This is a genomic window from Bifidobacterium bohemicum DSM 22767, from assembly GCF_000741525.1.
Taxonomy (GTDB): Bacteria; Actinomycetota; Actinomycetes; order Actinomycetales; family Bifidobacteriaceae; genus Bifidobacterium; species Bifidobacterium bohemicum.
In genome coordinates, this window is the sequence record NZ_JGYP01000005.1 from 230,560 (window position 1) to 274,172 (window position 43,613).

The window sequence follows — 43,613 nt, forward strand, 5'->3', positions numbered from 1 at the left end:
TTGTACTCATTGATGATCGTGTTCTTCTGCTTCTTCTACACAGCTATCACGTTCGATCCCGATGAGACGGCGGACAACATGAAGCAATACGGCGGTTTCATTCCGGGCATCCGCGCCGGCAATTCCACCAGCCATTATTTGAGCTATGTCATGAACCGTTTGAACACGGTGGGCGCGGTGTATCTGTTGCTGGTGGCCCTGATTCCAACAGTGCTTATCATGGCTCTTAAGCTCAATTCCAAACTGCCATTCGGCGGTACGACCATCCTGATCATCGCGGGTGTCGGCCTTGACACACTACGCCAGGCCAAGGCCCAGACCGAACAGTTCCAATACACCGGCTTCCTTCTTGAAGGCAATGACCATCTGGAAGGTAAAGACATCGATGTGGAACCCAAGTCCAAGATCTCGAGTGATGACGCTCACAGCGACAGTGAGAACGCGACTGAGGTTCAGGATGTCAACGGCAAAACCAAAGTTGCAACCGGTCGGAGCAATGATGACAGCATCTTGTCCGACGCAGGCAAATTGAATGACGCCAGCGATAGTAGCGACGACAGCAGAAAGTAACAAGAGGAAGTAAGGTAAATGCGTATTCTGATTATGGGCCCGCAGGGTGTCGGCAAGGGAACCCAGGCGAAGTTGTTGGCGAAGCACTATGGGATTCCACACATTTCGACCGGAGACATGTTCCGCTACAACATCAGCAACAAGACCCCCTTGGGTGTGGAGGCCGCAAGCTATACCGACAAAGGTGAACTGGTTCCTGACGAGCTGACCAACAAGATCGTCAAGGATCGTCTTGCGATGGACGACGCCAAGGACGGGTGGATTCTTGATGGATACCCGCGCAACGCCTCGCAGGTGGTGGCGCTCGATCGGATGCTGGATGAACTCGACACTCCGCTCGACAAAGTGGTGGCACTCGACGCCGATCGTCAAACCCTGATGAAGCGTATCGCTCGTCGCGCGCAGGAGGAGGGTCGTACGGACGACACCCCTGAGGCGATCGATAAGAGACTGAAGACGTACGACGAGCAGACGGCTCCGTTGCTTGATACGTATAAGAGCCGCGGACAGCTTGTGCTTGTGGACGGACAAGGCGATATCGACGAGATTTCGCGGACCATCATCGGTTTGCTTGGCTGATTGCCGGTCTTGCCCAAGTTGCTCGTGAGTTCCAGATAGTTTTGCGAACTGCGATTGCGGTACGGCATGTGTTGTGTTGAGGTTTCAGCCAACACGCCGTACCGTTTGTTGTATACCCTTGTGGTATATTTATAAGTTGGTGTGTCTTCAGATATACCGAAATGTGATACCTAGAGGAATGGAACGAGGCCAATGGCAAAAGACGGTGTGATTGAAGTCGAAGGGCAGGTGGTGGAAGCGCTGCCCAACGCGATGTTTCGCGTTGAACTGGAGAACAAGCACATCGTGTTGGCCACCATCTCCGGCAAAATGCGCAAGAATTATATTCGCATCCTGCCTCAGGATCGTGTGGCGCTTGAGATGAGCCCCTACGACCTGAACCGCGGTCGTATCACGTACCGCTATAAGTAAAGGTACAAGCAAAGGAAAACCATGAAGGTCAGCCCTAGTGTGAAGAGGATCTGCGAGAATTGCCGTGTGATCCGCCGTCACGGTCGCGTCATGGTGATTTGCTCCAACCCGCGCCACAAGCAGCGCCAAGGCTGAGAGCAGTTACCTGCCGACAACAACAGAAGGTGCCAAGTCACAGCATTAGCTGAACCCCAGGTACGTAGGCCTGGGCCGTGAAAGCGGACGATTTGGTACACACCTACGGAAAATAGAAGGAATCGCAATGGCACGTCTTGCCGGAGTCGACATCCCCAATGAGAAGCGCATCGAGGTCGCCCTCACCTACATTTTTGGTGTCGGTCGTACCCGCGCGAAGGAAACGCTTGCCGCCACCGGAGTCAATCCGGATACGCGCGTCAAGGATCTGAGCGATGAGCAGCTGATTACGCTGCGTGATTATCTCGAGGGTAATTACAAGATTGAGGGTGATTTGCGTCGTGAGATCGACGCAGATATTCGCCGCAAGGTTCAGATCAACTGCTATCAAGGTCGTCGCCACCGCCAGGGTCTCCCTGTTCGTGGTCAGCGCACCAAGACCAACGCTCGCACCCGTAAGGGTCCGAAGCGCACAGTCGCAGGTAAGAAGAAGGCCACGAAGTAATTCGATAGTAGTTCCGCCAGGGCGTTCAAGCCATTATCGCCCGGCGTGACGCACAGTAATTCGTTATCGTATTTTAAGGAGACGAGGATCAATGGCAGCTCCCAAGCAGGCCGCGCGTAAGCCGCGTCGCCGGGATCGCAAGTCGGTGCCGGTCGGGCAAGCGCATATCAAGTCCACATTCAACAATACCATCATTTCCATCACCGATCCCTCGGGCGCCGTAGTCGCTTGGGCTTCGGGTGGCGATGTCGGTTTCAAGGGCTCTCGTAAGTCCACTCCGTACGCTGCAGGCATGGCTGCCGAATCGGCCGCTCGCAAGGCATCGGAGCATGGCGTCAAGAAGGTTGACGTCTTCGTCAAGGGTCCGGGTTCAGGTCGTGAGACCGCAATCCGTTCTCTGCAGTCCGCAGGTCTTGAGGTCGGTTCCATCACTGACGTCACCCCGCAGGCCCATAACGGTGTGCGTCCTCCAAAGCGTCGCCGCGTCTGAAGCACTTCATTCATTCATTTAGTCCAACCCGCTTATGGCCGGCGAGTGCACCACAGGTCAGAAGCTGAAAGGATATCACAGTGCTTATCGCACAGCGTCCGACTCTTACTGAGGAAACCCTCAATCCGCAGCGTTCGCGTTTCGTCATTGAACCTCTTGAGCCAGGTTTCGGATATACGCTCGGCAACTCCCTGCGCCGTACGCTCCTGAGCTCGATTCCGGGAGCTGCTGTCACTTCCGTGCGCATTTCCGGCGCACTGCATGAGTTCACGACCTTGCCGGGTGTCGTGGAGGATGTCACTGAGATCCTCCTGAACATCAAAGGTATCGTTCTGACGAGCGAATACGACGAGCCCGTGGTCATGTATCTGCGCAAGAACGGTAAGGGCGAGGCAACCGCCGGAGACATTACGCCTCCTGCCGGTGTCACCATCGCCAATCCCGATCTGCACATTGCTTCCCTCGCGGAGGATGGAGAACTTGAAATCGAGTTCACCGTCGAGCGTGGCCGTGGCTATGTGCCGGCGCAGATGAACAAGCAGGACAACGACGAAATCGGTCGCATCCCGGTCGACTCCATTTATTCACCCGTGCTCAAGGTGAGTTACAAAGTCGAAGCGACTCGTGTGGAACAGCGCACGGACTTTGACAAACTCATCCTTGATGTTGAGACCAAGCCGGCGATTTCGCCTCGCGATGCCGTCGCGTCGGCTGGTTCGACACTGGTCGAGCTTTTCGGCCTGTGCCGTGAGCTCAACACTCAGGCCGAGGGCGTTGAAGTGGGTCTTCCCCCCGTCGAGGAGGAAGACAACCCGGAGATGTCCGTGCCGATTGAAGAGCTCAACCTTACACAGCGCAGCTATAACTGCCTGCGGCGCGAGGGGATCCACACGGTCGGCGAACTCGTCGCTCATACCGAGCAGGATCTGCTCGACATCCGCAATTTCGGTATGAAGTCAATCGATGAGGTCAAGGAGAAGCTCGAAAGCATGGGTCTTTCCCTTAAAGCCTCGCCGTTGGGCTTCGATACCAATAGTCTAGAAGGTGGCACGTTCTTCTCTCCCGAAGACGAGTAAACGCCAACTTCACATACCAGCCTTAAGGCAACGAGGAATCGTCTCGGATGTTCGGGCGTATGCCCACCTGAGCGATTCCAAGCCTTGGGGCATAAGGAGTAATCAATATGCCTACACCTAAAAAAGGCCCACGTCTGGCTTCGAGCCCAGCACATGAGCGCCTGATGCTTGCGAACATGGCGACCAGCCTGTTCGAGAACGGTCGTATCGTCACCACTCTGCCGAAGGCCAAGCGTCTTCGCCCGTTGGCCGAGCGCCTCATCACCTTCGCCAAGAAGGGCGATCTGGCAAGCCGTCGTCGTGTCATGCGCGTCATTCGCAACAAGTCCGTCGTGCACAAGCTGTTCACCGAAATCGCCGAGCAGATGCAGCAGCGTGAGGGTGGTTACACCCGTATCATCAAGATTGCCCCGTCCAAGGGCAACAACGCGCCGCGCGCCATCATCGAGCTCGTCACCGAGCCGGTCAGTGCCAAGCAGTCCGTGGTCAAGGAAGCGCAGACCGCCGCTGATGTCGCCGCCGACAAGGCCGAAGTGAAGAAGACCGAGGCCAAGGAAGCGGAAGTGGCTGCGGACGTGGCCGCCGACGAAGCCCAGGTCGAGGAAGCGAAGGCCAAGGACAACAGGGGCAAGGATGAAGTCGCCGCTGATGTTGCCGCAGACGAGGCTGAAGTCAAGGAGACCGAGGCAAAGGAAGCCACGGCTGAGGCCAAGGAAGCTCAAGTCGACCAGGATGTGGCCGACGATGAGGTTCAGGTCGAGAAGGCTGAGTGATTTTTCCCTCATATTAGGGATTTTCGCTCTTCGGTAAGTCGATGAAGAGGGTCAGGATTTCAAGTCCTGGCCCTCTTTGCATATTCCTGAAAATCGGCAATCGAATCATGCCGCCCGCTATACTGGACAGCGATGAGACTACGAATCGACTTGGCTTACGATGGCGGCGGCTTTTACGGTTGGGCCCGCCAGCCCGAATTGCGCACGGTGCAGGGGGAGTTGGAGGCTGCACTCCACAAGGTGCTGCGTGTGCCTGACAGCGGCTTGATCGATCAGGGAAGTCGGAATAGCCCAGATGATAATCAGATAACCAGTGATGCGTCGGCTTTCGGTGATGGTCAAAGAGACGCAGAAGCTGATGATCGTACCGAGTTATTGAGGGTGACGGTCGCCGGGCGCACCGACACCGGGGTTCATGCCGCCTGTCAGGTCTGCCATCTCGATTTGCGGCAGCAGACGCTCTCGCGTTGCGTGGGTCATATGGATGTGCCGCCGACCAAGGCATTGCTGCGGCGCCTGCGCCATGCGCTGCCGAACGACATCGCGGTGCATGCGGTGTCCGTCGCCCCGTCCGGTTTCGATGCTCGTTTTTCGGCTCTGGAACGTACCTACGTCTATCGAATCTCGGACGACTGCTCTTCCGTGGATCCGAGATTACGTGGATTCGTGCTGGCTCTTGACGATACACTCGACATCGAGTCCATGAATGAGGCCGCTGCCATGACGGTGGGCCTGCACGACTTCGGTTCGTTCTCGACGCCGAACCCCGGAGGCACCACCATCCGTGAGGTCAAACGTGCCGTGTGGCGGCGGGTGCCTGAACGTTGCATGTTCGATGATGGCTCGGAGCTCTATCGTGTGCCTTCGTTGGATTCCGGGCTCCTCACGTTTACCATTGTGGCCGATGCTTTCGCCCATAACATGGTCCGTTCGTTGGTCAACGCCTGCGTGCAGGTCGGGCGCGGCAGGAAATCCCTCGACTGGTTCGCCGATAAGATGGCAAATCCCGTGCGTGAAGGCTCTACCGGCCCAATCGCCGCCTGTGGACTGACCCTGGAACACGTCGCCTACCCATCAGACGAGGAGCTGGCCTCGCGCGCCGCCTCGATACGGGCTCGCAGAACGCTTCCGTGAAATGCGGGATCGCGTGCTGCATGTTTGGTGTTTGTCGCTCGATTCTTACTTCCAGGGCAGGGGTGCAGGTCGAGACGATGGACAACCGTGTCGCGAGGTCGTTTTGAGATCGGCAAGTGAAAGGCTGACGGTAAGACATCCGGCAGAGCCGGTGCTTTGTGCTGTAACGCAGTAGACCCCTGTTGTCGCCAGCCCCCATTGGTTGTCGTCGGGTCAGCTCTGGGTCGGCCTCGAATAATAAGTCATTTCGTCTTTCGGTACAGCGGTAGAACTGCTCGCTCAACTGCGCCGCCAGGGTATGGCGGAGGATCATGCGCCGCTATGCGCCACGCCCAATTGCGTGCGTCGACCTCAGGGCTTATACTGGAAAAGTTGCGTTTGTCGTAACGTATGGATGAATGTCCGAGCGGTCTAAGGAGCACGCCTCGAAAGCGTGTGAGGAGAAATCCTCCGCGAGTTCGAATCTCGCTTCATCCGCAGGCAGGGTTCCGGGTTTTCGCCCGGAACCCTTTTGTTATGTCGGGATGGCCGGGATTGCTTTGGTTGTTCCATGAGGCGTGGCTCAGGTTGTTTCGCAGTGGTTTCGGAAGGCGGTTACGGTTCCAAAACGGTCCTGTGGAAGGAATCCCGGCGCTGTCGACAAAAACAATCCAGAAAAGTATCTAGGCGGCGCCAATGGGTTGGAGCGCGGAAATCGGTCCCTGTTGGTCCGTCTGCTGGCCGTCGCCTTCCCGATGACCGGGATTGTCGGTGGTTTGAGGGCCAATATGTTTCCACCGATATGCATCAGGGTTTAAGACGGCGTGTGGTTGCATAAAAGGCGAGGGTTTTGACGAGCGACGGGTTTCCTATCCAGTCAGGTTCCTGGATGTGCCAATGTTCCTTCGCTATTCAATGATCCCTCGCAAGTCAAAGATCCGCCACAATTCAATGATGGTCACAGGTTTCGGCAAGGGCTCACTGTTTGAACAGGGCCGCGTCTGTGGCGGGGTAGCCAAGGGTCATGGCGAAGTAGGCGCGGGAGGCGATGAGCGTCGCGAGTTTGACAGTGGCTGTCGGGTCCTCAACGCTCGATTGATTATCGGGCGATGCTGGGTGTGTCGTGGGCGAGCCTGGTGTTGAGGGCTTAGATGATGGAGCGGCCTTCCCGTTCTTGCCAGTGGTGTCGTTCAGTGCTTCAACGTCCGCGCGGGCGCAGATCATCTCGATGACCGCCAGTGTCGGTGCCGTCAACTTGGTGGCCGGATCTTCGATGGCGTAGGGGTGAGCCAGCAGAGCGGAGACGTTGTACACCTTCCGCCGAGGATCGTCCGCACCGGTTCGCCCGTCCCCGCCTGCCAAAGAGATCAGTCTCTCAGCCACGGCCTTGTGGGCGTCGCTCAGAGCGAGTGTGGCATCCGGGTTGTTGCGGGCGGCCAGCACGCCGACCTCGAAGCCGGCACGGTCCTCGGCCAACGCCATTTGGGTCAACGCTTCATCCGGCACGTCGAGTCTGGCGATTTCATTGAGGTTCTCGTGCGCCTCGTTTACGGGTGATGTCGCAAATCCCGATTTCTGCGCCCAAATATCAGAGGTATGCCGCAGTTGAGCGCTTTTCATCACGCCTTCTCCGAAACGGGAAGGGCAGTTCGCGGCTACGTCCAGCCATGTACGAGCGGCGGCTGAACCCGCCAGGTATCGCGCAGCCGTTGGGTTGCCCGGGGCCAAATCTCCGAGGTCAATTTCCAGCCAACGCGAAGCATCCTGACAGGATTCGGCCGACTCGGCGGCGCTTGCCTCAGCTTCACGTATACCCTCGCTTGCGGCAGCGGCCGGCACCGGCGTCAAGCCAGTCACGAACGTGACCGCGAAAATGACGGCGATGGTTCGCCAAATCAACGCTGAGCGTTGCGTGAACAAGGTCGTGCGTGTCTGCATAAACATCTAGACTAATGAATGATTGTGACTTCATAGGGCTATTGGCATACGGTAGATAACTTCATATAGGAGGTCTTGCGACCATGGAACTGGACCTGACAGGTATTCATCAGCTTGCGGCTGAGCAGGGGATTGATTCCCAGACTCTTGATGACGCCCTTTCCGAGGCGTTGCTTCTTGCTTACGGGAAAACACAGCACGCATCCCGGCACGCGCGAGTCGAACTAGACGAGCGCGCCGGGACCTTCACCGTCTGGGCACGCGACGAGAAGCCGGCGGAACCCACTGAGGAGAATCCTCATCCGCGTCCGGAGCTGGGCGAGGAGTACGATGACACGCCGCATGATTTCGGCAGGCTTGCTGCGTCCACTGCGCGTCAGGTGATTCGCCAGCTCTTCCGTGATGCGGAGGACGAACGGGTCCTCGGCGCTTTCGCCGGTCAGAAAGGCAAGCTCATCACGGGTGTGGTGCAGCAGGACGCGAAGGATTCCGACAATGTGCATGTCGCAGTCGGCGACGTGGAGGCCATTCTTCCCAAACGCGAACAGGTGCCCGGCGAAAGGTATCGCCACGGCCAGCGACTGCGTGTTTACGTGGTCACCGTAGGTCGCGGCCTCAAAGGGCCGGAAATCGTCGTGTCGCGTTCACATCCGGAACTCGTGCGCAGGCTGTTCGAACGCGAGGTGCCGGAACTGGTTTCCGGAGCCGTTTCGATTATGGCCGTCGCCCGCGAGGCCGGCGCGCGCACCAAGATCGCGGTGCGGGCCAACGCAGAGGGCGTGAACCCCAAAGGCGCGCTCATCGGACCCGGCGGCGCCCGTGTGCGCGCGGTTATGGAGAATCTCGGACCCGAGAAGATCGACATTGTGGACTGGTCCAAGGATCCGGCCCAGTTCGTCGCTTCGGCGCTTTCGCCGGCCGTGGCTACGGGAGTGACCATCGTCAGCGAGAAGAACAAGACGGCCGTCGCCTTCATCCACGACGATCAGCTTTCGCTCGCCATCGGCAAGGAAGGCCAGAACGCAAGACTAGCGGCAAAGCTCACCGGTTGGAAAATCGGCATCGAATCGGCTGAGGCGCATCAGGCGCAGTTGCAGCAGGCCGCCACTGCCGAAACGCCCGACGCCTGAGAGGGCAATGAATCCAGCCTCACGAGTATATTGGGGCGTGGTAATCCGGGTGTGTCATGATAACAGTGATGCATTACGGGATTGGAGACGAGGTAACACGATCATGGTCGCACGATGAGTCAGTCTAAGCTCGCCGTCAACACACATTGACCGCGCATATACGCGCGGTCATAACAGTAGGAGAAACGTTAGTGGCAAAACAGCGCGTATATGAACTCGCTAAGGAGTTTGGCGTAGACAGCAAGGTAGTCTTGTCCAAGCTCAAAGACATGGGGGAGTTTGTCAAATCTGCCTCCTCTACGGTCGAACCGCCTGTGGTTCGCAAACTTCGTGGGGCTTTCCAGAAGGAAAGCGCAAAGACGGGGGCTTCAGACAAGGCAGCCGGTGGCGAGCAGAAGCGCTCGCGTCCCGCCGCATCGGTCCATCCGGGTCCTTCACCCAAGCCGGGGCAGGCACGGCCGACCGTCACGAATCAGTCAAACCATTCACCAGCGGCTCCGCGTGCTGGTCAGTCGCATCATCAGGGCGGTGTACCCGGTCCGCGCCGTCAGCAAGCGCAAGCCCATGGTTCTACGTCTGCGCGAGATGGGGCGAAACCTGGTGCCCACAACACGCCCCGTCCCCATAATCCGGCTGCACACACCCAGCATGCCGACGCTACGGGGAGTGCGCACCGTCAGCATCCGACCCCCGGCCCTCGTCCGGGCAACAATCCGTTCAGTCGCAAACAGGGCATGCACGTGCCAGTTCCCAGCGACATTCCTCGTCCGCACCCCGTCGCACGCCCATCGGTAGGAGGCAAAGGCGGCGGTCGTAACGGTGGAGGCCCCCGTTCAGGGTTCCGTGGCGGCCGTGGTGGCCAGGGAGGCAATCAGGGTGCTCCTCGTATGGGTCAGTGGGGTCACAGCAACGCAGGCCAGGGTGGCGGAGGTTCCCGCGGGGGCAGTCGTTTCGGTGCTAACGCCGGCGGTCCCTCCGCAGGTGGTTTCCAAAATGCAGGACGTGGTCCGGCTCGCGGCGGCGGGCGGGGCCGTGGTGGTGCCGCAGGTGCGTTCGGCCGTCAGGGAGGCAAGTCCTCGAAGGCCCGCAAGAACAGGCTTGCGAAACGTCGTGATTTCGAGGAGATCAAAGCTCCTACCATCGGCGGCGTACGCATCCCCACCGGCAACGGTGCGGTCATCAAACTGCGTCAGGGTGCGACTTTGGCCGACCTTGCCGAGAAGATCAACGTCAATCAGGCGGCGTTGGTCACGGTCATGTTCCATCTCGGCGAGATGGTCACCGCCACACAGTCGCTCGACGATGCCACGTTCCAGATTCTTGGCGATGAGATAGGCTGGACCATCAAGGTCGTGTCCGCCGAGGAGGAGGACAAGGAACTGTTGCAGCAGTTCGATATCGACCTTGAGCAGGAGGAGTTGCAGGATGATGAGGACCTGAAGCCCCGTCCTCCGGTGGTCACGGTCATGGGCCATGTCGATCATGGCAAGACCCGACTGCTCGACACCATCCGCAAGACCCACGTGGTCGAGCGCGAGGCCGGCGGCATCACGCAGCGTATCGGCGCTTATCAGGTCACGGTCAACCTTGAAGGCCAGACCCGCAAGATCACCTTCCTCGACACCCCGGGCCACGAGGCGTTCACCGCCATGCGTGCCCGCGGTGCGGAACTGACCGATGTGGCCATTGTCGTGGTCGCAGCGGATGACGGCGTGATGCCGCAGACCGTCGAAGCCATCAACCACGCGCAGGCGGCTCATGTGCCGATCGTCGTGGCGGTCAACAAGATCGACGTGGAGGGCGCGAACCCTGAAAAGGTGCGCGGCCAGCTTACCGAGTTCGGCCTGGTGCCGGAGGAATACGGCGGCGACACCATGTTCGTCGACATTTCCGCCAAGCAGGGCACGAACGTCGACAAGCTGCTTGAAGCCGTGCTGTTGACAGCCGACGCGGAACTCGACTTGAAGGCCAACCCCAATATGGACGCGCGTGGGGCGACCGTCGAGGCCCGCCTTGACAAGGGTCGTGGCGCAGTGGCGACCGTGCTGGTTCAGCAGGGCACGCTCCATGTGGGCGACGCCATTGTTGCGGGCACCTCCTATGGGCGTGTTCGTGCGATGCTCGACGAGAACGGCCAGCAGATGAAGGCGGCACTGCCATCGACTCCGGTGCAGGTCTTGGGTCTGACCAACGTGCCAAGCGCCGGAGACCTGTTCATCGTGGCTCCCGACGACCGTACGGCGCGTCAGATCGCCGAGAAGCGTCAGGCTTCCGAACGCGCTGCCCAGCTGGCCAAGCGCCGCAAGGTCGTCTCGCTCGAAAGCCTCAAGGAGCAGTTCGCCAAGTCCGAGGTCGATATGCTCAATATCGTCATCAAGGGCGATTCCTCCGGCTCCGTCGAGGCGCTGGAGGATTCCCTGATGAAGATCGAGGTGTCCGACGAGGTCGGTATTCAGGTCATCCATCGCGGCGTCGGCGCAATCACGCAGAACGACGTCAATCTGGCGAGCGTGGACAAGGCCGTCATCATCGGCTTCAACGTGCGTCCGAACCGTCAGGTGGCCGACCTCGCCGAGCGCGAGGGCGTGGAGATCAAGTACTACTCGATCATCTACAAGGCCATCGAGGACGTCGAGGCGTCGCTCACCGGCATGCTCAAGCCCGAATACGAGGAGGTCACCACCTCTCACTCCGAGATCCGCGAGATCTTCCGTTCCTCCAAGTTCGGCAACATCGCGGGTGTCATGGTGCAGGACGGCGAGGTCAAGCGCGGCACGAAGGCCCGTATTCTGCGCAACGGCGTCGCCACGGTCAACGACCTCGAGATCAGCTCGCTGCGTCGTTTCAAGGACGATGTGCAGTCGGTCAAGGAAGGTTACGAGGCTGGCATCAACCTCGGTTCCTTCAACGACATCGAGGTTGGCGACATCATCGAGACCTTCGAGATGCGGCAGATCGAGCGCAAGGATCTCAAGTCCGGCGCGGCCGCCAAGAAGGGCGATGACAAATCAGCCAACGCCGGCAAGGGTCCCGATTCCGCATCAGCGAAAGCCTGATTTGTTGGTAATGCTGTAATGCTCAAACGGCCTGTAGTGCTGCATGCTACAGGCCGTTGGCGTTGCGGGCGCAAACCGATGCAAGCTGGTGCAGGATTGGCGTATCTGAACGGTACTATCATGCTACGGATTGAATATGCCAGATGGTTCATGCCGCGCACGTTGTGTGACGCGGTATGGCGAGAATTAAGTTTAGGGGGAGCCTTATGGCAGCAACAAACCCACGTGCCGCGCGTATAGCGGCGCTGATTCAGCGCGTCATCGCCTCATCGATGGAGCGCACACTGCACGACAAACGACTCGAAGGCGTCACCATCACCGATGTCCGCGTCACCGGCGACCTCCAGATCGCCCGCGTGTACTGGACGCAACTGGGGCATGAGGGCAAGGCCGACGGCGAACGCAAACGCGCGGAACAGGCCCTCAACCAAGCGAAGGGTCGCCTGCGTTCATTGGTGGGAGTGAAGGCCGGTCTGAGGCTCACCCCGCAGCTGCAGTTCGTCTACGACGAGGTGCCCAGCGAGGCGCATGAGATCGAGGACATCCTGACGGTCGCGCGTAAACGCGACGAGGAGCTGGAGAGGACACGACAGACGGCGCAATACGCCGGCGACGAGGATCCGTACGAGCCGGAACGTCCGAAGAGGACCGCGGAGGACTTCGAGTAGTGGTCGCGCTCGGGGCGCCGAATTCGATAAGGGATTCCTATAGGGAACTTGGACGGGATTCTGACGAGGTTCGCTTGAGTCGGACACGCGGATTGATGATGGGTGGAGTAGATGCCAAAAAATAAGAAGCCGGAATTATCCGGCCTTATTGTCGTGGATAAACCGCTCGGCGTCACCAGTCATGACGTTGTTGCCGCGGTGCGGGGCGCGTTGGGGATGCGACGCGTGGGTCACGCCGGCACGCTCGACCCGCAGGCCTCAGGTGTGCTGGTGGTCGGTTTCGGCCACGGCACGCGTCTGTTGAACTATATCGTCGATCACACGAAGACTTACGAAGCCACCATCCGGCTGGGGCAGACCAGCACCACCGACGATTCCGAAGGCGAGATTACTGCCCTTGCACCGGTGTTGCTGGCTGATGACGCCGGGCATATTACCAATGAACTCAAAAATAGTGGTGGCTTATCTTCGCCAAGAAGCAAGTCTGATTCTGGCAACGTCCGTGTGCTGACGCTTCAGCAGATTGAGCAAGCGATTAAGGAACATCTGACCGGTGGAATCGAGCAGGTGCCGAGTTCCTATTCCGCGGTCCGTGTAAACGGTCGCCATGCCTACGAACTGGCGAGGGCCGGCAAGGATGTCAGACTCGACGCCCGGCGTGTCACTGTCAATGAGTTCAAAGTGCTTGATGCGCGCACCGTGTTGGCGCCGTCCGATCGCACACAGGCCGGTTCGGTCGTTGTCGACGACCCCATTTCCGGCGGATTGTCGGCCGATGATTCGAAGCCCCTTGATTCCACCGGTTCCTTCGATGCCGCTGATTCCAAGGACTCCGTGGATTTGACCGGTTGGACCGGTTCGGCGGACTGCCCGTATCGCGAGGGGCGTGACGAAAGCGCCGGGGATTGGGTTCCCGTGGTCGATGTTGATGTGCGAATCAGCTGTTCGACGGGCACCTACATCCGTTCGCTCGGACGTGATCTGGGCCGTCTGTTGGGCGAGGGCGGGTATCTGACCCGATTGCGCCGCACCCGGGTGGGACGCTTCGACCTGGAAGACCCGCTGATTGCCGCGCGGGTGGTCGCCGCCCATCCCAAACCGCACACCTTCACCAATCGCGAAGGCAAGGTCGTCACCCTCAACAAGGCCGTGCTCGACGCAACGCCAGACGAATTGAGGCAGCGTGCCCTGACCATGTTCGAGGCCGTTCGATGCACCATGCCGCTTGTTCCGATCACTGCGGACGATGCCGCGAACCTTCGTTTCGGCCGTCGTCTGAGAATGAACCTCGCCCAAGCCGTCACGACGGCCGACGAAGAGCGCGGGCCGGTTCGTTTCGCGGCGGCGTGCGTTCCGGAAACGCGGGAGCTCGTGGCCGTCCTGGAGCCCGCCGGGCAGAACGAGGTCAAGTCCGCCCTCGTGTTTCCCGCCCCGGTGTCCCTGTAATCTGCAATCCTGCAATCGTTTTCGATGCCAGGCGCCGTAAACAGGTTTGAACATGATTCTCGTTCCGTGCTGTTGGCGGTAGCGGGTCGGCGTTGGCGGATTTCGTATGTTTTTGGGTGTGAAAACCTACGTTTGCGGGCACTGGAGTGACCAGTTGACTTGCTCAGAAGCATTTCGGCACGCCTACTCGCTCCAAGCGCGACACAAGCAGGCCAGGCTGGTTGATTTCCTGAGATGAAATCCTACGGATGTCCGTAACCCCGGCTCTTTTCAAGGCATCCTCGCGTTGCCGCTCCTCGTTGACCACGCCCCATCCCGCTCTTCCGTGAGTCATGTCGGGATTGGCGTACTCTTCTATTCCGTCATACTCCAGAACGATAACCTTGCCGTTGTCGAGACGCCGCAGAAAGTCGGTGTAATATTTCTGCCTGGTCTTAGGGTCGATGAACCTGTGCTGTAGCTCAGGTACCTCAAAACCGGCTTCGATGATCAGGGCGCGGCAGTAGGACTCGCCGCCGTTGGCACTGAGCCCGTTTGCGTATCGCAGCAGCTTGGAGACCGCCGAAGTGTCGGCTCGCATTGAGGCGCAGGTGGCTTGGACTTGTGTCGGGACTAAGAGCCCTTTGGTCGAGGCCGAGTCGAACACGCTGAGCATCTGGGCGAATGGGTAGAGCCGTGCGCAGTCTATCAATGTGCGTGCAGGGTCCGTGACGGACACGCCTTGCGCTTTCCATGATTTTGGGTAGGGGACGAATATTACGGTGCAGGTGAGGGTCCGATCGTCTGGCGACAGAGTGCTGGGTGGCTATGTACACTCGACCGTCTCGATTCGTCGACCATGGTAGGTCCAATCCCAGCATGGTTGCCGCGCTTGACCCTGCGAATAGCCAATTCGGATGGATCAGCGCCAATGTGCGGATGAGATGCACCGCTTTCTGAATCGGATTCAGCGATGTGAAATATTCCGCTTTGGCGTATATGCCTCGGTACGGGCTGACCAGCAGGCCCGACTTCTGCAAGCGCGACAAAGCCCGGTTTTGACCGTCATTGGCTCCAAAGCAATATCAGTGCTCCGCTTGTGCTTGTATCAGGAGTTCGTTGACCTGAGTAACGTGCTGTCCCATGTTTTGAAACTAGCGTCTTCGAAGCGTGGAGAACAAGCTGAAACGGGTACTGTGGTCGAACGCCACCCATGTCCGGCGTGTCTGTGGATAACTCTTGCCAATCCACCGCTATCCACCTGTCAGCTTGTCCACAAAGCACGGTTTCCGAGACGGCATATCGACCGTAACCGTTCGCATGCGCTTGGTGACAATTTGAAAAGTGTGGCGATCTGCCTTCCTCCATTGTGTCCATAAACCGTCATTGCTGCCTCTAACCGGTCACTGATGCCTCTCGGCGTTCATTTTTGGGGCTGAAAATCTACGTGCGCGGGCACTTGTGACCGGTTAGAGGCAGCAACGACGGCTTGGAGGCGTTTAGCGGCCGGTAAGAGTGCAGGTATTCGATGAGTGGATAGCGTAAATGGTGGAATTGAGTACTTAAATAGGTTTGGCGAATGGGAATGTGGCGGATTTCCGGCTGTGTGAAGATTTCCCCCGCTCGTGTACGGTTCGGCGTGCCGAACAAATTGAGCAGCCATGTGCAGGTATGAAGATTGCCTGCGCGTGGATGGTCCGAGGTCCAGACCGGCGATGACATCCGACTTGTGCGTTGTGCGCATATCTCTTCCACAAAGCGCGGATAGGCTGGTAGAGTAGACGGCGGAATAGGACAGGCACGATAAGCGTAAGAGTGTAGAAAGAACCGAAAACATGAAAATCGCCACCTTGACCCCTGACGTGAGCGGACTGGTCGACTGGCCATTATTGAGCCGTAATAAAAAGGCCGTCGTGACGGTGGGGACTTTCGACGGCATGCACCGGGGGCATCAGGCCGTGGTACGGCGTGTGGTCGAGCTGGCGCGGGAGACCGACTCCTTCGCCGTGGCGGTGATGTTCGACCGGCGTCCGGCCATGGTGCACGGGTATGCGGCGGCCCACGATGGGGCGGAGCCGCCGGCCGACTTACGTGACACGCAGGCCTTGACCTCCGTGCGACAGCGTCTGCGCATGCTCGACCACATGGGCGTGGATCATGCCCTCGTCGTGCACTATGATTGCGCATTCGCCGCCAAATCATTCCGGTTCTTCCTGGGGCAGCTGGTCGGCAGGCTCGGCATGCGCACGCTCGTGCTCGGCTCGGACGCGACCATGGGCGCCGGGCGCACGGGGGACATCAAGGCCATTCAGGCGTTGGCCGATAGCACCGGCGTCTTCGAGCTGGATGTGGTCGATGACCTCGGACCCGGGCACGTCCGCGTGCCCGCGCGCATCGATCCGGTCGCCCCGCCCGCGGACAAGCCGGGCGAGCCCGCCGACCCTCGCGAGAACATGAACAAGGCCGAATTGCGTGCATGGAGCAAGGCGAATCAGGGACACGAGGTTCGTGTGTGGAGCTCATCGAACGTCCGCTACCTGTTGTCGCGCGGTTGCGTGAAGGCCGCGAATGAGGTTCTGGGCTACGCGCATGCCGTCGAAGGCGAGGTCGTCCACGGCGAACAGCGCGGTCGTACCATCGGCTTCCCCACGGCCAACCTGACCACGGACGTGGAAGGCTACGTGCCTGTGGACGGCGTGTACGCCGGATGGCTCGTGGACCTCGGGCCGGTGGAACAGAAAGCCTCCGACGATTCGCATTCCGGCGGCTTTGACACCATCGGCTTCGACCGCGACCGGGCGCGCATGGCCACAGGGTCGCAGTGGCGCTGGCCGGCGGCGATCTCCATCGGCACCAAGCCGACCTATAGCGACGAAACCGGTATTGCCGACCGGGTCATCGAACCCTATTGCGTTACTCCTGACTGGCTGGAGCTTTACGGTCATCGCGTGCGCGTCGAATTCGCGGGATTCCTGCGCCCGCAGATCAAGTTCTCCGGCACCGACGAGCTGAAGGCAGCGCTCAAGGACTACGCCGAACAAACCCTTGCGATGACACGAAAAGACTAGGACATTCCATTCCGTAGACGCTACGTTGCTTCGGATCTCCACAAGCATACGGTGTACTTTTCAGGAATGGTCGGATTTCGCGGTTCCTGAAAATGAGCGTGGACGACGGAATCATCGAAAGCCCCTCAGGGAAAATGAAACGTCACGGCAGAAGCGTCCAGGGGAGGCCTCGATCACCGGTTTGCGCGGCTCTGCGTCGCTTCAGCGCTGACGGAAGTGGGCGAAGAAGTCCTGTGTGGCCGGGTCTTGCGACTCGTCCATCACCTCGCACGGGGTGCCGTCCTCGGCGATGCTTCCGTTGCGCAGGAGCAGCACCCGGTCCGCGGCGTGGTGCGCGAACTCCATCTCGTGCGTCGCCATCAGGATCGTGGTGCCTTGGGTCTTGAGTTCGGTGACCAGTTCAAGCACCTCGCCCACCAGCATCGGGTCGAGCGCGGAAGTGATCTCGTCAAGCAACAGCAGTTCCGGGTCGGCCATGAGCGCACGGGCGATGGCGACACGCTGCTGCTGACCTCCCGAGAGCTGATCCGGGTAGGAATCGGCCTTGCCGTCCATGCCGATGCGTTTCAGGAGCACATGCGCCTTCGCTTCGGCGTCGTGGCGGTTCCAGTGATGCACCTTGATGGCGCCGAGTGTCACGTTCCTCAACACCGTCATGTGCGGGAACAGGTTGAACTGCTGGAAGACGACGCCGATGCGCGCCCGGCTTTCGTCCGCGTCCACGCGCGGATCGGTGATGTCGGTGCCGTTGAGCATGATCTGCCCGTCATCCACGCGCTCCAAGAGGTTGATGCATTTCATCAGGGTGGACTTGCCTGAGCCGGAGGGGCCGAGCAGAGCCACCACCTGATGGGCGCGAATGTCGAATGACACGCCATGCAGAACATGGTTCGCGCCGTAGGACTTGCATATGTTGCGCACCTGTAGCACCGTTTTTGCGTCGTCCTGGTCGCATGGTGGTTGCTTGGGTTCGGCGAGCGTCGTCGCCAGGGTGGTAGCGGTCATGTCTGCTGTTTTCGTTGTGGATGTCATGTTTGGGGATGCGGTAACGGTGCCGCCATCGGTGGTCTTTTTCGTCTGCATTGGTCGTGTCGTCTCGCTCATACCGCGCCTCCGCTCTGCTCACGTCGCCGCAGCCGCGCCGAATACCAGTCGTTGAGGATGATGAACGGCACGCTCAACAGAATGAACAGAAGGCTGGCCACTACATACGGGGTGAAGTTATATGAGGTCGAAACATCGATCTGTGCGGCGCGCACCGCATCCACGACGCCAAGCACCGAAATAAGCCCGACGTCCTTCTGCATGGAGATGAAATCGTTCATGAGGGCGGGGGCGACCTTGCGCAGCGCCTGGGGGATGATGACCATGCGTATCGTCTGACCGCTCGTGAGTCCCAGCGAACGTGCCGAGGCCCGTTGCGAGGGATGCACGTCCTCGAAGCCCGCGCGCAGCACCTCGCCGATATACGCCGAATATGACATGACAACCGCCACCGTGCCAAGAAGCGCCGCCGGAATGCGGCCGAAGATGCCCAGCCCCGGTATGCCGAACCCGATCAGGTAGAGCACCACGATCATGGGGATGCCGCGCATGACAGTGGTGTATAGCGCCGCGAGCGCCCGCAACGGGAACAGCACGGCGGAGGTGCTGGTGCGGATCATCGCCAGCAGTGTGCCGAAGACGGCGACGCCGATTACCGCGAAGAAGAGCACCTGCACGTTGACCCACAGTCCCTTGAGAACGTCGGGGAACGACTTGACGAAATAGTGCCATGAGAAGAAGGACTGCTGTACACGCGGCCAGCCCGGGGAAAGTTTCAGTCCCACCACGATCAGCGCCACCAGAACCAGCGTGCTCACGATGCTTGTGGCCACTGATTTAAGCGACTGGCGCTTTCGGTAAAGCCGTCGGTCGATTTCGACCTGACTCGGCGTGGTCGTTTCCTTCGTGGTCATAGGCGGTATGTCGATTCGTTGGGTGGGGTTGATGGGGACGGGTTCTAGTATATAAGCCGCCGTAAACGAGACTCGTAAGCGGCGACGACATGCCGGCCGGGCATGATGATTACGGCGACGACGAGCCTGGTCTATTATGCCTAAGGTTTCCGCGCTCGTCCGATCCGACGGAATCCGACCCCATTGATGCGGTTTAAGGGGGCGACTGTGTTTGACGACGCCGAACGCAGTCGCATTGATATCTGAACGGAGGATCTGGCTATTTCAGGACCGGCACATCGGTGGTGTATTCCGCAAGCCACTGTTTCTGCAACTTGTCGAGCGTGCCGTCCTTCTTCATGGCATTGAGCGCCTTGGTGACTGTGGGTGTGAGCTTGGAGCCTTTGGGTAGCACGAAACCGGTTCCCTCGGGATCGTCCGAGCCGGGAATCTGGCCGACGACCATGGCGTCCTTGACCTGATTCTCCTTGACCATGTCCTTGGCCGTGGGTGTGTCGAGCACTATGGCGTCGATCTGGTCCGCGTCAAGAGCCTGGGCCAGGGCGGCGTTGTCGTTGAAGGTCTTGATGTCGTCTTTGACCTTGGACTTGGCGAAGTCGTAGCTGGTCGAACCCACCATCGCGCCCACCGTAGCCGGCTTGAACTCCGAGAGCTTGGTGGCCTTGGCGTATTTCGAATCCTTGCGCGTCAGAATGGACTGCTTCACGTTGTAATAGCTGGGGGAGAAGTCGACGGCCTGCTTGCGTTCGGGCGTGATGCTGTACTGCTGGATGTTGAGGTCCCAGTCCTTGGTACCCGGAGTGGTGGCGTCCTCGAACGAGGTACGCACCCATTTGACATGGCTTTTGTCGAAGCCGAGTCGATTGGCCAGTTCGTAGGAGATGGCGGCCTCGTAGCCTTTGCCGCTTTCGGGTTTGTTGTCGAGGACCCACGGCGAGTAGGCGGGCTGCCCGGTGGCGATGGTAAGGGTGCCCGACTTGACCGTCTGACTCTTCACGTCATTGGCATCGGAGGACGTCGCATTGCCGTCGGAGGCGCCGCCGCAGCCCGTAGCCAGCGGGATCATGGCGATGGTCAGAGCCGTCGCGGCCAGGCGGGTCAGTCCCCGTTTATTGAACAACTGCACGAATGACATGGTAGGTCCTTTCTGTTCGACGTCGACCCGATCTGCTTGAAATGCGTTACGCGCGCCTAAGGCGTGCGGTTGTGGGTCCAAACGAGATTCATGCTACCGTCACCGCTCTACGGTATGAAGTCTTCGCCTGATTTTCCAGGTGTGTTCGGGTCCGGGACGGAGGACGAGTGACGGGGGATCTGGGCAAGCACCGGGCCGTGGGTGGCTCGGAGGTGCGTCCGGTAAGTCGGCGTACCTGCGGATTTCCTCGTGGATTCCCTGCGGTTTTTTCTACGGGTCGCTATGTGGCCCAACGGCCGGGACGGCATTCACCCAGGTCCTTTCGGCTACTGGCGACATGGACGCGGAAGGCACGGCGTTCCTAAAACGGTTCCGTGTTATCTTCGGGACAGCCCCAACGCTCCAAGGGCGTCCAACAGAGACGAAACTTCCACAATCTCAAGCCCCCGCACCGCCTTGAGTTTGCGGCGTGTGCGGTTCGTGGGCACCACCGCCCGCGTGAAGCCAAGGCGGCCAGCTTCCGAAAGGCGTCGGGCCAACTGTGGCACGGGCCGGACCTGCCCGGTCAGGGAGATTTCACCAATGGCGCAGGTGGTGCGTGCGATGGGTCTGGCGATGGTGGCGCTCGCGAGTGCGGCCACGATGGCCAGATCGCATGCCGGCTCTTTGGCGAGTCCTCCGGCGATCGTAGAGACGTAGAGGTCGTTGGACAGAAGATTGACGCGGCCGTGGCGGTAGAGTACCGCGGACAGCATGGCCAGACGGTTGGCTTCGATGCCGTTGGTGTTGCGCCTTGGGGTCGGCAGAACCGACTTGGTGACCAGCGCCTGCACCTCGATCGGCAAACTGCGGTGCCCATCGAGAGTGAAGGTGACGCAGGTTCCCTCGACGGGGGCGTCCTCGGTCGAAAGGAACAGTCCTGATGGGTCCGCCACCTCTTCGATTCCCTCGCCGCTCATGTCGAAGCAGCCCACCTCATCGGTGGGGCCAAAGCGGTTTTTAGCCGCATGTAGTAGGCGTAGAGCCGTCTGGGCGTCGCCTTCGAACTGGCAGACCACGTCCACCAGGTGTTCGAGAGTGCGCGGCCCGGCGATGGTGCCGTCCTTGGTCACGTGACCTACCAGCATGACCGGGATGTCGAGCGTCTTGGCTGTGTCGATCAGGGCGCTGGCCACCTCGCGCACCTGTGTGGAGCCTCCGGAGATGCCATCGACCTCCTGCGAGACGATGGTCTGGGCCGAGTCCACGATGGCCAGGACCGGCTTCTCCTGTTCGATCAGAGCCAGCACCGTGGCCAGATCCGTGGTCGCCGCAAGCAGCAGGTTGGGTTCCATGGCGTTGACGCGGCTGGCGCGCATACGCACCTGCGCCTGCGATTCCTCGCCGGAGACATAGAGGACGGATCTGCCGGCATCCCCTCGTGCGACGTTGCCTGCCGTCTCAAGCAGGAGCGTAGATTTGCCGATGCCCGGCTCGCCGGCCACCAAGGTCACCGAACCCGGCACGATGCCGCCGCCGAGCACGCGATTGAATTCGTCGAAGCCTGTCGCGATCCGCGTGACGCTGTCGGTCGAAACCTCGGTCACCGGCTTTGCGGCCGCGCTGCCTATGGCCAGTCCGTTCACAGCCTGCGTGCGTGAGGTGCGCCCGGGTGCCGCTGTGCGTGAGGCCGCGGCTGGGCGTGCCTCATGAAACTCTTCAAGCGTGCCCCATGAGCCGCATGAGGGGCAGCGTCCGTACCATTTCGTGCCGTTCCAGCCGCATTCCGAGCAGACGTATTGCGTCGAGTTCTTCGCCATGGTGTCGACGCTACAGATTTTAACGGACAAATGCTCCCGGTAGATGCTCCCGGTAGACGTTGCTGGCAGACGTTGCTGAAAGCCTTACCGGGAGGCGTTTCCGGCAAACGTCATGGCCGGCCCGATCTGCCGCCTTGTCCGTATCCAGCGTCAGCCCGATGTGGAATAATCGAGCCATGTCTTCAGTTGAAAAAACTTCGTCCCACGGTAAGCTTTTGGTCGTCGTGGCAGCGGCGGCGGCCGTCATCGTCGTTGCCCTGCTTTCGGCCTTCATCTGGCCAGGATGGGCGTTGAGCCATTCGAATGCGCCCGCTCCCGACCCACAGACGAACGTCAAGGCGGAGCCAGCCACTCCGTCGATCAAGGCGAAGGATCTGCCCAAGGACGCCACCGCCTTACTGAAGGCAATGCCCGACAACGTTTTGAACTATGCGCGCACGGAGGCCGTTCCCAGTGCCGAGTGGACCGCCACTTCACCGCTCGAGGAATACACGCTGACCTATTCGACCGGCGATGAGACGCAGAACATCACGCTTATCGTGGCCCAGTGGCCGAACCAAAACGGTGCAAAGTCGCAGTACACCGCGCTTACCGGCGCGCTCAAGGGGGACGATATCAGCACCGGTCCGGTCAAGGTCTCCGGCAATACGACCGGTGAGTTCGTCATGAAAACGGCGGGCAAAAAAGGCAAGGAGGCGGTTGCGGTCTCGCAAAACGACACGGTCGTGTTCCAGGCGACCGGCCCCAAGAAGGAAATCGTACGCTTTTTCGGCAAGTTCCCGCTGTAGACGTCGCAAAAGCCGTTGCGGAACCATGTCCGATGCAATGCGGCAAGGATGGTTCCTGCGCGGCGTGGCGCGGTAAGTCGTCTTGGGTGTGTATCATTGGGCGAGTTGCATACGTTTAGTCAAGGATGGGAGGCTTCAGATGGGTTCGGTCATCAAGAAGCGCCGCAAGCGGATGAGTAAGAAGAAGCACCGCAAAATGCTGCGTAAGACTCGTCATCAGCGCAAGTAGTGGCGTTGAGTCATCAACTCTTCGTAAGGGGGCTCGGAATCGCAAGGTTCCGGGTCTCTTGCATTTTTATCCAAAGAGCCTCAATGAGCTGAAACGCCGGCCGAAAAGCGGCATCGAACGAACTGCGTCCCGGAATGGGCCTGTATGCGTCTTCGTCATTCCCGGGTCAGTCGAAAGCGATATTCGAGCAAAGGCTGTCGTGGGCTTCGCTGTTCGTCAGAGGCCTCTTCTCGTAGGTCTGGGCTTGTTGTCCCGCCCCGCGCCGACAAGCTCTTCGGGATTGGCCGTCCGCAAACCTTGCCGTCGGGTCGTCCAAACGTCGCTACGAGCGCACGTTCGACGCCAATTCCGTCATTCCGTCGCCGTCGAGCGCAATCGGCTGGCGAGTCGTGGCATTCCGTGGGACGATTGTGGAATGGCACAGATAACGTTAAACGGTAATCCCACACATACCGTAGGCAATTTGCCTGAAGTGGGCTCCGTGGCCCCATCGTTCAGCTTGAGCGATGCCGATCTCAACGATTTCGACTCGACCCGGTTCAAGGGCCGCCGCCTCGTGCTCAACATTTTCCCGTCGGTCGACACCGACGTGTGTTCCATGTCGGTGCGTCGGTTCAACCAGATGGCCGACGAGCTTGAAGGCGTCACCGTGGTTTGCGTCTCCAGGGACCTTCCCTTCGCGCTGGGACGTTTCTGTGGCGCCAACGGCATCGAGAACGTGGTGGTGGGTTCGGCCTTCCGCTCGTCTTTCGGTGAGGATTACGGCGTCACGATTACCGACGGCGGCATGAAGGGCCTGCTGTCGCGAGCCGTGGTCATCATCGGCAGCGATGGCAGGGTGGCTTATGTCCAGCAGGTGCCGGAAATCGGTACCGAGCCGGACTATGACGCCGCCCGAAAGGCCATTGAATCGCTGAAATAGCATTTTGCTTGCTGTTCATTTCGCGGCATGTTGAGCGTCCGTCGTGTGGAGGCGTGAATGCAAGACCGATGGAATCCGGCCGTCCTGGTGCGCATACTTCTCGGGTACGGCGTCAATGCGCCTGCGGAATGGTCTGGCGCCGATAAGGCTTGCGAATCATGACATAACGAATTGGCATCCGAACATTGGGTGCTCGGATGCCAATTCGTTATTACCGTCTGTCTGAGAAGGGGATGGCTTTGATGTGTATTATTCCTCGGACTTGGTCAGTATGCGCGGCCCGTTCGGATCACCGACGATAACCGTGTTGACGCGTCCAAGGAACAGGCCGGTCTCAACCACGCCAACCATATTGATCAGGTCTTCGGCCAGGTCCTTGGGTTGGTCGATGCGACCCATATGCAGGTCGATGATCAGGTTGTTCTCGTCTGTGCGCACCGGCCGGCCTTCGGCATCAAGGCGCAGCACGGGCTTATAGCCCTTGTCCTCGAGACGCTTGAGCACATGTTTGGCGCCGAAGGGGATGACCTCGACCGGCAGCGGGAACGCGCCGATGGTGTCGACCACCTTGGACTCGTCGACGATCCACACGTTCCTGTGCGAGGCCTCGTTCACGATTTTCTCCCAGAGCAGGGCCGCGCCGCCGCCCTTGATGCCGTTGAAGTTCTTGTCCACCTCATCGGCCCCGTCGATGGTCAGGTCGACGTCGTTCACGTCGTCGATGTCCACGATTCTGATTCCGTAGCCTTCGGCTTGTTCGGCAGTACGGCGTGAAGTGGTCACGCCCGTGAACCGAAGGGCTTCCTCCTGAGTGCGTCGCCCGAGCTCATCCACAAGGAACCGCACTGTCGACCCGGTGCCCAGCCCTACTACCATGCCGTCCTTGACCAGTTTCGCGCCCTCGATGCCAGCGGCCTTCTTCAGTGCATCCTGCTGAGCCTTGTCCATTGTACTTCCTTTCGCGGTTACTTGGCTTTGCCTCGGGTAGGTAAGGGGGGCGGGGCCATCGCCTGCCTCGCCCTGTCTTGCGGCCAAAGCCGACTCTACCGGTCACGCGGATATTGTGTTACGCTATGACCGACGCTTATATCATTCTACCGTTATTCGCCTACTTTCGCCGGTTGGGGGTGCGGTGGCAAACCGCGTCCGGTTTTCCTGAGCCTCAGGGCAGTTCTCAATGTTGCCGCGCAAACCGGCGTCATCTTCCGATGATGTGGCTTTTACTTACTGAGCATCGTCCAAACGGCTCAAGTGACTCGCAGACCGACGAAAACGCGGGATAGCCTGATGGTCCGTTCGACTGACGGATGCGGTCGGCTTAAGGACGGTCAGTCGTATCCGTTCTTGCGCAAAACACAGATATCGTAAAACTTACCGGAGGCGTGACGAAAACCTGGATCCGGCATATCGTCGTGCCTCCGGTCCGGACTCGACCGGCGCTGCGCATGGTCGCGTTTTGCGGATCAGTCCTGTTTCGCGTTCGCAATCAGGAACGGCGCGCCGCCGAGGTTGAGCGTTCCGTCGCCGGCCACGTCGCCTTCGATTGGAATCACGCCGCGGATATGCCTGGGGCTCCCGTTGAAAGTGGGGCTGGTGCTCGGTGCCGGCGAGAAGCGAAGCGTCCCACTTACGGTCAGCCCGTTGTTGACGTATTTGGGGCGCATTGACCGCTGCATTCCGTTGTTCTCCTGGCGGGTTGCGCCGTCGGATGAACGGCCGTTGGTGCCTGAATCGGTTTTCATCGGGTTTTCGGGCACGCTGGCATCGTCGAATTCGCCAATGTAGTCGCGCCCGTCATCGAGGTTGGTGTTGTCGGTCCGGATGTCGCCGTCTGCGTGTTCTTCACTGGTTGCGTTCACTGCCAAGTTCTTGTGGACGACAGCGTCTTCTGATTCATCGGGTGACTCGTCGAGCCCATCTGCCCGGTCGTCCGTGCTTTCACTGAGGTTGGTCTCGTCAATGTTGCGGTTGGCGTCGGCATCCGCAACGTCGGCATCCGTGTCGTCGGTATCGGCGTCTGCATCCATGCCGTCGGTACCGGTGCCGTCCAGGCCGCTGCCCATCGCCGTGTCCGCGTCGTCAGCTTCCGTGCCTGAGTCGTCGTCGGGCTTGTCGCCTGACCATTCGTCGGGCCCGGCCGCGTCTTTCTGGTTGTGGTCGGACACGCTGGCCGGTTCCGAGGATGCGTCGTCATGCTCTTCGGTGTTCAATCCGTCGGAAAGCGATGCCTCGTCGTCGGTGGCATCCGCATCGTCGCGCTTGTCGAAATGGTATTCCGGCACCGACTCGCGTTCGCTCAGCCGTTCCATCAGCGGCATCCGCGCGCCATGCTGCCAGGCCTGGCTCGACGCATCGTCGTCACCGTCATCCGAATCGGCGCCGCGACCGAGATGGTATTGCTCCTCGGTGATTTTCCCGTCGAGCAGCATACGCGCGTCGGCTGGTACGTCGACCCCGCGCGCATAGGGGGAGGCCAGCAGCGACTGCCATCCTTCCGAAGGCAGGTAGCCGCTTTTGACTCCGCTGCGGGCGTCACCCGAGTAGGTGTGGGCCAGGTCGTCCACCTTCTCGTTGCCGGGGTTGCCGTTGTGCCCTTTGACCCAGACGAACCTCACCGGCCCTTCACGCCTGCTGATTTCGGCGTCGATGGCCTTGATCAGGGGCGCGTTCTTCACCGGCTTCTTCTGCGAGTTCTTCCAGCCGTTCCTCTTCCAACCCCTGACCCATGTCGTGGAGCAGTTGATGGCGTACTGTGAATCGGTCTCGATGGTCAGCGGCTCGGATCCGCGATGCGCCCGCAGAGCCTCGAGCACCGCGCACAATTCGCCAATCTGGTTGGTGCCGTTGGTGGCGCCGCCCGCGTCCGAGTCGCCGTCGTGCTGATGGCCTTCGGTGCGCGCCGCGTTCGCCGCGTGATCCGCCCATGCCCAGCCCATCGGCCCGTTGGGATTGCCTAGTGCACTGCCGTCAGTGGAAACCGTAATCGTCATAGACTCCAGCCTACGGGTCGCCACCGAAATTGAGTCATCACCGGGTCGTTTCGTCGCCGACAGGGGCGTTATGCGCGTCCATGACGGCGATGAAACCGGATCCTCCCTACTCGCCCAATGCCTTGGCAACCACCTCGTCTGCCTCGGCGAGCACCGTTTTCAGCGCGTCGGGGGAGACGAACGACTCGGCGTAGACCTTGTAGATGTTCTCGGTGCCGGAAGGGCGGGCCGCGAACCAGTTGTCCTTGGTCGTCACCTTCAGGCCCCCGATCGGCGCGTCGTTGCCCGGCGCGTGCGTGAGTTTGGCGGTAATCGGCTGGCCCGCCAGCGTGCTTGCGGTGATGTCGTCACCCGATAGCGTCGCGAACCTCTGCTTCTGTTCGAGCGTGGCGGGGGTGTCGACGCGCTCATACCAGCTCTGGCCAAAACGCGCGACCTGATCCTTGTGTAGTTCTGCCGGATTCTTGCCGGTTTTCGCCGTGATCTCCGCGGCCAGAAGGTCCGGAATCAAGCCGTCCTTGTCTGTCGTCCACACGTGGCCGTCCCGGCGCAGAAAGCTCATGCCGCTGCTTTCCTCGCCCCCAAACGCCACTTCACCGGTGAACAGCGGATCGACGAACCATTTGAACCCGACCGGAACTTCCACAAGCCTGGCGCCGATAGAGGCCGCGACGCGGTCGATTAGACCGGAGGAGACGAGCGTCTTGCCCACTCCGGCTCTCTTCGGCCAGTCCGGTCGCGCGCCGCCGAACAGGTACTCGATGGCGACGGCGAGGTAATGGTTCGGGTTCATCACCCCCCAGTCCGGGCAGACGATGCCGTGCCGGTCGGCGTCCGGGTCGGTGCCGCCAACCAGGTCGTACTTGCTCCATGCTCCGGCATCGAGCTCGTCCACAAGCCCCTTCATCGCGTATTGCGAACTGGGGTCCATGCGGATTCTGCCGTCATGGTCCACTGTCATGAATCGCCAGGTCGGGTCCACGTCGGGTCGTACCACGCCGATGTTCAGGCCGTACCTCTCGTTGATCAGCGGCCAGTAGTTTACGCTCGCACCGCCGAGCGGGTCGATGCCCAGGCGCACCCCGGAGGAGCGGATCACGTCGAAATCGATCACATCGCCAAGGTCGGCGACATAGTGCTCGCGATAGTCGAAACGCTCGACGAAGGGGGACCTGAGCGCCTGCTGGTACGGTACGCGTTTGACTGAACGATATGAGCCCAGTAATTCATTGGCCCGTCGTGCTATCGCTCCGGTCGCCTCGGCGCTGGCCGGTCCGCCGGTCACAGGGTCGTATTTGAAGCCGCCGTCTGTGGGCGGGTTGTGCGAAGGCGTCACCACGATGCCGTCGGCCAGCCCTTGTCCGCTGAAACGCTGCGTGCCGTCGGCCGCACGGTTGTGGGTCAGGATCGCCTGCGAGATGACGGGGGTGGGCACGAAATCGTCCCGCGAGTCGATTCGCACGGTCACCCCGTTCGCGACGAGCACCTCAATGGCGGTCTTCGTCGCGGGGGCCGACAGCGCGTGGGTGTCGCGGCCCAGATACAAGGGTCCGGTGACGCCCGCCTGTTTGCGATATTCGGCGATCGCCTGTGAGATGGCCACGATATGCGCCTCGTTGAACGAGGTCTTGAGCGAGGAGCCGCGGTGTCCGGAAGTGCCGAAGGAGACACGCTGTTCGGCGATTTGTGGGTCCGGGACGTCCTTGTAGTATCTGTTGATGACCTCATCGACGTCAATGAGGTCCGCTTGGGTGGCGGGTCTGCCCGCATTGTTTGCTACCATGCCCCCATTGTGCCACGCGGCTTCGCCTTGCGTGGGGGGGGGCAGGATTTTCTGTTGTTCATTCGCATGTCGAATCGCACATGGAGGTCGTGCGTTCAGGCATCGTTTCGGTGCCGTTGCGCCGGCGGGGACGGTGGTGCGGCGAATCGTATTGATGCCGCGTTCTTGCGCGCGCCTTGATAATTCGATTCAGGCGTCGAGATCGGTCGGGGTTTTGCATGGGGAAACGCCGCTGATTGCAATGCCTGTCAGGTCGGCAACGGGCAAATGTGGACGTTTTGTATAGCGTAATATATACAATGAATCGCAAATACTGGCACGTCCAGAGCGTCCGGCGACGAAAGGTGCGTTATGACGTTTTACGGAATCGGTTATCTCAAGAACCAGCACAGCCTCAACATGTTCATAGGTTTCGCGATCATCGGCGTGTTGTGCCTGGCGCTTGTCGTCTTCACTGTGTTGTATCTGCGGCACCGTCTGCAGACCAAATACCGTGACCTCGGCATCATCGCACTGCTTCTGGTCGTGGTCGCCTTCGGCAGCGGCTACACGCGTTTCGAGAAAAGCGAGACCAATACCGCCAAGGCCACGCAGATGGTGGGCTTCGTCCAGCAGGTCGCCAAGGACAGCGGGGTCGATCAGGACAAAGTGTTCGTCAATTCGAAGTACCTGAACCAGGATGTGATCGTCAAGGTGGACAAAAAATACTATACGGTCGAACTCAACACGGATTACACGGCCTATCGCCTGACCCCCACGTACATGCTCGCCGACGTTACCATTGAAAGGTAGGCAGCCATCATGCTTATCAGCACTTCCCTCATCGCCAAACTCGTCGTCGGCATCGTCTTCCTGATCGTACACATCAACCTGTTCGGCAAATCCAATCTCGCCCCCACGAGCCCGATGGACCAGATACAGAACTACGTGCTCGGCGCCATCGTCGGCGGCGTGATATACAACGAACAGATCACCGTCCTGAATTTCTTCTTCGTGTTGGTCACTTGGACGTTGCTGTGCATGATCATCAAGTTCGCCAAGGATCATAACCGCACGGTCAAGGGGATCATCGACGGCAAACCCCAGGTGATTATCACGGACGGGCGCATCGATGTGGAACGGTGCATGAAGAGCGGCATTTCGGCCAGCGACCTCATGCTTAAGCTTCGGGCGCAGGGCATCTACGAGATATCCAAGGTCAAGAAGGCCTATTTCGAGCAGAACGGTCAACTGACCGTGATCTCGTATGGCGAGGACACGCTCAGGCTTCCCGTGATTGCGGACGGTCAGGTTGACGCTGATGTGCTCGATGCCATTCATCACGATGAGGACTGGCTTGAACGGCAGGTCAAGGAGCAAGGGTTCAAGGGGCTCGGCTCCGTCTACCTCGGCGAATACATCTCAGGCAAGCTGGAATTGACCGGTTACGCCGGGCAGTAGCGGGCTTGCGGGCGATTCTCGTGGCACATCCTCCCCACCCCCATCGCCATTGATTTTGTGGTCACTTTCGCATACATGAATCTGAAGCGTTCGAAGTATGGGAAGGTGATGGATATTGAGACGACCCGTCAACCTTTTGCGTATCCTGGCCGGCACCTACGGAGTGGAATCCGAAGGCGCCGGCCGTCTGGCGTGTGAGGATGCTCCCTATTCCGCGTCCTGTTCGACAGGGCCGGATGCGGGCACCCGCACTTTCAGGGCCTTGTGCTCGACGGTGAAACGGATATGGCTGGTGGTCCCCAGCATATCCCCGTCCACCTGCGCGAGAGCGGGTTTTTCAAGACGCAACTCGGCGCTAACGCCCTGAATCTGATCCATGGTCGAGTTTTCGGATATCGGGTTTTCGTTGACTTTGCCGGTGACGGTCTGTTGGACCACGCCCCCGAACAGGTTCAGCCAACCAAGCAGTCCGCCGTTGGTGTCGATGATCTCGAAGTCCAGCAGGCCATCGTCGTATACGGCGTTCGGCATGAGGGAGAAGACGGGGATCTGCCCGCAGTTGCCGGCCATGAAAGTGCGGAAATGGACCTTGGAGGCGGTGCGGGTGCTGCCGTCGGCGTTCGTGATCGACACGGACGCGCGGTATTTCGGGGCGAACAGGTGCTTCAGCCCGCCGGAGAAGTAGGCGAGCCAGCTGATGTTCTTCTTCAGCTCCGGGTCGGTGTCGTCGATCATATCGGCGTCGAAGCCGGTGCCGGCTATGATCAGGAACGCGTGGGCATGGTCGTCGTGCCGGTCCAGCAAAGCCATGCGGCCCATGTCCACCATGCGCTCGCCGCGTGAGGTGGCGACGGTCAGCGCCGCTTCTATGTCGTCGACCGGGATGCCCATGTTGCGGGCGAACAGGTTGCCGGTGCCGATGGGCACGATTGCCAGCGTCTTGCCGGTGCCGGAGACCGCGCTGGCCACGGTGCGCACGGTGCCGTCCCCGCCCACCGCCACGAGCACGTCCGCACCGCGCCGCATCGCGTCCATCGCGCAATCGCGGCCGGTGCGCTCCAACGTCGTGTCGATGAACTCGATGTCCGTGATGCCTTTGGCGTCGCAGAACTCCTCTATGCGGGCGCGGCTGCGCTCGGCCGCCGGTTTTGACGGGTTGATGATGAAAGCGTACCGAACCTGATCATCGTCGCGTTTGTTGAATTCCATGACACGCCTGCGTCGCAGATCGTACCTGATGCCCACGATGGCGCACACCGCGGCGACAAGAACAAGGGCAGCCACGGCGATGATGATGATCACAGTTTTCGACATGCTTTATATTGTGTATCCCGCACGGTCGCGAACCGTGATTTTGGCCGCAACGCTAACGATTCCTACACGCAACCGGCACCGGGCCTGGTCGGAGGATGTGCAGGGCCTGCATTTGTGGCAAGTGCGAGATGCGGACCGCTGGATTCCACGGGACGTTAACCGGCGAATTTATTGGGCTTATATGTTTGCGGAACCGCTTCGTGGCCACCGCTTGCTTGCCTTACCGATTGTGTCCCTTTACGTCGGTAGACTTTGCTATATGTTAGATATACAATTCATTCGTGAAAATCCCGACGTGGTGCGCGAATCCCAGCGTAAACGCGGGGAGTCCGTCGAACTCGTGGACGAGGTGCTGCGTCAGGACGAGGCACGCCGTGCCGCGCTCAAGTCATACGAAGACGCACGGGCCAGCCAAAAGGCGATGGGCAAGAAGGTCGCCTCCGCGCCGGCCGATCAAAAAGCAGCCCTGATTGCACAGACCAAGGAACTCGCCGGCAAGGTCACTGAGTACAAGAAGGCGTCGGACGACGCCGCGGCGGCTTACACCAAGGCCATGTGGCGGTTTTCCAATATCGTGGAGCCTGAGGCGCCCGAGGGTGGCGAGGACGATTACGTGGTGGTCAGGAAGGTCGGCACGCCGCGTGATTTCAAGGCGGAGGGCTTCGAGCCGAAGGATCATCTGACGTTGGGCGAGGGCGTTGCCGGTATCGACATGCGTCGTGGCGTCAAGGTGTCCGGGTCGCGTTTCTATTTCCTGCGTGGCGCCGTGGCCCGCATGCAGATCGCGATGCTCACCATGGCCGTCGACCAGGCCGAGGAGAACGGCTTCACGCTGGCGATCACGCCGACGCTGGTGCGGCCGGAGATCATGGCCGGGACGGGATTCCTCAACTCGCACGCCGACGAGATCTACCGTCTGCGCGAGCCCGACGACCAGTATCTGGTCGGCACGTCCGAGGTGGCGCTCGCGGGCATGCATGAGGATGAGATCCTCGACCTGTCCGACGGTCCGCTCAAGTACTGCGGCTGGTCGAGCTGCTATCGGCGCGAGGCCGGCGCGGCGGGCAAGGACACCTCGGGCATCATCCGCGTCCACCAGTTCGACAAGGTGGAGATGTTCGTGTACTGCAAGCAGGAGGAATCCCGCGAGATGCACCAGCAGCTGCTGGGCATGGAGGAGCGGATGCTCGCCAAGGTCGAGGTGCCGTATCGCACGATCGACACCGCCGCCGGTGATCTGGGTTCTTCGGCCGCACGCAAGTTCGATAACGAGGCTTGGGTGCCGACGCAAGGTCGTTACCGCGAGCTTACGTCCACCTCGAACTGCACGGAATACCAGGCGCGTCGCCTGAACATCCGGGAGCGCTGCGAGGACGGCTCTACGCGTGCGGTGGCCACGCTCAACGGGACGCTTGCCACGACGCGCTGGCTTGTGGCGATCCTTGAGAACCACCAGCAGAGGGACGGTTCCATCGAGATCCCGAAGGCGATGCGCCCTTACATGGGGGGTCGCGAGGTCATCGAGCCGACCAAGTGGGAGGCGTGAGGCTTCCCCGATCGTCCTCGTGACGGTACGTGGCTATATGCTCGCGCAATACGAACCCGTCGCAATCCTTGCGGTTGCCGACGGGTTTTTGATTTCGGAACACTCAAGCTCGTGGGGGCAGACCTTTTAAACGGTTCTAGGGTTGAGTATGACTGTCGACGGTCGCATCAAGTTTCTTATGATTCAATGTTTGTCGCTTCAGCGGGTGTTCAATGATTGATGGACTGCGATTCGTGATCCGCACAGTTTTGCTTGTTGGGAGGGGGCGATGCCGTTGGGGGTCTGCCCTGTGCCGGAGCATTTACGCCGGTTGTTCTTTCCTATCGGAGTCCTCGGTGTTTTTTCGGTGTGGTCTGTCTGTGGGGAGTTGTTATAATCCTTGAGTTGCATGTGTTCCTGTGTGTGTCGGATTGTGCAGCATGGACAGGTGTCTGAGCGGTCGAAAGAGACGGTCTTGAAAACCGTTGAGGAGCAATCCTCCGCGAGTTCGAATCTCGCCCTGTCCGCAAACGGGGTTCCGAGCAAGTGCTCGGAACCCTTTCGTTTAGCCGAAAAGTCAATGATGGCAGCGGTTTCGATGTTATTGACCCTTATCCGTATGGAACCGTATGGACCCTTCAATACGTTCCTCTAACGGTGTGAGTTACTGGACGAGTTTCCTGACTGTTCGATCCAGATCCTGAGTTCTACTTAGAGGTACAGCACTGATGTTTGCTCTGATGGCATTATTAATAATCAAAGATATGATATTATTTTAATAATTTAGTTGCTAACTGTGGGGGAAGGGTGGATCGTGGCTTCTGAGCGCGTGTTTGTCCTTGACCAGGTGCCTCAGCGGCATCCGAATGTCACCAAAGATGACGCCGCGACGGCATGGAACCACTGTCTTGCGTGCACTCCCGCGTTCGACAAGGATCCGGATCGCTACATTGCTATCGGCATCGATGGCAAAGGGCGGTATGTCGAGTTGGTTGTCATTCGCAAACCGGGTGGCTTGTGGCTGGTCATTCATGCGCAAACGCCGCCGGAACAGGACATCAAACGGAGATTAGGTTTTGGAAGGGGCAATTAATGAACGATGAGGAACTGTACAGGTTTTTCGGAACGACCGAAAATGATGTGGATCGCACGGTCGACAAGGTGGAGACCGGTGATTATTCTGATTTTGATTTTTCGCGGGTCATGCAGGGGCGTCCGATGGAGAAGGAGCGGATGGAGACGGTTTCCGCGCCCGTTGCGCAGTCCCGTGTGAAGGCGATGAATCGTGCTGCGAAGGCACAGGGCATCTCTCGTAGCGAATTCATTCGTCGTGCCATTGATCGTGAGCTCATGGCGTTGTCTTGAGCAAATAGAGACCGCTGAAACGGTTCGGTATGACGGAAAACGGATTGGGATTCTGAGAGGCAGATCAATATTCAGTTCTCGGGTTACCGGCATTTCGTTGAGGCCTGTACACCACCGCAGGGAGAACATTTCTGACGTAGCGAGATGCGGGGCACGGATCGAACGGGAGTAAATGCCGGGCCCCAAGTGTTTACTCAGTACTTCTAGGCGAGCTTTCACCTGCCGTTTGTAAAATGTCCTTAGCGTAGTGGCGGTAGAGGGGCAGAAGAGAAAAGCCTTCTTAAACAGCGCTGCCCGCGTCTGAATGCCGAAATGCCATTCCATTGTAAGTGGAATGGCATTTTAGGCGGTGTTTGCGCAAGTAATTCTTTCAATCCACGCCAAGGTGCACTTGGCGACAGCTTCATTCTAACCGTTCGTACATAAGATATAAAAAGAGAAATCATAGCCAAGGTAGGGAATTTGGAGGGGCTTTAGAACGTATCAGGGATTTTCTGATGAAAGTTCAGGTTGACAAATTTGCTTCAATTAATTGCGTAAAACCAAAATGTGTTGTATACTCCTTTTAAGATGTACTTCATTGAAAGGACAATGATGGGCGAAACGCTGATGGCCAGAAGGAATGCCGATGGAGCATTGCAGACGTTGCGTGATCACCTTCTTGAGACGGGGCTCCTGGCTGAACGGTTTGAGCACCAATACGGCGATACGGCGCGTTTGATAGGCGAAATTCATGATCGGGGTAAGGCCAGCCAACGGTTTCAGCGTTATCTTCTTTTGGGAGAGGGAAAACGTGGTGAAGTGCCGCACGCGAAGCAGGGAGCCTTTGAGATATCCGAGCTGCAGACCAATGGGGATTGCTTCGCCGTGCTGACGCAGGACATGATCGAAGCCGTGGTGTCCAGCCACCACGGCGACCTTCCCGATTACCTTGATGTCCAAGGTGAACATGCATTCAGCGACGAAATGTCGGTTGCGTGCAAGGAAGATCCGAAATATAGCTGGCGAGAGATTCGGGAGCGCTTGCCTGAACTCCGGATTCCCGTGGAAGGGGATTTCCGCCGCAGTCAACAAGACAGCCAAAGGTTAGTCGAGTCGGTCGACGGCTACGCGTCGGGGGCGTCGTTCGATTTCGCGTTGGGGCTATACGTCAAGTACATGTATTCTCGATTGGTCGATGCCGACAGATTCGACGCCATGAGTTTCGAGAAAGGCATCAAGCCCTGTGACAGGCGCGTTTCGTGGGATGAATTCATCGCTCACTTGGAAGAGTATATAAAGGGGTTTACGTCCCGCTCGCCGATAAACGACATGCGTGCGCGTATATCCGAGGAATGCCTTAAGGCTAGTGTCCGGCCGACAGGGATTTATAAGCTGTCGGTGCCTACCGGCGGTGGCAAGACCTTGGCTTCGTTGCGGTTTGCGTTGCATCATGCCAAGCGCACGGGCAAACAACATATCATCTATGTCATCCCATACTTGACGATCACGGAGCAGACCGTGGCTACATTCCGAGAGGCGTTGGGTATTTCCGAAGGTGACGATTCGTTGCTGGAGCATTATTCGAGCGTGTCCATTGATGATGATGCCGACGATGAGCGGCGGGAAAATCACAGGTTGGCGGCAGAGCGATGGGCCAACCCCTTCATAGTGACCACGATGGTCCAATTCCTTGAATCGGTCATGGCTTCGCACGGAACGAAACTGCGGAAGTTCCATAATATGGCCAACAGCGTCATCATATTCGATGAAGTCCAATCCCTTCCGCTGAACATGGTCAATCTTTTCAACGAGGTGATCAGTTTCCTTTCCCATGCGCTTGGTTCCACCATCGTGCTTTGCACGGCGACACAGCCGTTGATAGATACGACGAAGCGTCAGAATCTCGTTTTGGGGGAAGATTCTGATTTGATAAAGGTTTCCCGAGAGGACATTGCCCAGAGCAAACGCACTGAAATCATCATCTCAAGGGACGAAAAAAGCGTTGAGCAATTCGCTGATGATGTGTACGAGAAAGCTCAAGAGCAGGGGAATTGCCTGGCGATCGTCAATCTCAAATCGGAGGCGCGGTCCGTTTTTCAACGTCTTCAGCAACTGAACACGGATAAGAAGTTCGAGCTGATTCACTTAAGTACATCCATGTGCGGGGCTCATCGCAAGAATCAAATCGAGCATACCAGACAGTTGCTCAACAGCGGCACACCTGTCATTTGCGTAAGCACGCAGGTCATAGAGGCAGGGGTCGATATTTCCTTCAAGTGCGTTGTTCGAGCCATGGCCGGGTTGGACAGTATCCTTCAGGCCGCTGGGCGTTGCAACAGAAGTGGAGAATCCCCAACGCTGCAGCCCGTGTATGTGTTCCCTATTCGTGATGAGCGAGGGCTGGATCATCTTCCCGACATCAAGGACGGCAAGAGGATCACCCAAGAACTCGTGCACGATTATCCGACTCGGGACGTGCAGTCGGAATTCATGATGCATGAATTTTACAAACGGTATTTCGCCAAAAAGGACCAAGGCTCATACATGGATTACGTTCTTCCGGATGTGGGAGGTGGAACGACGGTCTACGATCTGTTGTCGACGAATGAAGCCGGAAGGGGGGCTTTTCGGAACCGTACCGGTACCGAATACGGCCGTGTATTCGCGCAGGCTTTTCGGACGGCGGGAAGCAAATTCAAAGTCATCGATCAGCAGACCAAGAATGTTGTCGTCGAATATGGCCAGGCATCTTATTATGTAGTTCAACTGCAGGACGATGATTTCAAGGTCAGGCTGGACGCATTGCGCCACTTGCAGGAGTATACCGTCTCTTTGTTCCCATATGAATATGATAAATTAATCAGTCAGGAAGCGGTGAATCAGGTCAGCGAGGATTTTGATGTTTTCTTATTGAACAGTGATTTTTATTCTGCCGACTACGGAGTTGTGCTGGAGCCGCAGGGTCTGCCATTCGAGTTTCTTTGTAGTTAAGGAGGATTGATGCAAAAGCACAGAAATTCCATTGAGTATCAGGTTTCAGCGAAGTATGCGCTGTTTTCTGAAGTGATCACCAGGGTTGGAGGTGAGAAGTTCTCGTATCAAGTACCGACGTATCAAGCGCTTAAGGGTATAACGGAGTCAATATACTGGAAACCGACCCTAATCTGGTACATAGACGGCGTCAGAGTGATGAACAAAATCCAGACGGAGAGCAAGGGAGTGCGTACTATATTATATAAACCTAAAAAAAGTGTTCAGAACGACCTTTCCTATTATACGTATCTGAAGGACGTCAGATATCAGGTGCTGGCCCATTTCGAGTGGAATGAGCAGCGTGAGGATCTGGCGGCCGACCGTGATGAAAACAAGCATCACAACATAGCCAAACGGTGTGTAAACGCCGGCGGGCGCCGTGATATTTTCCTAGGGACAAGGGAATGCCAAGGATATGTGGAACCTTGCGAATTCAATTCCGGGGAAGGCTACTATGACGAATACGGCGAAATAAGCCTTGGGTACATGTTCCATTCGTTCATATATCCGGACGAAAACCAGAATCATGATTTCATCTCCCAATTCTGGAGACCGCAAATGGACAACGGCATCATAGAATTTCCTCGTCCGGGCAGTCCTGAGCTGGATGGCAGGGTCATTCGAGAGCATGAGAAGATGAAGCAGTTTGATCTTGGACAAACAATACTTCCAGTGGAGGAGGAGCAATGAGCTTATGGTCCGCGCTGCTGAGCACATACGGCACGATTGAAGCCGCGTCCGGCGAAGTCGCCGTGAACAAGGACTCTTCTTTGGATACCAAGAGGATGCTGTCTCCGCTCTTTCATATTTCCCTGAAGACCAGGTTGCATGTCATCCTTGACGAGCGTGGCGACCTTATGGATATGGAGATGGACGGCAAGGATGTCTCGGTCATAGTCCCATGCACTCAACAGTCATTGGGGAGAAGCGGCAAGAATCCACCCCCTCATCCTCTCTGTGACAAGATAATTTATGTAGATTCGGAGTTGGACACAAAAAAGCACGCAAAGTACGTCGAATTGTTGGATGGTTGGAAAGGGCAGGATGTCAAACTCAACGCCATCTATACCTATGTGACCACCCATAGCGTCGTTGAGGATGCCGTTGGCAAAGGTTTGTTCCAGTCGAAACAGAGTAAAACCGATGAAAAGGAGAAATGGAGTCAAGCGAGCACCCAGATGGACCCCAAAATCGGTGTACGTTTTTCTGTTCATACTCTCACTGACGAACCAGATGAGGTATGGATGGACCGGAAACTGCAAAAGCGTTGGATTGATTATTGCATGCAGGCAGATACGTCGAAAGGTATCGATTCGCTTGGTGAGCCGCTTTTCCGGGCAGTTTCAAACTTTCCGAAGAACATTGTCGGTGTAGCTGGTAATGCAAAACTGATTTCCTCGAATGACGACAAGAATTTCACGTATCGAGGCCGGTTTAACTCCGCGCAAGATGCCATGCAAATCGATGACAACACATGTCAAAAAGTGCACGCGGCCCTCAAATGGCTTATAGGCAACAATGGCAGAACCATCGATAAGCAGACTGTGGTTGTTTGGGCGGTTGAAGACAAGCCGACACAGGTGGTTCAACCATCCGTGAATACGTATGAAGCTTTGCATAATTTCAGCAAGATTGAAAAGAGTGATCAGATCAATCAGCTTGATAAGGCGAGAACCGCAGTCGACACCAATTATGCGAAACGGTTCCACAATATAGTTCGTGGCTTTGCCGATGGCAAAAAGCTTGCCGGCCACTCTAAGACGATAGTCGTCGCGATCTTCGATGCTGCCAGCAAAGGGCGGTTGAGCGTTACCTATTACATCGAATTGCCTCAATATGAGTATTTGGAACATATTGCTTCGTGGCATGAAGAGGCGGCATGGCCCTTGACCTATTCCAAAAAAGAAAAGAAACAAGATTCTACAGAGAAAAGCAAAGCTAAAGCCAAGGATGAGACCAAGGAAATCTCTTATATTGGAGCCCCCTCATTTCTTGACATAGCCGACTGTGCATACGGCCCCAGAAACAAGTCAAAGAAAAACTATAAGGATTTCTGTAAAAACACGGAAAAACAACTCATCGAAGCTATGTTTTCTAATGGAATCTTACCCAGGCCTCTCGCCGTTTCTGCATTTCATCGCGTACTTCGTCCTCAAAGTTATGATGATTTGTCAGTATGGCGGCATGACTTTGAGGTGGCATGCAGTATTTGGAAAAAGACCCTGAATCAAAATAAACCCGAAAAGGAGCAAATTTCCATGGCATTGGATACAAGAAGAAAAGACAGGGACTATCTGTATGGTCGTTTACTTGCGTTTGCTGACTATTGGGAAAGCAAAATCCTGGCTGAACGACATATCGACAGGCCAACAATTGCCGTTAAACTGATGACGACTTTCGCAGAAAGACCGTATTCGACGTGGAATGTTGTTTGCTCTCACATGGCCCCCTATCTTCAGTCGATAAAATCAGCAAGACGTTTTGAGTATGAGAATGGGATTGATGAGGTGACCGACATGTTTCAAGAGCACCAGTTTGAGGACAACAGTGCGCTTTCCCCGCTTTTTCTGTTAGGGTATTCGTCGCAGCGCAGGGCGCTCAGGCAAAGATTTACCAAAAGCAATGAATCTGTTGACAACAGTGTTGAACAAGGAGAATGAAAATGGAAAGTCTGCAGAACAAGATTGATTTTGCCGTGGTATTCAGCGTTACGAACGCGAATCCGAATGGCGATCCCCTTGGTGATAACCGTCCTCGTACCACCTCCGAAGGTTTGGGAGAGGTGTCGGATGTGGCGCTTAAGCGTAAGATACGCAACCGCCTTCAGGACGCCGGCGAGTCGATTTTCGTGCAGTCCGAGGAGCGGACTGATGATGGTGCAAAGTCATTGTCGGACAGGATGAAAGCGTTCAAAGCTTCTCTTCCCAAGGATGAGCAAAAGCGCAAAGACGCTGTCTTTGATGCGGTTTGTGCGCATTGGATGGATGTACGATCCTTTGGTCAAGTGTTCGCATTCCAGAAGGGCGGCGATACGGATGCCGTTTCGTTGGGAGTCCGGGGTCCTGTGTCGATTCAGTCGGCATTTTCGCTAAAACCAATCGCGGTAGACAGTATGCAAATTACTAAGTCAGTCAATGGCGAGACCACCAAGGACGGCTCCAAATCCAGCGATACCATGGGCATGAAATATCGTGTGTCCGGCCGTGCGGTGTATGCGACCTTTGGCAGTATCAGCCCGCAGCTCGCCGAAAAGACCGGTTTCACACAAGAGGATGCCGAGAAGATCAAGGATGCGCTGGCGACGCTGTTCACCAACGATGAAAGCTCCGCCAGACCGTCCGGATCAATGGAGGTCCTGAAAGTCATCTGGTTCACTCATGACAGCAAGCTTGGTCAATATTCCTCTGCTGCGGTTCATCGCTCGGTACAAATCAATGACGAGGGTGAGCACACCGAGATAACGGTGAATGCAAGCGCCATTCCCGGTTTGCATTATGACGAAATCGATGGGCGCTGATTGCCTCATCTCACGTTCTTCGACTGAATGATGACGAATACAAACAAACTGGGAAGCTCGTGCGAGCCAGTCGATTATCCTGAGGATGATTGGCTGGCCCTTTCGGGCATCCAACACTACGCTTTTTGCAAGAGACAGTGGGCTTTGATTCACGTTGAGCAGCTATGGGATGACAACGCCCGGACAACCTCGGGATCAATTGAACATAAGCGTGCGGATGACTACAAGCAGTCGGAAAGTCGCGGCGATTTGCTGATTATGCGCAGTCTTCGGGTCTTCTCCCGTCGTTTGGGAATCACGGGGATATGTGATGTCGTGGAGTTCCATCGTGATCCTCAGGGTGTTCGGTTGCATGGGCGCGAAGGAGCATGGGCTGCCTATCCTGTTGAGTATAAGCATGGTCGGTCCAAAGCGGGCGACGAAGACAGGCTGCAACTTTGCGCCGAGGCCATGTGCCTGGAGGAAATGCTGGGCTGTGATATTCCCCGGGCCGCCCTTTTTTATAAAGGGACGCAGCGACGGGAGATGGTGGATCTTGACGAACCGCTCAGGGATCGCGTAATCGCGACTTTTAAACAAATGCATGACCTTTATGAGCGGAGGTTGACTCCCAAACCCCGAAGGACAAAAGCGTGCAATGCCTGTTCATTGAATAATCTGTGCATGCCCGAGCTGGAAAAGAGGCAGTCAGCAAAACGATATATCAAGCAAACGCTTGCTGAGGCAGAATAACGGGAACTGAAATGCGTAGATTATTGAACACCTTATTTGTGCTTACCGAAGATGCCTATCTTTCGCTTAAGAATGAGAATGTAATCGTTCAAGTAGGGGATGAAAAACTGGCGGCGGTGCCACTTAGATCCATAGAACAGATATTGTGCTTTTCTTACAAAGGCGCTTCGCCATCCCTAATGGGCAAGTGTGTGGAATTCGGTGTGAATCTGTCATTCTTTTCTCCACGCGGGCGATACTATTGTTCGATTCTGGGTGAGAAGAACCGAAACGTTTTGCTTCGCAGAGAGCAGTTTCGGATTGCTGACGATGAGACCAGAAGCCTGCCCATTGCTAAATCTTTTATTCTTGGCAAGGTGTTCAACTGTCGATGGATCTTGGAGCGGGCAAAACGAGACCATGCCATGAGAATCAACGTTGAACGGGTGACGCAACAAAGCACCCTGCTTCATTCTGCGTTTGCTGAAATCGAAGGTTGCTCCAGCATTAGTGAATTGCGTGGCATTGAAGGCAATGCCGCCAAGAACTACTTTTTGGCTTTCGATGACTTGGTCTTGCGCAGTAAGGATGACTTTTATTTCGAGGCGCGAAGCCGGCGTCCGCCTCTTGACCGACTGAACGCTTTGCTCTCGTTTGTATATACGTTATTGACGCAGGACTGCACCGCAGCCTTACAGGGTGTCGGATTGGACCCCTACGTAGGTTTTATGCATGTTGACAGACCGGGACGAGTGTCTTTGGCATTGGACCTGATGGAGGAGCTCCGCCCCGTCTTGGCGGATCGATTTGTGCTGAGCTTGGTCAACACCGGCGCAGTCAAACCCGCAGACTTTGAAGAACAGGAGAATGGGGGTGTCTTTCTAAATGAAAAAGGTCGGAAAGTGGTTCTTGCTACATGGCAGAAACGAAAGGCGGAGGAATTGACCCATCCTTTTTTGAACGAGAAAATGCCTTGGGGCTTGGTGCCCTACGTTCAGTCGTTGTTGCTTATGCGTACGTTACGTGGTGATTTGGATGCGTATCCGCCGTTGATGTGGAAGTAGGTTGATGGTCCGATGATGGTGGTTGTTGCATATGATGTCAAAACCGAAACGCCGCAGGGTAGGAGGCGACTTAGGCTTGTGGCCAAGGCTTGCATCAAATTTGGTCAGCGTGTTCAAAATAGTGTCTTCGAGTGTCTTGTTTCGCCTTCCGATTTGCTTATTCTAAAGGATGAGTTGACTCAAATCATCGATCCGGAGCAGGATAGTTTACGGTTCTATAATTTGGGTGCTAAATATTCGAACCGGATCGATTATATTGGGCAGGTTCGGCATCTTCCTATGGACGAGGTCATGATGATTTGAGGTAAACCGTTCTGGAGACAGATTCTATTTTGTCGGATAGATGCGTGTGTCGAGAATCGTCACTGGGTGCGAAAGTAAAGCGCTCATGATTTCCTTGGAGGTTCGCACCTTCCGGGCATGATATTTTTCGGATTTTCATTTTAAGTGATAAGTTCGATGGCTGCTTGATAACATAAAAGAGTATTAAAGGCGACTCCGTTGAGACAAAATCGTTGGAGTCGATCAATGCTACAATGGGCATGTTCATATTTTGAAATATTTGATTTCAAATGTGCAGTCGCTCCCTTCACAGGGAGCGTGGATTGAAATATSCCGCGAGCTCGAAGCTCAACCCGTACAACATGTCGCTCCCTTCACAGGGAGCGTGGATTGAAATCATACCCTTATTGTATCTCACAGGCTACACTATGTGTCGCTCCCTTCACAGGGAGCGTGGATTGAAATTACTGCCCCCAATGTGGCAGACACCTAAAGGCCGTCGCTCCCTTCACAGGGAGCGTGGATTGAAATATCCAAACCGAACCATGCCAATACTGCGGCAACCGTCGCTCCCTTCACAGGGAGCGTGGATTGAAATCAGACCATCGCCAAGGTAATCCACGCCCTCGGCGGGTCGCTCCCTTCACAGGGAGCGTGGATTGAAATGCGATCCAGTGGCAGTGTTTACTGGGTGTGACGGTCGCTCCCTTCACAGGGAGCGTGGATTGAAATCCACGGGTCGCGGTTGGTTGGAACCGGTCGATTGTCGCTCCCTTCACAGGGAGCGTGGATTGAAATGTTCCCCTGCGGCTCCTGTGCCTCGTGTTGAGCGGTCGCTC

The 43,613-nt window shown here is 57.5% G+C and carries 37 protein-coding genes, 2 tRNA genes, 2 pseudogenes and 1 CRISPR repeat array (1 of these 42 running past the window's edge); of the genes and pseudogenes, 31 read left to right on the plus strand and 10 right to left on the minus strand.

What is annotated here, in order from left to right:
* The 10 genes and pseudogenes from secY to BBOH_RS07975 all read left to right on the plus strand — a co-directional run.
* Positions 1-363: pseudogene (gene secY, locus BBOH_RS07935) on the plus strand (preprotein translocase subunit SecY) (its annotated part extends 957 nt beyond the left edge of the window); the annotation flags it as partial.
* A gap of 225 nt (positions 364-588) precedes the next feature.
* Positions 589-1,149 carry an adenylate kinase gene (locus BBOH_RS07940; protein ID WP_033520849.1) on the plus strand — a complete coding sequence of 187 codons (561 nt, stop codon included), beginning with the start codon at positions 589-591 and terminating at the stop codon, positions 1,147-1,149.
* Positions 1,150-1,341: 192 nt separating this feature from the next.
* Positions 1,342-1,560, plus strand: coding sequence for a translation initiation factor IF-1 (gene infA / locus BBOH_RS07945; RefSeq protein ID WP_033520847.1), 219 nt, complete (start codon positions 1,342-1,344; stop codon positions 1,558-1,560).
* Positions 1,561-1,581: 21 nt separating this feature from the next.
* Positions 1,582-1,695, plus strand: coding sequence for a 50S ribosomal protein L36 (gene rpmJ / locus BBOH_RS08660; RefSeq protein WP_043164480.1), 114 nt, complete (start codon positions 1,582-1,584; stop codon positions 1,693-1,695).
* 127 nt (positions 1,696-1,822) lie between these two features.
* Positions 1,823-2,200 (plus strand): 30S ribosomal protein S13, encoded by a 378-nt coding sequence (gene rpsM / locus BBOH_RS07950; protein ID WP_033520846.1) that lies wholly within the window; start codon positions 1,823-1,825, stop codon positions 2,198-2,200.
* A gap of 91 nt (positions 2,201-2,291) precedes the next feature.
* A complete protein-coding gene (gene rpsK / locus BBOH_RS07955) occupies positions 2,292-2,690 on the plus strand; it encodes a 30S ribosomal protein S11 (protein ID WP_033520845.1) in 399 nt (132 codons plus the stop codon).
* A gap of 80 nt (positions 2,691-2,770) precedes the next feature.
* Positions 2,771-3,766, plus strand: coding sequence for a DNA-directed RNA polymerase subunit alpha (locus BBOH_RS07960; RefSeq protein WP_033520844.1), 996 nt, complete (start codon positions 2,771-2,773; stop codon positions 3,764-3,766).
* A 107-nt stretch (positions 3,767-3,873) separates the two neighbouring features.
* Positions 3,874-4,539 carry a 50S ribosomal protein L17 gene (rplQ, locus tag BBOH_RS07965; protein ID WP_033520843.1) on the plus strand — a complete coding sequence of 222 codons (666 nt, stop codon included), beginning with the start codon at positions 3,874-3,876 and terminating at the stop codon, positions 4,537-4,539.
* A 132-nt stretch (positions 4,540-4,671) separates the two neighbouring features.
* Positions 4,672-5,673: a tRNA pseudouridine(38-40) synthase TruA gene (gene truA, locus BBOH_RS07970; protein ID WP_033520842.1), complete on the plus strand. Its 1,002-nt coding sequence runs from the start codon at positions 4,672-4,674 to the stop codon at positions 5,671-5,673.
* Positions 5,674-6,065: 392 nt separating this feature from the next.
* Positions 6,066-6,150, plus strand: a tRNA-Ser gene (locus tag BBOH_RS07975).
* A gap of 480 nt (positions 6,151-6,630) precedes the next feature.
* Here the strand turns inward: BBOH_RS07975 and BBOH_RS07980 are convergent.
* A complete protein-coding gene (locus BBOH_RS07980) occupies positions 6,631-7,596 on the minus strand; it encodes a hypothetical protein (protein ID WP_143242387.1) in 966 nt (321 codons plus the stop codon).
* Positions 7,597-7,673: 77 nt separating this feature from the next.
* Here BBOH_RS07980 and nusA point away from each other — a divergent pair, with 77 nt between their 5' ends.
* From nusA to BBOH_RS08000, 4 genes are all read left to right on the plus strand, one after another.
* Positions 7,674-8,720, plus strand: coding sequence for a transcription termination factor NusA (gene nusA / locus BBOH_RS07985; RefSeq protein WP_033520841.1), 1,047 nt, complete (start codon positions 7,674-7,676; stop codon positions 8,718-8,720).
* Between the two features lie 191 nt (positions 8,721-8,911).
* Positions 8,912-11,776: a translation initiation factor IF-2 gene (gene infB, locus BBOH_RS07990; RefSeq protein WP_081930433.1), complete on the plus strand. Its 2,865-nt coding sequence runs from the start codon at positions 8,912-8,914 to the stop codon at positions 11,774-11,776.
* 206 nt (positions 11,777-11,982) lie between these two features.
* Positions 11,983-12,444 (plus strand): 30S ribosome-binding factor RbfA, encoded by a 462-nt coding sequence (gene rbfA, locus BBOH_RS07995; RefSeq protein ID WP_033520840.1) that lies wholly within the window; start codon positions 11,983-11,985, stop codon positions 12,442-12,444.
* 111 nt (positions 12,445-12,555) lie between these two features.
* Positions 12,556-13,890, plus strand: coding sequence for a tRNA pseudouridine synthase B (locus tag BBOH_RS08000; protein WP_033520838.1), 1,335 nt, complete (start codon positions 12,556-12,558; stop codon positions 13,888-13,890).
* 163 nt (positions 13,891-14,053) lie between these two features.
* On the opposite strand, the gene BBOH_RS08005 is transcribed toward BBOH_RS08000, so the two are convergent.
* Entirely contained in the window at positions 14,054-14,608 is a 555-nt protein-coding gene (locus BBOH_RS08005; protein WP_052118134.1) for a hypothetical protein, read from the minus strand.
* Between the two features lie 1,096 nt (positions 14,609-15,704).
* On the opposite strand from BBOH_RS08005, the gene BBOH_RS08010 reads away from it, so the two are divergent.
* A complete protein-coding gene (locus tag BBOH_RS08010; protein WP_033520834.1) occupies positions 15,705-16,937 on the plus strand; it encodes a riboflavin kinase in 1,233 nt (410 codons plus the stop codon).
* Between the two features lie 201 nt (positions 16,938-17,138).
* Here the strand turns inward: BBOH_RS08010 and BBOH_RS08015 are convergent, their stop codons facing one another.
* The 4 genes from BBOH_RS08015 to radA all read right to left on the minus strand — a co-directional run bounded on the left by BBOH_RS08015 (position 17,139) and on the right by radA (position 21,829).
* On the minus strand, positions 17,139-17,942 hold the full coding sequence (locus tag BBOH_RS08015) for an amino acid ABC transporter ATP-binding protein (protein WP_081930434.1): 804 nt from the start codon (positions 17,940-17,942) through the stop codon (positions 17,139-17,141).
* Between the two features lie 95 nt (positions 17,943-18,037).
* Positions 18,038-18,895 (minus strand): amino acid ABC transporter permease, encoded by an 858-nt coding sequence (locus BBOH_RS08020; RefSeq protein WP_033520832.1) that lies wholly within the window; start codon positions 18,893-18,895, stop codon positions 18,038-18,040.
* Between the two features lie 259 nt (positions 18,896-19,154).
* Positions 19,155-20,015 (minus strand): transporter substrate-binding domain-containing protein, encoded by an 861-nt coding sequence (locus BBOH_RS08025; RefSeq protein WP_033520963.1) that lies wholly within the window; start codon positions 20,013-20,015, stop codon positions 19,155-19,157.
* 392 nt (positions 20,016-20,407) lie between these two features.
* Complete coding sequence (radA, locus tag BBOH_RS08030; protein WP_033520831.1) at positions 20,408-21,829, minus strand: DNA repair protein RadA; 1,422 nt, start codon at positions 21,827-21,829, stop codon at positions 20,408-20,410.
* A 176-nt stretch (positions 21,830-22,005) separates the two neighbouring features.
* Between radA and BBOH_RS08035 the strand changes: the two genes are divergently transcribed.
* The 3 genes from BBOH_RS08035 (at position 22,006) to tpx (ending at position 23,768) form a co-directional block, all read left to right on the plus strand.
* The gene (locus tag BBOH_RS08035) at positions 22,006-22,617 is read left to right on the plus strand and encodes a hypothetical protein (RefSeq protein WP_033520829.1); all 612 of its coding nucleotides are present in this window, start codon (positions 22,006-22,008) and stop codon (positions 22,615-22,617) included.
* A 139-nt stretch (positions 22,618-22,756) separates the two neighbouring features.
* Entirely contained in the window at positions 22,757-22,846 is a 90-nt protein-coding gene (locus tag BBOH_RS08665; RefSeq protein WP_003817716.1) for a 30S ribosomal protein bS22, read from the plus strand.
* Positions 22,847-23,261: 415 nt separating this feature from the next.
* Positions 23,262-23,768: a thiol peroxidase gene (gene tpx / locus BBOH_RS08040; RefSeq protein ID WP_033520828.1), complete on the plus strand. Its 507-nt coding sequence runs from the start codon at positions 23,262-23,264 to the stop codon at positions 23,766-23,768.
* A 249-nt stretch (positions 23,769-24,017) separates the two neighbouring features.
* Here the strand turns inward: tpx and rpiA are convergent, their stop codons facing one another.
* The 3 genes and pseudogenes from rpiA to pgm form a co-directional block, all read right to left on the minus strand.
* The gene (gene rpiA, locus BBOH_RS08045) at positions 24,018-24,716 is read right to left on the minus strand and encodes a ribose-5-phosphate isomerase RpiA (protein WP_033520826.1); all 699 of its coding nucleotides are present in this window, start codon (positions 24,714-24,716) and stop codon (positions 24,018-24,020) included.
* Positions 24,717-26,146: 1,430 nt separating this feature from the next.
* Positions 26,147-26,758, minus strand: a pseudogene (locus BBOH_RS09460) (ribonuclease H family protein); the annotation flags it as partial.
* A gap of 106 nt (positions 26,759-26,864) precedes the next feature.
* Positions 26,865-28,541 carry a phosphoglucomutase (alpha-D-glucose-1,6-bisphosphate-dependent) gene (gene pgm, locus BBOH_RS08055; protein WP_033520821.1) on the minus strand — a complete coding sequence of 559 codons (1,677 nt, stop codon included), beginning with the start codon at positions 28,539-28,541 and terminating at the stop codon, positions 26,865-26,867.
* A gap of 351 nt (positions 28,542-28,892) precedes the next feature.
* Between pgm and BBOH_RS08060 the strand changes: the two genes are divergently transcribed.
* On the plus strand, positions 28,893-29,333 hold the full coding sequence (locus tag BBOH_RS08060; RefSeq protein WP_033520819.1) for a DUF3290 domain-containing protein: 441 nt from the start codon (positions 28,893-28,895) through the stop codon (positions 29,331-29,333).
* A gap of 9 nt (positions 29,334-29,342) precedes the next feature.
* On the plus strand, positions 29,343-29,981 hold the full coding sequence (locus tag BBOH_RS08065) for a DUF421 domain-containing protein (RefSeq protein WP_033520817.1): 639 nt from the start codon (positions 29,343-29,345) through the stop codon (positions 29,979-29,981).
* 207 nt (positions 29,982-30,188) lie between these two features.
* On the opposite strand, the gene BBOH_RS08070 is transcribed toward BBOH_RS08065, so the two are convergent.
* Positions 30,189-31,295 (minus strand): diacylglycerol/lipid kinase family protein, encoded by a 1,107-nt coding sequence (locus tag BBOH_RS08070; protein WP_033520815.1) that lies wholly within the window; start codon positions 31,293-31,295, stop codon positions 30,189-30,191.
* A 259-nt stretch (positions 31,296-31,554) separates the two neighbouring features.
* Here BBOH_RS08070 and serS point away from each other — a divergent pair, with 259 nt between their 5' ends.
* From serS to cas2, 11 genes are all read left to right on the plus strand, one after another.
* Positions 31,555-32,841 (plus strand): serine--tRNA ligase, encoded by a 1,287-nt coding sequence (serS, locus tag BBOH_RS08075; RefSeq protein WP_033520962.1) that lies wholly within the window; start codon positions 31,555-31,557, stop codon positions 32,839-32,841.
* Between the two features lie 421 nt (positions 32,842-33,262).
* Positions 33,263-33,347, plus strand: a tRNA-Ser gene (locus tag BBOH_RS08080).
* Between the two features lie 287 nt (positions 33,348-33,634).
* Positions 33,635-33,913, plus strand: a complete 279-nt coding sequence (locus BBOH_RS08085) for a BrnT family toxin (protein ID WP_033520813.1) — start codon at positions 33,635-33,637, stop codon at positions 33,911-33,913.
* Entirely contained in the window at positions 33,913-34,185 is a 273-nt protein-coding gene (locus BBOH_RS08090) for a ribbon-helix-helix protein, CopG family (protein ID WP_044098308.1), read from the plus strand. Before BBOH_RS08085 ends, BBOH_RS08090 begins: the two co-directional genes overlap by 1 nt.
* Before the next feature lie 594 nt (positions 34,186-34,779).
* Positions 34,780-37,158, plus strand: coding sequence for a CRISPR-associated helicase/endonuclease Cas3 (locus BBOH_RS08095; protein WP_033520960.1), 2,379 nt, complete (start codon positions 34,780-34,782; stop codon positions 37,156-37,158).
* A gap of 9 nt (positions 37,159-37,167) precedes the next feature.
* Positions 37,168-37,890, plus strand: coding sequence for a type I-C CRISPR-associated protein Cas5c (gene cas5c / locus BBOH_RS08100; RefSeq protein WP_033520811.1), 723 nt, complete (start codon positions 37,168-37,170; stop codon positions 37,888-37,890).
* Positions 37,887-39,860: a type I-C CRISPR-associated protein Cas8c/Csd1 gene (cas8c, locus tag BBOH_RS08105; protein WP_033520810.1), complete on the plus strand. Its 1,974-nt coding sequence runs from the start codon at positions 37,887-37,889 to the stop codon at positions 39,858-39,860. The genes cas5c and cas8c overlap by 4 nt, the downstream gene beginning before the upstream one ends.
* 2 nt (positions 39,861-39,862) lie before the next feature.
* Positions 39,863-40,717 carry a type I-C CRISPR-associated protein Cas7/Csd2 gene (cas7c, locus tag BBOH_RS08110; RefSeq protein WP_033520809.1) on the plus strand — a complete coding sequence of 285 codons (855 nt, stop codon included), beginning with the start codon at positions 39,863-39,865 and terminating at the stop codon, positions 40,715-40,717.
* A 30-nt stretch (positions 40,718-40,747) separates the two neighbouring features.
* Positions 40,748-41,449 (plus strand): CRISPR-associated protein Cas4, encoded by a 702-nt coding sequence (gene cas4, locus BBOH_RS08115; RefSeq protein WP_044098339.1) that lies wholly within the window; start codon positions 40,748-40,750, stop codon positions 41,447-41,449.
* An 11-nt stretch (positions 41,450-41,460) separates the two neighbouring features.
* Positions 41,461-42,492 carry a type I-C CRISPR-associated endonuclease Cas1c gene (gene cas1c / locus BBOH_RS08120; protein ID WP_033520808.1) on the plus strand — a complete coding sequence of 344 codons (1,032 nt, stop codon included), beginning with the start codon at positions 41,461-41,463 and terminating at the stop codon, positions 42,490-42,492.
* A gap of 15 nt (positions 42,493-42,507) precedes the next feature.
* Positions 42,508-42,795 carry a CRISPR-associated endonuclease Cas2 gene (gene cas2 / locus BBOH_RS08125; RefSeq protein WP_474840741.1) on the plus strand — a complete coding sequence of 96 codons (288 nt, stop codon included), beginning with the start codon at positions 42,508-42,510 and terminating at the stop codon, positions 42,793-42,795.
* A 276-nt stretch (positions 42,796-43,071) separates the two neighbouring features.
* A CRISPR array of direct repeats spans positions 43,072-43,572; the repeat unit is 33 nt; unit sequence GTCGCTCCCTTCACAGGGAGCGTGGATTGAAAT.
* The last annotated feature ends 41 nt before the right edge of the window (positions 43,573-43,613 follow it).

Coding starts and splice junctions, on each gene's coding strand:
- BBOH_RS07940 (WP_033520849.1), top strand. CDS start 589: ATGCGTATTCTGATTATGGGCCCGCAGGGTGTCGGCAAGGGAACCCAG.
- infA (WP_033520847.1), top strand. CDS start 1,342: ATGGCAAAAGACGGTGTGATTGAAGTCGAAGGGCAGGTGGTGGAAGCG.
- rpmJ (WP_043164480.1), top strand. CDS start 1,582: ATGAAGGTCAGCCCTAGTGTGAAGAGGATCTGCGAGAATTGCCGTGTG.
- rpsM (WP_033520846.1), top strand. CDS start 1,823: ATGGCACGTCTTGCCGGAGTCGACATCCCCAATGAGAAGCGCATCGAG.
- rpsK (WP_033520845.1), top strand. CDS start 2,292: ATGGCAGCTCCCAAGCAGGCCGCGCGTAAGCCGCGTCGCCGGGATCGC.
- rplQ (WP_033520843.1), top strand. CDS start 3,874: ATGCCTACACCTAAAAAAGGCCCACGTCTGGCTTCGAGCCCAGCACAT.
- truA (WP_033520842.1), top strand. CDS start 4,672: ATGAGACTACGAATCGACTTGGCTTACGATGGCGGCGGCTTTTACGGT.
- BBOH_RS07980 (WP_143242387.1), bottom strand. CDS start 7,596: ATGTTTATGCAGACACGCACGACCTTGTTCACGCAACGCTCAGCGTTG.
- nusA (WP_033520841.1), top strand. CDS start 7,674: ATGGAACTGGACCTGACAGGTATTCATCAGCTTGCGGCTGAGCAGGGG.
- rbfA (WP_033520840.1), top strand. CDS start 11,983: ATGGCAGCAACAAACCCACGTGCCGCGCGTATAGCGGCGCTGATTCAG.
- BBOH_RS08000 (WP_033520838.1), top strand. CDS start 12,556: ATGCCAAAAAATAAGAAGCCGGAATTATCCGGCCTTATTGTCGTGGAT.
- BBOH_RS08010 (WP_033520834.1), top strand. CDS start 15,705: ATGAAAATCGCCACCTTGACCCCTGACGTGAGCGGACTGGTCGACTGG.
- BBOH_RS08015 (WP_081930434.1), bottom strand. CDS start 17,942: ATGACCGCTACCACCCTGGCGACGACGCTCGCCGAACCCAAGCAACCA.
- BBOH_RS08020 (WP_033520832.1), bottom strand. CDS start 18,895: ATGACCACGAAGGAAACGACCACGCCGAGTCAGGTCGAAATCGACCGA.
- radA (WP_033520831.1), bottom strand. CDS start 21,829: ATGGCGAAGAACTCGACGCAATACGTCTGCTCGGAATGCGGCTGGAAC.
- BBOH_RS08035 (WP_033520829.1), top strand. CDS start 22,006: ATGTCTTCAGTTGAAAAAACTTCGTCCCACGGTAAGCTTTTGGTCGTC.
- BBOH_RS08665 (WP_003817716.1), top strand. CDS start 22,757: ATGGGTTCGGTCATCAAGAAGCGCCGCAAGCGGATGAGTAAGAAGAAG.
- tpx (WP_033520828.1), top strand. CDS start 23,262: ATGGCACAGATAACGTTAAACGGTAATCCCACACATACCGTAGGCAAT.
- rpiA (WP_033520826.1), bottom strand. CDS start 24,716: ATGGACAAGGCTCAGCAGGATGCACTGAAGAAGGCCGCTGGCATCGAG.
- pgm (WP_033520821.1), bottom strand. CDS start 28,541: ATGGTAGCAAACAATGCGGGCAGACCCGCCACCCAAGCGGACCTCATT.
- BBOH_RS08060 (WP_033520819.1), top strand. CDS start 28,893: ATGACGTTTTACGGAATCGGTTATCTCAAGAACCAGCACAGCCTCAAC.
- BBOH_RS08065 (WP_033520817.1), top strand. CDS start 29,343: ATGCTTATCAGCACTTCCCTCATCGCCAAACTCGTCGTCGGCATCGTC.
- BBOH_RS08070 (WP_033520815.1), bottom strand. CDS start 31,295: ATGTCGAAAACTGTGATCATCATCATCGCCGTGGCTGCCCTTGTTCTT.
- serS (WP_033520962.1), top strand. CDS start 31,555: ATGTTAGATATACAATTCATTCGTGAAAATCCCGACGTGGTGCGCGAA.
- BBOH_RS08090 (WP_044098308.1), top strand. CDS start 33,913: ATGAACGATGAGGAACTGTACAGGTTTTTCGGAACGACCGAAAATGAT.
- BBOH_RS08095 (WP_033520960.1), top strand. CDS start 34,780: ATGGGCGAAACGCTGATGGCCAGAAGGAATGCCGATGGAGCATTGCAG.
- cas5c (WP_033520811.1), top strand. CDS start 37,168: ATGCAAAAGCACAGAAATTCCATTGAGTATCAGGTTTCAGCGAAGTAT.
- cas8c (WP_033520810.1), top strand. CDS start 37,887: ATGAGCTTATGGTCCGCGCTGCTGAGCACATACGGCACGATTGAAGCC.
- cas7c (WP_033520809.1), top strand. CDS start 39,863: ATGGAAAGTCTGCAGAACAAGATTGATTTTGCCGTGGTATTCAGCGTT.
- cas4 (WP_044098339.1), top strand. CDS start 40,748: ATGACGAATACAAACAAACTGGGAAGCTCGTGCGAGCCAGTCGATTAT.
- cas1c (WP_033520808.1), top strand. CDS start 41,461: ATGCGTAGATTATTGAACACCTTATTTGTGCTTACCGAAGATGCCTAT.
- cas2 (WP_474840741.1), top strand. CDS start 42,508: ATGGTGGTTGTTGCATATGATGTCAAAACCGAAACGCCGCAGGGTAGG.